The organism is Kineococcus halophytocola, from assembly GCF_041276425.1.
GTDB lineage: Bacteria > Actinomycetota > Actinomycetes > Actinomycetales > Kineococcaceae > Kineococcus > Kineococcus halophytocola.
Genome location: NZ_JBGFTU010000022.1, coordinates 1 through 57,671, shown reverse-complemented (window position 1 = coordinate 57,671; position 57,671 = coordinate 1). Strand labels below are relative to the sequence as shown.

Below are 57,671 nucleotides of genomic sequence, written 5' to 3'. Positions count from 1 at the left end.
CCCGGCTCTCCCAGTCGTGCCCGTCGGCGAGCCGGGTCATCCGGGCGGGCCGGTCCGGGTCCTCCTGCGCCAGCAGGGCCTGGACCTGGGTGGGGAAGGCCGGGGCCTCGCGCACGAAGACCGCGCCGTCGACCGGCGCCACCGCCGGCAGCGGGGTGCTGACGACGGGCAGCCCGGCCGCGAGGTACTCGAACGTCTTCAGCGGGGAGATCCCGCGCGTCAGCGGGGAGATCCGGTAGGGCACCAGGCCCACCGCGCACGAGGCCAGTTCCCGCGCCAGCGCCGGGGGGTCCAGCGGGCCGAGGATCCGGGCACCGGCCGCGGTGAGGTCGCGCCACAACGGGGCGGCGGGCTCGACGAGGGGCCCGACCAGCCGCAGGTCCGGGCCGAGCACCCGCGCCAGGTCGAGCAGCAGCCCGCCGTCGAGCTTGTGCGGGGCGAGGGTCCCGGCGAAGACCGCCGAGGTCCCCCGGGAGGTCGTGGCCCGCGCGGCGGCGGTGAACAGGGCGACGTCGCAGACGTTGGGCAGGAGCCGCGTCGTGGTGAACCCCTGCTCGTGCAGGTGCTCGCGGACGGCCGGGCTGGTGGCCAGGGCGAGGTCGGCGCGCAACCGGCGCTCGGCGTCCAGGAGCCGGCCCCGGTGCACGCCCGGGTTCTCGTGCAGGAGGTCGACGAGGTGGTAGACCGTCCGGTCGGCCAGGCGTTCGAGCCCGTACGTGAAGGGCGTGAAGGTCCACAGCAGCCGCGGTCCCGGGTGCTGCACCCAGCGGCGGACCTGCCGGTGCAGCAGGGCGGTGTTCACCGGGCGGGTCGCGCCGCCGTGGTGGGGCACGACGCGGGGGCTGACGACCTCCACCCCGGCCGGCAGCGGGCGGCCGGTGAGGGTGGGCGCGGGCCGCAGCCGGCGCAGGACGCGGCGGGCGTCGGCGGGGCGCAGCGACCGGGTGCCGGCGCCCTCGACGAAGACGACGGGCCAGGAGGCCGCGAGCGCCGCCGTCACGCGGTGCTGGTTGGTGGCGACGGGGGCGTTCCAGTCCGCGGTGCCCAGCACGAGGACGAGGGGCTCGGCGGTCACCGACCGGCCGCCGTGAGGACCTGCCCCACCGTGCGCACGAGGATCTTCACGTCCAGCCACAGCGACCAGTTCTCCACGTAGTGGTTGTCGAAGCGGGCGCGCTCGGAGATCGAGGTGTCCCCGCGCAGGCCGTTCACCTGCGCCCAGCCGGTGACCCCGACGGGCACCCGGTGCCGCCACAGGTAGTCGTCGTGGTCGAGGGTGAACCGCTCGACGAAGTGCGGGCGTTCGGGCCGCGGGCCCACCAACGACATCTCCCCGCGCAGCACGTTCCACAACTGGGGCAGTTCGTCCAGGGACAGCCGGCGCAGCCAGCCGCCCACCGGCCCGGCGCCGTCCCCGCCGGACCAGCGGACGTCGGAGGCGGCGTCCGGGGGCATGGTCCGCAGCTTCAGCAGCGCGAAGGTCCGCCCGTCCAGCCCGACCCGCTCCTGCCGGAACAGCGGCCCGGCGGCCACCTCGTGCCGCACCAGCAGCGCGCAGAGCACCAGGACGGGCAGGACGAGGACGAGACCGGCCGCGGAGGCGGTCACGTCCAGGACCCGCTTGAGGGGCCAGGTCACCGCGCGGAAGGCCGGCCGGCGCAGCTGCACCAGCGGGATGCCGCGCACGGACTGCACGAGCCGGTGGGTGTTCGTCACCTGCCAGAACCGCGGCACCGTGAAGATCTCCACGGCCAGGCCCTGGCAGCTGCGCAGCACGTCGACGACCACCATCTCCGGGACGTTGGAGTGGGCGATGACGACGATGTCGACCCGGTGCTCGCGCACGAGGCGCTCCAGGTCGGCGATGCCCCCGAGGACGGGCAGGGGACGGACCCCGGCGGGCAGGCGCGGGTCGTCGTCGACGAACCCGACGGGCGCCAGCCCGTGCTCCCCCGAGCGCAGCAGCTCCACGAGCTGGGCCCCCAGCCCGCCGCACCCGACGACGAGGGTGCGCATCGCGACCCGGCCGGCCACCCGGTACCGGATGCGCACGGCGTAGACGACCGCCCGCGCGCCGACGAGCAGCAGGGTCTGCACCAGCGCCGCCCACAGCGCCCACGGCGTGACGTCACCGAGCCCGAGGGCCCCCTCGGCGATGGCGGCGACGCCGACCGCGGCGACCCCGGCCCCGGCCAGCAGCGGCAGGTCGTCCAGGACGCTGAGGTCCATCCGCGGCCGGTACAGGCCGGCGAGGGCGTGGACGGCGAGGGTGGAGGTCGAGACGACCACGACGGTGGGCTCGCCCCGGCCGAGCAGGAGCACGACCGTGAGCACGCACACCGCGTCGGAGGCCAGCAGCAGCGCCGTGAGCTGGGACCGCTTGCGCCGACCGCGCCGCACCGCGCCCGCGGGCCCGGCACCGACCGGGCGCACGCCCGCCCCCGGGTCGCTGGTCATGGCCATGTCGGTCCTCCGTCGCACGGTCCCCGTAGCACACGGCCCGGGCTCAACACCGTGGTTCGTCGTCGCGCGGGCGTGTCGACTTGAGGTGGGGACGGGCCCGTCGACCGTTTCAACCCGTTCGGCGCACCCCTCCGCGGGGGTCGTCGCGCCGGCCGGGTCACCTGCCCGGTCGGGTCAACTGCCCGGGCCGGGCGCCGATGGAGGGCCCGTGGACCTCGTCGACTACCTGCGCGCGCTGCGCAAGCACTGGATCCTCGTGGTCCTGTCGGTGCTGCTCGGCGGCGGGGCGGGGTTCGGCGCCTACGCCACCAGCGCGCCCGTCTACCGCGCCGACTGCCTGATGTTCGTGTCCATGTACGACAGCGGCAACGCCGCCCTCCTCATGCAGGGCAGCATGTTCACGCAGCAGCGCGTGCAGTCCTACACGAGCGTCCTGGAGAGCCCCAAGGTCCTCGGGCCCGTCATCCGCGAGCTGGACCTGGACACCACGCCCCGGGCGCTGGCCGACCACGTGGGCTCCAGCGCCCCCATCGGGACCGTCCTCATCGAGGTCACCGTCGACGAGTCCTCCCCGCAGCTGGCCGCCGACGTCGCGAACTCCATCGCGAAGCACTTCGGGACGGCCGTCAGCGAGCTCGAGCAGGCCACGCCCGAGACGATGAGCCCGGTGCGCATCACCGTGCTGCGCCCGGCCGAGGTCCGCCCCGACCCCATCGCCCCCGACCTGCTCAAGGCGCTCGCCGTGGGTCTGCTCGCCGGAGCCGTGCTCGGGACCGGCCTCGCCGTCCTGCGGGAGGTCCTCGACACGACGGTGAAGACGCTGACGACGATCTCCGACCTCGGCGCCCCCGCCCTGGGCTCGGTGCCCGCCGGCGCCGGCGGCGAGCGCCCCGAACTCGTCGTGGAGGGCTCACGCTCCCCGCAGTCGGAGGCGTTGCGCCAGATCCGCACGAACCTGCAGTTCGCCGACGTCGACCACCCCCCGCGCCTCGTCGTCGTCACCTCCGCGCTGCCCGGGGAGGGCAAGAGCACCACGGCGGTGAACCTGGCGCTGACGTCGGCGACGGCCGGGCTGCGGACCATCCTCGTCGAGGGCGACCTGCGGCTGCCGCGGGTGGCGGACTACCTCGGCGTGGAGGACAGCGCCGGCCTGACGACCGTCCTGGCCGGGCGCGCCGACCTCGACGACGTCCTGCAGCCCTACGGCGACACCGGCCTGTCCGTCCTGGCCGCCGGCCCGATCCCGCTGAACCCCGCCGCCCTCCTCGGATCCCGGCACATGAGCGACCTGCTGCAGCGGCTGCGCGACCGCGCCGACCTCGTGATCGTCGACAGCCCGCCGCTGCTGCCGGTCGCCGACGCCGCCGTCCTGGCGCGGCAGGCCGACGGCGCCCTGGTCGTCGTCAAGCACGCCAGGACGACGCGCGAGCACCTGGTGCGCGCCCTGGAACGGCTGCGGGCCGTCGACGCCACCGTCCTGGGCGGGGTGCTGACGATGGTGCCGGCGAAGGCGTCGGAGTACAGCTACGCCTACGAGTACGGCTACGGCTACCAGCCGGCGACGCCGCCGGACGCCGAGCACGTCCTGCTGGAGCGCTGAGCCCCACCCGTCGCGGTTCAGACGACCGCGACGACCACGGCCAGCGCCTCGTCCAGCCGCCGCGCGGCCCCCACCTGCACCTCCAGCTCGGCCCGGTGGACGTCCTCGACGTCGTCGACGGCCGGGTCCCTCGGCGCGGTCGGCCCCCGCCAGGCGGGTGCGGCGGCGGCGAGGGCCTTCCACCCGGCGGCCGGGGAGGCGCTGGCGGGCAACCTCCCCCCGGCCCCGAGCATTCGGGCGATCCGCGCCAGCTCCAGCACCGTGAACACGCGCCGCTGCGCCGGGGGGACCAGGGAGATGACGGCCCCGCGCTGCTCGCGCGTCATCGTCAGGACGAGGTCGGCGGCCCCGACGGTCCCGGCGTCGAGCTGACGGCCCGCCTCCCCGCCGGTGAGGTCCGGTCGGCCCAGGGTGCGCAGCACCGTCGCGACGTCGCGGTCCACCGGCTCCCCCGCGAGGGCGTTCGTGCCGGCGCTGGCGACGCGGATGGTCGCCGCGCGCTCGGCGAAGCGCTCGGCGAGGTGGTGGCGCAGCAGCGAGGCCGCCATCGGGGAGCGGCTGACGTTGGCCGTGCAGACGAGGAGGACCTCGAACCTGGTCCTCACCCCGGCCTCCTCACGGGGCCATCTTGAGCATCTGCCGTCGTTCCCGCAGCGCGGCGAGCAGGGCCGCGGTCTCGACCTGGTCGGTGCCGTCGAGGAGGCACTGCTTGGCGGCCAGGACCGCCGCGGCCGAGACCTGCTCGTGGCTCAGGCCGCTGGCCGTCGAGGCGACCCGCGGCCACTCGACCGAGGACAGGTCGAACTCCCGGAGCCGGCGCAGCACGACCTCCTGGACCACCCCCGAGCTGGGCAGCGGGTAGTCGACGACGGTGTCGAAGTGCCGCAGGAGGGAACGCTCGAGGAGCTGCGGCCGGTTCGTCGTCACGACGAGCACGCCGGCGGAGGCGTCGGCGTCGAGGAACCCGGTGAAGGCGCGCAGCACGTCCCGCAGCCGGGTGCGGCTGCGCTCACCGCCGTCGGGGTCGATGAGCGCGTCGACGTCGTCGAACAGGCACACCGCCCGGCTCTGGGCCAGCAGGTCGAAGACGAGCGACAGCTTGGGGACGGCCTCCTCGGCGGGGAGGTCGGCGAAGGTCTCCAACCGGACCGTGAACACGGGCACGGCCAGCTCGGCGGCCAGCACCTCGGCGGTCATGGACTTCCCGGTGCCCGGTGGCCCGGTCAGCAGCAGCGTCCGCAACGGCTCGAACCCGCGGGCGCGCAGCACGTCGGCGTGGCGCTGCTCGGTGAGCACCCGGTGCAACCGGGCCATGACGTCGCTGCCAAGGGCGAGGTCGGCCAGGGCGGCCCGGGGCAGGGTGACGGTGAGGACCTGCGCCAGCTCCCCGCGGGGCTGGACCACGGTGGTGGGGGCCGTCGGCGGCGGGCTCGGCGGGCGGGCGGTGGAGCGCCGGGTGTCCAGCAGCGAGCGCAGGTCCTCGACCTCGCGGGCGCGGTCGCCCTTGCGCCCGGCGCTGTCCAGGACGGCGGTGAACGCGGCGCGGAACCTGGCCTCGTCGCCCGCGGTGTGGCTCTCCACGAGCGCCCGCACCTGCGCGGCCGTGGCCAGCAGCCGTCCTTCCACCCCTGGATCTTACCGTGGGTAGTGCCACGGTCACCGGTGTTCGGCGGTGCCGGGGGCCGGGCACGACGAAGCCCCCGTGGACGACGTCCACGGGGGCTCAGGGTGTGGGCCTAGGAGGACTTGAACCTCCGACCTCTTCCTTATCAGGGAAGCGCTCTAACCGACTGAGCTATAGGCCCGTTCGCTGCACGCAGCGGGGACAACCTTACCGGACCCGGGCGGGTGCTCGGGACCGGCGCGGGCTCAGTCGTCCGAGAGCGTGACGTGCAGACCGCCGACGAGGGCGGAGGACACGTTGTACAGGAACGCGACGATGGTCGACAGCGCGGTCAGCAGCACGACGTCCACGACGGCGATGACCGTCGCCAGCGAGAGCACCTTGCCGAAGCCGACGTAGTCGAGGAGGTCGAAGTCGACGTCGTTGCCCACGACGTCGGTCAGGAGGCCGTTGAGGTCGGAGAAGACCCCCATGCCCTCCAGGACCGTCCAGACGACCGCCGTGGCCACCACCAGGGCGATGCCGACGGCCACCGACAGCAGGAACGACAGCTTGGTGACCGACCACGGGTCGACCCGCGCCAGCGTCAGCCGCACGCGGCGCGGGACGGCGTCCACCCCGTTGCGGGGACGGGGCTGCTGGGCGGCGCCCTGCTGCCCGGGGGCCGCTGCCGGCCGGTCGCCCGCGGGGCGAGCGGTCCGACCGGTCGTCGGGGCCTTGCCCTGCGGACCAGCCGCTGCCGACGAAGCTGTCGCGCGTTCGGCGGGGGTCACTCGTCACCTCCGGTCTCGGGCTCGCTCGGCGGAGCCTCGGTCGACCGTACGCCATCGACCGACCCCACCACAGGGTCGGCGCCCGGTTCCTCCACAGGGGCTCCACCGATCGGGGCCTCGTCGGCGCCGTCTGCCGCCGCCTGGTCGTCACCGCTGCCCGCCGCGTCCAGCAGCGGGTCCTCGGAGGCCTCCTCGGCCCCCACCTCGGCGCCCACCTCCTCGTCGATGACCCGCTCGGCGTTGCGGGCCACGGCGAGGATCCGGTCCCCGGTCTCGGGGCGGGCGAAGGTGACCCCCATGGTGTCGCGGCCCTTGTCCGGCACCTCGTCGACGCGCGAGCGCACGACGCGCCCACCCCGCATGACGACGAGCACCTCGTCCTCCGCCGAGACCGTCAGCGCCCCCACGAGGTCACCGCGTTCCTCGGTGAGCTTGGCCACCTTGATGCCGAGCCCCCCGCGGCCCTGCCGGCGGTACTGGTCGATCCGGGTGCGCTTGGCGTAGCCGAGCTCGGTGACGACGAAGACGAACAGGTCGTCGCGGGCGACGGCCATCGCGAGCAGTTCGTCGTCGCCGCGGAACTTCATGCCCGTGACCCCGGAGGTCGCCCGGCCCATGGGCCGCAGGTTCTCGTCGGTCGCCTCGAAGCGCACGCTCATGCCCTTGCGGGAGACGAGGAACAGGTCCTCCCCCTCCCCGACGAGGGTGGCGCCGAACAGTTCGTCGTCGACCTCCTCGCCACCGTCCGGGCCGGCGTGCGAGCGCAGGTTGATGGCGATGAGACCGCCGGAGCGGTTGGAGTCGTACTCCGAGAGCCGGGTCTTCTTGACGATGCCGCCGCGGGTGGCGAGCACGAGGTACGGGGCCTGCTCGTAGTCCTCGATGTCCAGGACGGCGACGATCCGCTCCCCCGGCTGGAAGGCCAGGAGGTTGGCCACGTGCTGACCCCGGCCGTCGCGGCCGCCCTCGGGCAGCTCGTACCCCTTGGCGCGGTAGACCCGGCCGAGGTTGGTGAAGAACAGCAGCCAGTGGTGGGTCGTCGTGGTGAAGAAGTGCTCCACCACGTCGTCCTCGCGCAGCGAGGCCCCCCGCACCCCGCGCCCACCGCGGCGCTGGGCCCGGTACAGGTCGGTCCGGGTGCGCTTGGCGTACCCGCCGCGGGTGACGGTGACCACGACGTCCTCGACGGGGATGAGGTCCTCGGCCGTCATGTCGCCCTCGAAGGGCAGCACCTGCGTCTTGCGCTCGTCGCCGTACCGCTCGACGATCTCGGCCAGTTCCTCGCCGACGATCCGCCGCTGCCGCTCGGGGCGGGCGAGGATGTCGTTGTAGTCCTCGATGAGCCGCATGAGCTCGTCGTACTCGTCGATGATCCGCTGCCGCTCCAGCGCGGCCAGGCGGCGCAGCTGCATCTCCAGGATGGCGCGGGCCTGGATCTCGTCGATGTCGAGCAGTTCCATGAGGCCGTCGCGGGCGACCTCGACGGTGGCGCTGGCCCGGATGAGGGCGATGACCTCGTCCATGGCGTCCAGGGCCTTCAGCAGCGCGCGCAGGATGTGGGCGCGCTCCTCGGCCTTGCGCAGCCGGAACCGCGTGCGACGGACGATGACGTCCATCTGGTGCGTGATCCAGTGCTTGAGGAAGGCGTGGATCGGCAGCGTGCGCGGCACCCCGTCGACCAGGGCCAGCATGTTGGCGCCGAAGTTCTGCTGGAGCTGGGTGTGCTTGTAGAGGTTGTTCAGCACGACTTTCGCCACGGCGTCGCGGCGCAGGATGATGACGAGCCGCTGCCCGGTCCGCCCCGACGTGTGGTCCTGGACGTCGGCGATGCCGGTGAGCCGGCCGTCGCGGACCAGCGAGGCGATGTTCTCGGCGAGGTTGTCCGGGTTGACCTGGTAGGGCAGCTCGCTGATGACCAGGCACGTGCGGTTCGAGATCTCCTCGACCGTCACGACGGCGCGCATGGTGATCGAGCCGCGCCCGGTGCGGTAGGCGTCGGTGATGCCGCGCTGCCCCAGGATCAGCGCCCCGGTCGGGAAGTCCGGGCCCTTGATCCGCTGGAGCATGGCGGCGAGCTGCTCCTCGTCGGAGGCGTCGGGGTTGTCCAGCAACCACTTCGCGCCCTCGGCGACCTCGCGCAGGTTGTGCGGCGGGATGTTCGTCGCCATCCCGACGGCGATGCCGGCCGAGCCGTTGACCAGCAGGTTCGGGAACCGGCTCGGCAGGACGTCGGGCTCGGTCGTGTGCCCGTCGTAGTTCGGGGAGAAGTCGACGGTCTCCTCGTCGATGTCCCGGACCATCTCCATGGCCAGCGGGGCCATGCGGCACTCGGTGTACCGCGGGGCCGCCGCCGGGTCGTTGCCGGGCGAGCCGAAGTTGCCCTGACCGTCGACCAGCGGGTAGCGCAGCGACCAGTCCTGGGCCAGCCGGACCAGGGCGTCGTAGATCGAGGTGTCACCGTGCGGGTGGTAGTGCCCCATGACGTCGCCGACGACGCGGGCGCACTTGGAGTACCCGCGGTCGGGGCGGTACCCGCCGTCGTACATCGCGTACAACACCCTGCGGTGCACGGGCTTCAGCCCGTCCCGCACGTCCGGCAGCGCGCGCGAGACGATGACGCTCATCGCGTAGTCGAGGTACGACCGCTGCATCTCGGCCTGCAGGTCGACCTGCTCGATCCGGTCGCCGGTGGGGGGTTCGGTGGTGCTCTCGCTCACGGGGTGGTGCCTCTCAGCTCACGGGTCTCGACGATGTTCCACGTGGAACGGTGCTCACACGTCGAGGAACCTCACGTCGCGGGCGTTGCGCTGGATGAAGGTGCGGCGGGAGTCCACGTCCTCCCCCATGAGCACCGAGAAGACGGCGTCGGCCGCCGCGGCGTCCTCCAGGGTGACCTGGAGCAGCGTGCGGTGGGTGCGGTCCATCGTGGTCTCGGACAGCTCGTCCCAGTTCATCTCCCCCAGCCCCTTGTAGCGCTGGGTCTTGCCCTCCTTGGGCAGCTTCTTGCCGGCCGCCAGGCCCGCCTCCATGAGGGCGTCGCGTTCGCGGTCGGAGAAGGCGAACTCGTGGTTCTCCATGCCCCCCAACCACTTGATGCGGTACAGCGGCGGCTGGGCGAGGTAGACGTGCCCCCCCTCGACGAGGGGGCTCATGTAGCGGAACAGCAGCGTCAGCAGCAGCGTGCGGATGTGCTGACCGTCGACGTCCGCGTCGGCCATGATGATGATCTTGTGGTACCGCAGCTTCTCGAGGGTGAAGTCCTCCCCGATGCCGGTGCCGAAGGCCGTGATGAGGGCCTGGACCTCCTGGTTGCCCAGGGCGCGGTCCAGCCGGGCCTTCTCGACGTTGAGGATCTTGCCGCGGATCGGCAGGATCGCCTGGGTCCGCGGGTCGCGACCGCGGGTGGCCGACCCACCGGCGGAGTCGCCCTCGACGATGAAGACCTCGCACTCGGCGGGGTTGTTGGACTGGCAGTCCTTGAGCTTGCCGGGCAGCGAGTTCCGCTCCAGCAGCGACTTGCGACTGGCCTCGCGCGCCTTGCGGGCGGCCTGGCGGGCGATCGAGGCCGACTGCGCCTTCTTCGCGATCGTCCAGGCCTCCTTGGGGTTGGCCTGGAACCAGTGCCCGAGGTGCTCGCGCACCTGGGCCTGCACGAAGGTGCGGGCCAGGGTGTTGCCGAGCTTCGTCTTCGTCTGACCCTCGAACTGCGGCTCGGACAGCTTGACCGAGATGACGGCCGTCAGGCCCTCGCGGATGTCGGAGCCGTCGAGCGACTCGTTCTCCTTGAGGATGGCCGGCTTCGCCGTGCGCGCGTAGTCGATGACGAGGTTGGTCAGCGCCGTGCGGAACCCCGCCTCGTGCGTGCCGCCCTCGGAGGTGTTGATGTTGTTGGCGTAGGTGAAGACGGCCTCGGAGTACGCCGTCGTCCACTGCATCGCGATCTCGACCGCGATGCCCTTCTCCTTGTCCTCCGCCTCCAGCGAGATGACCGTCTCGTGCAGCGGGTCGTTCTTCTTCAGCGCGTTGAGGTGCTTGACGTAGTCGATGAGCCCGTCGTCGTAGCGGTAGCTCGCCGCCCGCGCCGGGGCGTCGTCCTCGCTCTCGGCCGTCTCGTCCTCGGGGTGGGCGCGCTCGTCCGTGAGGTTCAGCGTGAGGCCCTTGTTGAGGAAGGCCCGCTGCTGGAAGTTCGTCCGCAGCGTGTCGTAGGAGTAGTCGGTCGTCTCAAAGATCTCGTCGTTGGCCCAGAACGTGATGGTCGTCCCGGTGGCGTCGGTCTCCTCGCCCTTCTCCAGCGGCGCCAGCGGCACGCCGTTCTCGTAGGACTGCCGCCAGGCGAAGCCCTGCCGGCGGACCTCGACGTCGAGCCGGGTGGACAGGGCGTTGACGACCGAGCTGCCGACCCCGTGCAGACCACCGGAGACGGCATACCCGCCGCCGCCGAACTTGCCGCCGGCGTGCAGGACGGTGAGGACGACCTCCACGGCCGGGCGACCCTCGCCGGGCATGACGTCGACGGGGATGCCGCGGCCGTTGTCGACCACCCGCACGCCGCCGTCGGCCAGCAGCGTCACGTCGACGGTGTCGCAGTACCCGGCCAGCGCCTCGTCCACGGAGTTGTCGACGATCTCGTAGACCAGGTGGTGCAGCCCGCGCTCACCGGTGGACCCGATGTACATGCCCGGACGCTTGCGGACGGCCTCCAGGCCCTCCAGGACGGTGATCGCGTCCGCGCCGTACTCGGGGTTCGGGACCCCGTCGGGGGTGACCGCGTCGGCCAGGGAGGGGGCGTCCTCGGGGTTCACGTCCTGCGGGTCCACGTCCTGCGGGTTCGCGTCCTCGGGACCGGGCGTCTCTTGGTCTGGCACGAGAGCGTGCTCTCCCTCCGCGTCGAGGCGGCCGAGCGCGGGCGAGGCGAGCCGGCGGCCCGTGACGGCGTAGCCGGACGTGACCAGGCGGTCGGGGGGTCCGGCCCCCGTGCGATCCAGGTGCCCGCGTGACCACCAGGTTCGTCGACAGTCTACCCCGTCCGGGTCACCTCCCGTCGCTGCGCACGGCCCTGCGCGCCCCCTGAGCGGCGCGACCCCCTCCGGCGTGGGGGACCACGCACCGGGGGGTCGGACGGTCCTGAGCCGGTACGGGGCCGACCCGCCGGTCAGCCACCGGTCAGCCGTAGGTGTCGCGCGGTCCGCGCCCCCCGGGGGCCGACCGGCCGCCCTTGCGCCACGACGGACCCCGCGGTCCGCGGACCACGACCTTGGTGACGACCCCGTGGCCGAGCTCCTCGTCGAGCCGGCGCACGAGGTGGCTGGTCAGCAGCCGGACCTGGGTGGCCCAGGCCGTCGACTCCGCGCGCACCACCAGCGTGCCGTCCTTGAGCGTCTCGGGGGCGCAGTGCCCGGCCAGCTCCGGGCCGACGACGGCGTCCCAGCGGCCGAAGGCCCCGCCCACGGCGACGGGCTGCTCCCAGCCGCGCTCCCCCACGAGCCGGCCCAGGGTGGAGTCCAGGCTCTGCGGGTCGCGCGCGTCCGGCCAGGCCCCCGACCGCGCCGAGGCACCGGTGCGGCGGTGGGCCTCCGCCCGCCGGGCCTCGGCCCCGGACTGCCGCGTCCCGCCCAGCGGGGCCCGCCCCGGTCGCAACCCCTTGGCCGCGGCCGCCGCCCGGGCCCGGCCCAGGGCCGTGCGGGCCAGGTCGGCCCCCGCCGCGTCGGCCCCCGCCGCGTCCGCCCCCGCCGCGGGGTCGGCGTCCGCCGGCCCGGGGTCCTCCGCCGGCCCCTCACTCACTCAGGTCCTCCCGCACGGCGGTCCCGGTGCTGACGTGGACGCGGTCGGCGCGGTCGGAGCGCAGGGCGGCCGGCACGTCCTCGGGGACGGCGGCGGTCACCAGGACCTGCTCGGCGTCGGCGACGACCTCGGACAACCGCTCGCGCCGGCCCGCGTCGAGCTCGGCGAAGACGTCGTCGAGCACGAGCACCGGCCCGCCCGGGTCCTCGTGGGCGTCGTCCTCCAGCAGCAGGCGGTAGCTGGCCAGCCGCAGGCCCAGGGCCACCGACCAGCTCTCGCCGTGGCTGGCGTACCCCTTGGCCGGCATGCCGCCCAGGGTGAGCACGAGGTCGTCGCGGTGCGGGCCGACGAGGCACACACCGCGGTCCAGCTCGGCCTTGCGCTGGTCGGCCATCGAGGCGGTCAGCGCCTCGCGCAGCTCCTCCCGGCTCGGGACCGCACCACCGGGGGTGGTCGCGACGCCCTCGGCCAGCAGGGGCAGGGCGGAGCGGTACCCCAGCTCCAGGTCGCCCTGGCCCTTGCTGACGGACCGGTAGGCCTCGGCGGCCGGTTCGCGCAGGTCGCCCAGCAGCGCGAGCCGGGCCGACAGGAGCTCGGCACCGGACGCGGCCAGGTGCTCGTCCCAGACGTCGAGGGTGTGCGGGTCGGCACGCCCGGAGCGCAGGGCCGCCCCGGCGGACTTCAGCAGCGCCCCGCGCTGGCGCACGACCCGGTCGTAGTCCGCCCGCACCCCGGCCACCCGCGGCCACCGCGTGACGAGCAGCTCGTCGAGGTAGCGCCGCCGCTCGGTCGGATCGCCCTTGACGAGCGCGAGGTCCTCCGGGGCGAACAGCACGGTCCGCAGGACGCCCAGGACGTCGCGGCTGCGGCGGACGGGGTTGCGGTTCAGCCGCGCCCGGTTCGCCCTGCCCGGGGTGATCTCCAGCTCGACCAGGGCGCGGCGGCCGCCGCGGACCAGCTCGGCCCGCACCACGGCCCGGGACGCCCCCTGGCGGACCAGCGGGGCGTCCCCGGAGACGCGGTGGCTGCCGAGGGTGGCGACGTAGCCGACCGCCTCGACGAGGTTGGTCTTGCCCTGCCCGTTGAGGCCGACGAAGGTCGTCGTCCCCGGCCGCAGGTCCAGCTCCAGGCTCGAGTACGACCGGTAGTCGACCAGCGAGAGGTGCGCGACGTGCACGCGGCCCCGCTCCTCCCCGTCAGTCCTTGGTGGACCCCGACCCCGAGGTCGGACCGGCCGAGGTCACCGCGTGACCGCCGAACTGGTTGCGCAGCGCGGCGACGGCCTTGATCGAGGGCGAGTCCTCCTGGCGGGAGGAGAAGCGCGCGAACAGCGCGGCGGCGAGCACCGGCATCGGGACGGCGTTCTCGATGGCCTGCTCCAGCGTCCAGCGGCCCTCGCCGGAGTCCTGCGCGTAGCCGCGGATGTTGTCGAGCTTGGGGTCCTCCTCCAGGGCGCGGACCATGAGGTCCAGCAGCCAGGAGCGCACGACGGTGCCGCGGGTCCAGGCCTTGAAGACGGCGGGGACGTCGGTGATGATCCCCTTCGCCTCCAGCAGCTCGTAGCCCTCGGCGTAGGCGTGCATGAGGCCGTACTCGACGCCGTTGTGGACCATCTTGGAGTAGTGGCCCGCGCCCACGCCGCCGGCGTGCACGAAGCCCTCCTCGCGGGGGCCCTCCGGGCGCAGCGCGTCGAAGACGGGCAGGGCCAGGTCGACGTGGCCCTTGGCCCCGCCGACCATGAGGCCGTAGCCGTTCTCCCGGCCCCACACCCCGCCGGAGACGCCGCAGTCGAGGTACCCGGTGCCGCGCTCGGCGAGGAGCTTGGCGTTCACCTCGTCGTCGGTCCACTTGGAGTTGCCCCCGTCGATGACGAGGTCGCCGTCCTTCAGCAGGGGGGCCAGGTTCGCGACCGTGTCCCGCGTGATCTTCCCCGACGGCACCATGACCCAGACCACCTTGGGCGAGGGCAGGGCCTCGACGAGGGCGGCGAGGCTGGGGACGTCGGTGACGTCGGGGTTCGGGTCGTACCCGGTGACCTCGATGCCCTTGTCGCGCAGCCGGGCGCGCATGTTGCCGCCCATCTTGCCGAGACCGACGAGACCGATGTGCATGACCAGACGCTTCCCTTCTCGCGCCCGGCCGCTGTGGAGCCGGGCTGTGTGTCCGCCGGGCTCAGCCGGCGAGGCGGACCGGCATCAGCAGGTACCGGTAGCTGTCGTCGTCGTCCCCGTCGAGGTCCGCCTGGCCGGTGATGACCGCCGGACGCGTCGCCTGGGTGAACGAGAGCCGGGCGAACGGCGCGGCCAGCGCACCGAGTCCATCCAGCAGGAACTGCGGGTTGAAGGCGATGGCGATGGATTCACCGACGAGGGTGGCCTCCAGGGCCTCCGTCGCCTGCGCGTCCTCGCCCTGTCCCGCCTCCAAGGACAGCACGCCGTCCTCGAAGCGCAACCGCACGGGGGTGTTGCGCTCGGCGACGAGGGCGACGCGCTTGACGGCCTCGGTCAGCGCCGCCGTGGACACCACGGCGTGCGTGGGCGACTCCGCCGGGAACAGGGCCCGGACCTTGGGGTACTCCCCGTCGACGAGCAGCGAGGTCGAGTACCGGCCACCGGCCTGGAAGCCGATGAGGTCGCTGGCCCCGTCGGCCAGCGCGAGGCTGAGGTCGCCGCCGGAGCCGAGCGAGCGCGCGACGTCGGACAGCGTGCGCGCCCGCACGAGGGCGACGGCGGACAGGTCCGGTGTGCTCGGGCGCCAGCGCAGCTCGCGCACCGCGAGGCGGTACCGGTCCGTGGCCAGGAGCGTCAGCCGGTCGCCCTCGATCTCCATCCGGACCCCGGTGAGGATCGGCAGCGTCTCGTCGCGGCTGGCCGCGATGGTGACCTGTCCCACGGCCTCGGTGAAGTCGCCCCCGGGTACCTGCCCGGTCGCCTCGGGCAGCTGCGGCAGGGCCGGGTACTCCTCCACCGACATCGTCAGGAGCGTGAAGCGGCTCGGCCCGCAGGTGAGCACGACCTTGGAGCCCTCGGTGGTCAGCGTGACCGGCCGCGGCGGCAGGCTGCGGGAGATGTCGGCCAGGAGCCGGCCCGAGACGAGGACGCGCCCGGCGGTGCGCACGTCCGCCGGCAGCTCGGCCCGGGCGGACACCTCGTAGTCGAAGGTCGACAGCTTCAGGGTGCCCTCGTCGGTGGCCTCCAGGAGCACACCGGCGAGCACCGGCACCGGGGGGCGCGAGGGCAGAGCCCGGGCCGCCCACGCGACGGCGTCGGCCAGCACGTCGCGCTCGACCTGCAACTCCACCAGGCACCGCCTTCCAGTCGTCCCGCACGGCTGCGCACCGCACCGCTCCGTACCGCGTCTGCGGCCCCGGAGGGCGTCTGCAGGACGCGGCGGTTTCCGACAGTAGTGGAGAGCCCGGGCGGGTGCGCACGCGCCTCCACCGCCGCGATCGGCGGCCCTCCGGGGCACATCACTCTGCGTGATCACTTGCCGGGAGGGTCTGCACCGCTTGTTCGAACGAGGTTCCACAGGGGGTGGGGACGGTCGACCTCAGGGCCCTCCAGGTCCTCGTCAGGGCTGCTTCCCCACCACCAGTCCACACTGGACGTGGGTTGACGGACTTCACCGTAGAGGGATCAGTCGTCGTAGTCACCCTTGTGCACGCTGTGGACAGCGGGGCATCGTCGCAGGTCAGAGGCCGATTCGGGCTGCACGGACCGTGTGGAGGGCCTGAGGACGGGTCGTCCCCGTCGTCCACAGGCCCGTGGACCGGCCGCGCTCCGTCCACCGCCGTCCCCAGGCGGTCCCCACCGTGTCCACGCTCCGTCCACGGGGTTGTCCACCGTCCGCGGCCGCGTCGTCCACATGCCTGTCCCCAGCGTGTGGACAACTGTGGACGACCTGCGGGAACCCCCGTCCGGGGACGACGAGAGCCCCGCCGGCGTCGCTGCCGGCGGGGCTCTGAGGGGTCGTGCGGGGCGGTGGGCGCCCGGTCAGGGCGTCAGGCGCCCGCCTGCTTCTTGATGCGGTTGGTCAGCTCCGTGACCTGGTTGTACGTGCTGCGCCGCTCGGCCATCTGCTGCTTGATCTTGCGCTCGGCGTGCATGACGGTCGTGTGGTCGCGGCCACCGAAGTGCTGGCCGATCTTCGGCAGCGACAGCTCGGTCAGCTCCCGGCACAGGTACATGGCGATCTGGCGGGCCGTGACCAGCGTGCGCGAACGGGACGTGCCGCACAGGTCGTCCAGGGTGACCGAGAAGTACGACGCGGTCTGCCCCATGATCGCGGCCGCCGTGATCTCCGGCGTCTCGTCGTTGGGGATGAGGTCGCGCAGCACGATCTCGGCCAGGCTCATGTCGACGGGCTGGCGGTTGAGGCTGGCGAAGGCCGTGACGCGGATGAGCGCGCCCTCGAGCTCGCGGATGTTCGAGGAGATCTTCGAGGCGATGTACTCGTTGACGTCGTCGGGGACCTCCAGGCGCTCGCCGATGGCCTTCTTGCGCAGGATCGCGATGCGCGTCTCCAGGTCCGGCGGCTGGACGTCGGTGATCAGACCCCACTCGAAGCGGCTGCGCATCCGCTCCTCGAACCCCGACAGCTGCTTGGGCGGCAGGTCGGACGTGATGACGACCTGCTTGCTCGCGTTGTGCAGCGTGTTGAAGGTGTGGAAGAACTCCTCCTGCGTCTGGACCTTGTTCGACAGGAACTGGATGTCGTCGATGAGCAGGACGTCCACGTCGCGGTGCCGGCGCTGGAAGGCCTGGGCCTTGTCGTCGCGGATGGAGTTGATGAAGTCGTTGGTGAACTCCTCGGAGTTCACGTACCGCACCTGCACGCCCGGGTAGAGGTTCTGGGCGTAGTGCCCGATCGCGTGCAGCAGGTGGGTCTTGCCCAGCCCGGACTCCCCGTAGATGAACAGCGGGTTGTAGGCCTTGGCCGGGGCCTCGGCGACCGCGACGGCGGCGGCGTGGGCGAAGCGGTTGCTGGCCCCGATGACGAAGGACTCGAAGATGTACTTCGGGTTCAGCCGGGCGTTCTCGACCTTGGTCGTGGAGCGGTTGCGCGGCACCTGCCGGCCCGTGCCCGCACCGCGGTCGACCTTGTAGCCGGTGAAGAGCAGGTCCGGGTCGGAGTCGTCCAGCGGGGAGTCCTCCTCCAGGCCGGCCCCGCGGTGCTCGCCCTGCGCCGGGACGACGGTGCCCTCGGCCTCCAGCGTGGACCCGGACCCGACCCGTTCGCGCTCGACGCTGGGCACACCGTCGTCGCCGGAGCGCTCCCCCGTGCGCTCGGGGGCCAGCACCTGGCCGATGGAGGGGTCGACGGTCACCGCGAGGCGGATGGCCGAGCCGTAGGCGTCCGAGAGCGCCCGGGTCAGCGGTTCGCGGACCTTCTGCTCGATGACGTCCTTGGTGAGGTCGTTCGGCACCGCCAGCAGCGCGGTCCCGTCGAGGAGGCCGAGCGGGCGGGTGAGCCGCACGAACGCCCGCTGGTGGGGAGTGATGCCCCCGTCGTCCAGCTGCGCGACGGCACGTTCCCAGACGCTGGGGAAGTCCCCTCCGTCGGTCTGCATCGAGCCCTCTCCCGTCGTACCGGAATCCGTCTGACGGGACTCGTCCACACCCCTGTCCACACCTGTGGAGGACGACGGGGGTGCGACGAACCGCCCGTCGCAGGCACCTCGATCGGATGCGGGCGTCGGTACGTCGAGCGGGACCGTAACAACGTGGACGGCCCCCGTTCAAGTGCCGTCCGCCTCGCCGGTGCCCGCTGGACGCCCCGTGCGACCTCGCGCGACCGGAGCACCGTCGCTGCGGCGTGCCGGCCTCCCGTCGGGGGCCTCGTCCGGCGGGTCGCCCCCCGGACCTGAGGAGGAACGGTACCGTCCTGCCACCACCCGGACGGGCGAGCGGCCGGCCCTGTGGACGGGTCGCGTGCGCGGACGCCTGCGCGCTTTGACCGCGTCGGGTGCTGGACCGTACTCTGCTGGGGACTGTGCTCCGCATCGCCGACCCGCCCGTCTCCGCGTGGTGGTCCCGGCAGTCCGGCGGGGCCCACCCGCACGAGTCCCAGGAGTCCCGCCGTGAGCAAGCGCACCTTCCAGCCGAACAACCGTCGCCGCGCCAAGGTGCACGGTTTCCGTCTGCGCATGCGCACCCGCGCCGGCCGCGCCATCCTCTCCGCGCGCCGCAGCAAGGGCCGCGCGCAGATCGCCGCCTGACCTCGACCCCCACGCCCGCGTGCTGACCGCGGAGCACCGCCTTCGCCATCGGGACGACTTCACGGTCGCCTTCCGGACCGGTCGGCGTGCGGGGACGCGGCGCCTGGTCCTGCACTGGGCACCGACCGACCGAGCCCACCCCACGCGGGTGGGCTTCGTCGTGTCCAAGGCCGTCGGCGGGTCGGTGCAGCGGCACCGCACCCAGCGCCGGCTGCGGCACCTCGCGGCCGCCCGCCTGCCCCTGCTGCCGGCCGAGGGCGGGCTGCTCGTGGTCCGCGCCCTCCCGGGAGCGGCCGAGGCCACCTCCGCCGAGCTCGGCGTCGACGTCGACCGCGGGTTGACGCGGCTGGGGCTGGTCCCCGGTGGCTGACCCGGCGCCGACGCCCCCACCCGGTCGTCGGTGGTGGCACCCGCTGCGCTGGCCGGCACTGCTGCTGGTCCTGCTCGTGCGCGCCTACCAGTTGCTCGTCTCGCCCGTCCTGGGCCCGACGTGCCGCTTCTACCCCTCGTGCTCCGCGTACGCCGTCGAGGCGTTGCGGACGCGCGGTGCCGTCGTCGGGACCTGGCTGACCGTCCGGCGACTCCTCCGCTGCCACCCGTGGAACCCTGGTGGGGTGGACCCCGTTCCGCCCAAGGGGCACTCCCGGGTGTCAGCGCCCTGAGGTCAGCCCTGTGAGCCCGACCCCTGTGAGAGGACGAACCGCCCCATGATCGAGTTCTTCTACGACCTGCTGTATCCCATCCAGTGGGTGGTCGCGTGGATCATGGTGCGCTTCCACGACCTGCTCACCGCGGTCGGCTTCGACCCGGCCGGCGGGGCCGCCTGGTCCCTGTCGATCGTCGGCCTCGTGGTCGTCATCCGCATCCTGCTCATCCCGCTCTTCGTCAAGCAGATCAAGGCGATGCGCGGGATGCAGGTCATCCAGCCCGAGATGCGGAAGATCCAGCAGAAGTACAAGGGCAAGAACGACCCCGCCTCCCGGCAGGCCATGCAGCAGGAGATGATGGCGCTCTACCGGTCCTCGGGGACGAACCCGATGGCCAGCTGCCTGCCGATCCTGCTGCAGTCGCCGATCTTCCTCGCGCTGTTCCACACCCTGAACGGCATCGCCCAGGAGAAGCCGGTCGGTGCCCTCAACCTCGAGCTGGTCCAGCAGGCGGACCGGGCCACGATCTTCGGGGCGCAGCTGTCCGACGTCTTCATGCGGTCCTGGGGCGACGGCAACTGGAACGCCATCATCCTCACCGCGGTGATGATCGTCCTGATGTCCGCGTCGCAGTTCGTGACGCAGAAGCAGCTCATGGCGAAGAACACCTCCTCGGCGTCGATGGAGGGCAACCCCTTCGCGCAGCAGCAGAAGCTGATGCTCTACATCCTGCCGATCATCTTCGCCGTCTCCGGCGTCAACTTCCCGATCGGTGTCCTCCTGTACTGGCTCACCACCAACGTGTGGTCGATGGGTCAGCAGTTCTTCGTCATCCGCCGGATGCCCAACCCCGGGTCGCTGGCGGAGAAGGAGCTGCAGGAGCGCAAGGCGCGCCGAGCGGCCCGCCGCGGCCTGGTCCTGACCAAGGACGGCGAGCCCGAGACGGCCACCGGTGCCGAGCACACCACCCCGGCCGCTCCGGTGCGTCGTCAGCGCCAGCAGCCCAAGCGGGGCACCAGCCGTCAGCAGCGCCGGCCCGGGGGCTCGCGGTCGAGCCAGGGCCCGAACCGCTGACACCCCGCCCGACAGACCAGCTCCACCGCCACACCAGCCAGGAGGACGTGTGAACGACACGACGGACGCGATCGAGGAGACCCCGGTGGACGCCACCGCGGAGACCCCCGCGACGGTGACCGGGGAGACCCGCCGCCCGGGGGCGACGAAGTCGCGGCTCGAGGAGGAGGGCGACATCGCCGCCGACTACCTCGAAGAGCTGCTGGACATCGTCGACCTCGACGGGGACATCGACATCGACATCGAGAACGGCCGCGCCTCGGTGGCGATCGTCGCCGACGAAGCCGGGACGCCGGCGCTCTCGCGCCTGGTCGGGTCCGAGGGTGAGGTGCTCGAAGCCCTGCAGGAGCTCACCCGGCTCGCCGTCCAGGCGCAGACCGGTGACCGGACCCGACTCATGCTCGACGTGGCCGGTCACCGGACCACCAAGCGCAGCTCGCTCGTCCGGCTGGCCCACGAGGTCGTGGCCCGGGTGCAGGCCTCCGGGACGGCCGAACGCCTGGAGCCGATGTCCGCGTTCGAGCGCAAGGTGGTCCACGACGCCGTCGCGGAGAAGGGGCTCGCCAGCGAGTCCGAGGGTGAGGAGCCGCGGCGTCGCGTCGTGGTCCTCCCGCCGTCCGGGGACGATCCCCAGGGCACCCAGGAGTGAGCCGACCGCGCCTCGTCGGCCGATAGGCTGACGGGGTGTCGGATGATGTGCCTGAGGGCGGTGGTGTTCCACGTGGAACACCACCGCCCTCCGTCGTTCCCGGGGTCGTTGACGAGGCCCTCCGTCCCGAGATCGAACGGGTCTTCGGTGACCGCGTGGGGCAGGCGGCCGCCTACCACGGGTTGCTCGCCACGGCCGGCGTCGAACGGGGTCTCATCGGGCCACGCGAGGTCCCACGCTTGTGGGACCGCCACCTCCTGAACTGCGCATACCTGGGCGACGTGGTCGAGGCGGGTACCTCGGTCCTCGACATCGGCTCCGGAGCCGGTCTGCCCGGGATCCCGCTGGCCCTGTCCCGCCCGGACGTGCAGGTGCGCCTGGTGGAGCCCCTGGAACGGCGCTACACCTTCCTGCGGGAGGCGATCGCCGAGCTGGGCCTCCGGGACCAGGTGGCGGTGGCCCGGGGTCGCGCCGAGGACGTGCGGGGCGAGTTCTCGGCCGCCGTCGTGACGGCCCGGGCAGTGGCACCGCTGGCCACGCTGTACCGCTGGGCCCTGCCCCTCGTCGTCACCGGCGGGCACCTCGTGGCCATCAAGGGCCGGAGCGCAGCGGACGAGATCGCGGCGGCGGCCGATGTCCTCCACCAGATGGGGGTGACGGCCGAGCCCGAGGTCTTGCGGGTGGGGCCGGACGAGGAGACCGGGACCACGGTTGTCCGGGTGGCGCGGGGCCACGGCCCCCTGCGCACCTCCACGACGGCGGCACCGACGGCAGGCAAGCGTCGCGGATCGCGAGGTCAGCGACGGTGAACCACGGGAAGGATCAGAGCGTGAGTCAGCTCGGATGGTTCGGGAGCGCGACGGCGACAGCACCGAGCGGTGGACTCGGGTGGTTCGCCACCCACCCGGCCGTCGACGTTCCACGTGAAACGGAGGTCGGCGCAACACTGCTGGCGGCCGAGAACGAGCCTGTTTCACGTGAAACGGAGCCCGTCGAGTCAGCGCCGGAGGGGGCGGACGTCAGCGCGGTTCCACGTGAAACCACGCTGACGGGGATCACCGACTCGAACGTTTCCCGTGAAACCGGGACCGCCGTCGAAGCGCCGGTCGAGGAGCCGCCGCTCGCCCCCGTCGTCGAGCTGCGGACCGCACCCGTCGACGACGTCCCTGACGACACCCCGACGGCATTTCCTGACGACACTGCCGCCGAGGAACTGGCCGCGCCGCCCGTTCCACGTGAAACGCCGGTGCCGCGGACCCCCGAGCGTTTTCCGCGTCCCACCGAGACGCGCATCATGACGATCGCCAACCAGAAGGGTGGCGTCGGCAAGACGACGACGGCCGTCAACCTCGCCTCGGCTCTGTCCGCCGCCGGGTTGAAGGTCCTCGTGCTCGACCTCGACCCCCAGGGCAACGCGTCGACGGCGCTGGGCATCGACCACCACTCCGGTGTGCCGGGCATGTACGAGGTGCTCGTCGAGGGCAAGCGGCTGGCCGAGGTCGTGCAGCAGTGCGAGGAAGCCCCGGACCTGTGGTGCGCCCCCGCCACCGTCGACCTCGCCGGCGCGGAGATCGAACTCGTCTCGATGGTGGCGCGTGAATCGCGCCTGCAGCGGGCGGTCGCCAAGTACTTCAAGGGGCTCGCGCAGGCGGGGGAGCGTCGTGTCGACTATGTGCTCATCGACTGCCCGCCGAGCCTGGGCCTGCTGACGATCAACGCGTTCGTCGCGGCACCCGAGGTGCTCATCCCCATCCAGTGCGAGTACTACGCGCTGGAAGGCCTCAGCCAGTTGCTGTCGAACATCGAGCTGATCCAGGAGCACCTGAACCCGGACCTGGCCGTCACGACGATCCTGCTCACCATGTACGACGGACGGACGCGTCTGGCGGCGCAGGTCGTCGACGAGGTGCGGCACCACTTCGGCGACCAGGTGCTGCGCTCGCTCGTGCCGCGCTCGGTGCGCATCTCCGAGGCCCCCAGCCACGGTCAGACGGTCATGGCCTACGACCCGCTGTCCTCCGGTGCGCTCGCCTACCTCGAGGCGGCCCGGGAGATGGCTCAGCGTGGCGTGCAGGAGACGTCGGTACCCGCGGGGGATGCTGACGTGGGTTCGCCCCCGGCGGCGGCGGACCCGTGGGCACGGTGGACAGACGGTCGGGTGACACGGCGCGGCATCGCGTCGAAGGAGGGTGAAGCGTGAGCGACAAGCGACGTGGTCTCGGACGTGGTCTCGGGGCCCTGATCCCCAGTGGCGGGGGGACGACCACCGCGACACGACCCGGTGCCGCTGCTTCCTCGGTGCCGCCGGCCATGCGCCCCGCCGCCCGGCCGTTCGACGTCTTCTTCGACCAGCACCCCACCTCGGCCGCGGACACGGCGGAGGACGCCACGATTGAGGACGCCGTCGTCGAGGACGCGCCGGCGCACGAGGAACGCATCGGCGACCTGGCCGTCGTCACGGCGGAGGCGGACCCGCCGCGCGACGCGGAGGATGCGACGCCCGAAGAGCCGGCCGCCGCGGACGAGGTGGGCTCCGAGGAGGACGCCGCGGACGAAGCCGCTCCCGAGGTGACCGCTCCCGAGGCGGTGCGTGAGGAGACCGTGGGCAAGGAGACGGTGGGGGCGCAGACCCGTCCCGCGCCGGAGGCGGCCGACCTCGTCGAGGTCCCCGGCGCCCGCTTCGCCGAGGTCCCGGTCGCGGCCATCACGCCGAACCCGCGCCAGCCCCGCACCGTCTTCGACGAGGACGATCTCGCCGAGCTCGTGCACTCGATCCGGGAGATCGGCGTCCTCCAGCCGATCGTCGTGCGCCCGGTCGGGGCCGGTGAGGACGGGGCGCCGCGCTACGAACTCGTCATGGGGGAGCGGCGCTGGCGCGCGACCACCGAGGCCGGGTTCGACACGATCCCAGCGATCGTCCGGGAGACGGCCGACGACGACCTGCTGCGGGACGCGCTGCTGGAGAACCTGCACCGCAGCCAGCTCAACCCGCTGGAGGAGGCGGCCGCCTACCAGCAGCTCCTGGAGGACTTCGGCTGCACCCACGAGGAACTCGCCTCGCGCATCGGTCGCTCGCGCCCGCAGATCAGCAACACGCTGCGCCTCATGAAGCTGCCGCCGCTGGTGCAGCGCCGGGTGGCCGCCGGGGTCCTCAGCGCCGGGCACGCCCGCGCGCTGCTGTCCCTGGAGGACGGGGCGTCGATGGAGCGACTGGCCCAGCGCGTCGTCGCCGAGGGGCTGTCGGTCCGGGCGGTGGAGGAGATGATCGCCCTCGGTGACGCGGACGCCGCCCCGCGCCGGCGCAACCCCGCCGAACCGCAGCCCGAGCTCGACGACCGGGCGACGCTGCTGGCCGACCGCCTCGACACCCGGGTGAAGATCAGCATGGGCCGCACCCGGGGTCGCCTGACGGTCGACTTCGCCGGGGTCGAGGACCTCGACCGCATCCTGCGGCTGCTGGGCAGCCAGAACTGACGCACTCGCGCAGCGCGGACCCGACGAACCCCGGCAGAGGGGTCGGGTCCGCGCTGCGCGACCGTGGCGACCGTCGGCGGCGGCGTGAGATCGTGCCTGCGGGGTGGAGCTCACGCCGAACGCCACCTGCACCGCTGAGCACGCACCGGCACGGCGCCACAGCCCTGCCCGGACGGCACGTCGACGGCGTGCCGGACACGAGACGAGAGGCCGTACCGGTGGGACGACGCATGGCCCCGCTGACGCTGGACACCGTCGCCGACCTGCCCAAACCGTCCCGGCAGTGCGTGTTCTGGGAACTGGACGAGACCGCGGCGGCACGCGCCGCGGAGGCCGGGTACCCCGACTTCGAGAAGGAGGCGTGGATCTCCACCGTCCTCCTGCAGTGGGGGCCGTGCGGGCGCCTCGTCTACGTCGACGACCAGCCGGTCGGGTTCGTCATGTACGCGCCGCCGCTGTACGTGCCGCAGCAGAGCCGCTTCCCCACCTCCCCGGTGAGCGGGGACGCCGTCCTGCTGACGACGGGGTGGATCGAACCGGCCCACCGGGGGGAGGGGCTGGCCCGGATGCTGCTGCAGGGAGCGGCCAAGGACCTCACCCAGCGCGGGGCCAAGGCCGTCGAGGTGTTCGGCGGTGGGCCCGCGGCCGTCGGCGGCGACGGCAGCACGCAGGCCGCGCACGACCACGGCGAACCGTGCGTCCTGCCGGCGCACCTGCTGGAGTCCGTCGGCTTCACCGTGGTGCGCCCGCACCACCGGTTCCCGCGGCTGCGGCTGGAGCTGAAGAACGCGCTGTCCTGGCGCGAGGACGTCGAGGCCGCCCTCGAACGGATCCTCGGCAGCGTCCGCGTCCCCACCCTCACCGGCGTCGCCCCCGCCTGATGCACGAGAGGCCGGCACCCCCGCGGGGTACCGGCCTCTCGTCGTGCGCGGGACTCCTCAGCCGACGAACTCCGCCAGCTCCTGCAGGAGCGCCGGCTTGGGCCGGGCACCGATGATCGTCTTCACGACCTCACCGCCGGAGTACACGTTCAGCGTCGGGATCGACGTCACGCCGTACTTCGCGGCGATGCGGGGGTTCTCGTCGGTGTTGACCTTCACGACGGTGAGCTTGTCGCCGTGCTCGGCCGCGATCTCCTCCAGGATGGGCGCGACCTGGCGGCACGGGCCGCACCAGGGGGCCCAGAAGTCCACGAGGACGGGCTTGTCGGACTGCAGGACGTCGGCGTCGAAGGTGTCGTCGGTGGTGGCGGCGGTGGCGCTCACGGGGTCTCCTCGGTCGTTCGGGGCGGGGTCAGTGCTGGGGACGTTCGACGGTCTCGGCCGTCGGCACGTCCGGGTCGGTCTCCTCGCGGGCCGGCTGTTCCTCCAGGCCGGCGTCGCCGCGGGCGGCGAGGAACTTCTCGGCGTCCAGCGCGGCGGAGCAGCCCATGCCGGCGGCCGTGATGGCCTGCATGTACTCGTGGTCGACGACGTCACCGGCGGCGAAGACCCCGGGGAGGTTCGTGCGGGTGCTGCGGCCCTCCACGAGCACGAAGCCGTTCTCGTCGAGGTCGACCTGGCCCTTGACGAGGTCGGTGCGCGGTTCGTGACCGATGGCGATGAACAGCGCCGTGGCGGCCACCTCGCGGGTCTCACCCGTCACGGTGTCGCGCAGCGTCAGACCCTCGACCTTGGTCTCGCCCGTGATGGCGACGACCTCGGAGTTCCAGGCGAAGGAGATCTTGGGGTTCTCCTCGGCGCGCTTGGCCATGATCCGGGAGGCGCGCAGCTCGTCGCGGCGGTGCACGATCGTCACCGAGCGGGCGAAGCGCGTGAGGAACGTCGCCTCCTCCACCGCGGAGTCCCCGCCGCCGACGACGACGATGTCCTGCTCGCGGAAGAAGAACCCGTCGCAGGTGGCGCACCAGCTCACGCCCCGGCCCGACAGGCGCTTCTCGTCGGGCAGACCGAGCTCGCGGTAGGCCGACCCGAGAGCGAGGACCACCGCGTGGGCGCGGTAGGTCTGACCGCCGCCGGTGGTGACCTCCTTGACCTCACCGTCGAGCCGGACGTCGACGACGTCGTCGGTGATGAGCTCGGCCCCGAACCGCTCGGCCTGGGACCGCATGTTGTCCATGAGGTCCGGGCCCATGATCCCCTCGGGGAAGCCGGGGAAGTTCTCGACCTCGGTCGTGTTCATCAACGCGCCGCCGGCGGTGACGGACCCCTCGAAGACGAGGGGCTTCAGCTCCGCGCGGGCCGCGTACAGGGCGGCGGTGTACCCGGCCGGCCCCGAGCCCACGACGATGACGTTGCGGACGTCCTGCGGAGTGGCCCCGTTGCTGGACTCGCTCACCTGTGCGGACCTGCTTCCCTCGATCGGTGCCGGACCCCGCGGTCCGGGGCTCCGTGCTGTCTGTCCAACCGATCGTAGGGGGCCCCTGTTCCCCCGGTCCCGGCGCGCCGGGGGCCCCGTCAGGGGACGGGGACCGTGCTGAGCGCCGGGTCCCCGGGTGTGCAGCCGAGGGCCACGACGACCACCTCGGCGTCGCCGGGGGTCGCGTGCACGACGAACGCGGCGGGTCGGCCCTGCCACGAGGCGATCTCGACGGCGAGGACGGAGTCGGGGGTGACGCCGAGCTGCTTGGTGCAGGCCAGGGCCTGTTCGGCCGTCGCCCGCTGGACGTCGTCGCCCGTGGCCGGGGGAGTCGTGGGCCCGTCGGTGGGCCCGTCGGTGGGCTGGGGCGCGTTGAGCATCGTGGGCTTGCGGCCCGTCGACCCGGCGCCGGGGGTGGCGTCGTCGGCGCGGCCCTGCGGCGCCGCCCGGTCCGCCGTGCCGGCCGGGTCCTGCCCGAGCAGGTCCTCGCCGAGGTCCCGGACGGCGGCGGCGTCGGCGTAGTCGCGCCCGCTCTGCAGGACCTGCGCCGACGGCGGCACCTCCTCGGCGGAGGCCGCGGCCACGGACCCGCCCCCGGCGGCGCTGCTCGAGCCCGAGTCGGCGCCCGGGGTGCCCTGCAGCCCCACGAGCAGCGCGCCCCCGCCCACGACGGCGACACCGGCCGCGGCCGCCAGGACGCGCGGCACCCGGGTGCGCCAGGAGGAGCGGCGGCGCTCGGTGAGGGACGCGACGGGGGTGCCGGGCTGCTCGTCCTGCGCGGTCCGCCGGGCGGCCAGCAGCGCCGCGTCGAGGCGGGCCACCACGTCGGCCGGCATCGGCCCGACGTCGGCCGAGCCGCGCAGCAGGTCGCGCACGCGGCGCTCCTGCGCGTCGAGCTCCTCGCCGTCGGCGCCGTCGAACTCCTCACTCACCGTGGGCACGCCTCTCTCGGGTGGGTCCCGTCGTCGGTCCCGCGACGGGACGGCCACTACGACGCGGCGCCCGCCTCACGGGTTCCCCGCCGGCCGCAGCAGCTGCGCCAGGGCCAGCCGGCCGCGGGAGCAGCGGGACTTCACGGTCCCCACGGCGACACCGAGCACCTGGGCGGCCTCGGCCACGGGCACGTCGTACATGTCGACCAGGACGAGGGCCGCGCGCTGGGCCTCGGGCAGCCGCGCCAGGGCGGCGGTCACGTCGAGCTGCGCCTCCACGTGCGGGGTGGCGTCGTCCACGACGGCCAGGGCCGCCCCCGTCCGCGTCCCGTCCTGCCCGGAGCCGACCTCCTCCTCCAGCGGGCGGGTGGGGCGCACGGCCCGCCGCCGCGCCCGGTCCAGGCAGGCGTTGACGACGATGCGGTGCAGCCACGTCGTGACCGCGGAGTCCCCGCGGAAGCGGTCGGCCGCACGCAGGGCGGACACGAGGGCGTCCTGGACGGCGTCGGCGGCCTCCTCGCGGTCCCCGGTGGTGCGCAGCGCCACCGCCCACAACCGGTCCCGGTGCCGGCGGACGACCTCGCCGAAGGCGTCCGGGTCGCCCGCGACGTGGGCCGCGACGAGCTCGGCGTCGGTCCGCGCGTCCTGGGCTCCCGCCCCGGTCACGGCGCGGGCGTGCCGGTCACGGCGATCTCGGCGACCGAGGCCCGGAACACCCCGTCGGTCGTCGGCAGCTCGGTGAACCACACGACGAGGTAGCGGGTGCGGACCGGCTGCGCGGGCGTCAGCGTCTGCTGCCCGCCCGCCGGGGCGCCCGCCACGGGCCGGGACCCGTCGAGGCCGGGGCCGGGCGCGGTGAGCAGGGACACCGCCCCGCCCTCGCCGCCGTCGGTCAGGGCGACGGAGGTGACGTCCACCTCGGCGCCCAGGTCGAGCAGCAGCCCGATGCCGTCCTTGAGGTTCCCGAAGGCCGCGGTGGTGTAGCGCTGGCTCTCCCACGTCGTCGCCGGGTCCCCGTCGACGGCGCGCGGCGCGGTCGCGGAGTCCTCCCCACCGCCCTGGGGGTCCAGGGCCGAGATCGCCGCGACGGGCAGGACGGCGGGCACGGCCGCCCCGCCGGGTTCGGGCGTCGGGGCCGGTGCGTCCGCCGGGGGCGCCGGCGCGGGGGCTGAGGCCGGTGCCGAGACCGACGGGGCCGGCGGGCGCTGCCCCCCGGTGCCCGGCACGGCGATGTCGCTGAGCTGCCACAGCGCCAGCACCAGGCCGACCGCGACGAGCCCGCCGAGGACGGCCAGCACGAACCGGGAGTCGTCGCGCGGGGGGCGGGCGGTGGAGTGCGGCCGCGTGAACGGCACCGGCGGCTCGGCCTCCGGCACGACCTCGTCGCGGTTCTTCAGCCGGCCGCGGACGGCGGCCGTGGCGGCCTCCCCGCGCAACCGGCGTAGCGTCTGGTCCCAGACGTCCATCGACCACGGGGCCAGCTGCAGGGCGAGCTCGGCGGGGTCGTGGGGGCCGTCCTCGTGCGGGCCGAACGTGACGGCGCACAGGGTGTCGAGGTCGTTGGGGACGTCGGGCCGCACGTCCTTGGGCGGCGGCGGCCCCGCCCCGAGGGGTGTGGAGGGCAGACCCGGGCACGGGGTCAGGCCCTCCACGGACGGCCACCGGCCCACGAGCCCGGCGTAGACGAGCGCGACCAGGCCCACGGCGTCGGCGCGGTTGGCCAGCGCCGCCGCGCGGGCCGGGGACACCGCCGGCGGGTCGACCTCCAGGGCCGCCTCGACACCCACCCCGCGCACGCGCACGACCCCGTCGGGGTCCAGGAGCACGTCGTCGGGGGTGAGCCGGGTGTGGTGCAGCCCCCGGCGGGCGGCGGCCTCCAGCGCCGTGGCGACCTCCCCGACGAGCGCCCGCACGGCCGCGGGCCGCATCGGGCCCGACCGCAGCAGCTCGGTCATGGAGGCCCCCTCGACGGCCTCCTCCACGACGTAGACCGTCGCGGTCCCGGGGTCGAGGGGGTCGCCGGGGTCGTTGGGTGCCTGCGCGGGGTCGGCGTCGGTACCGGCGTCGAGGATGCGCGGCACGTGCGGGTCGGTGAGCATCGCCGTGCGTCGCGCGGCGTCCAGGAACTCCTCGGCGCGCGGGTCGCTCGCCGGCAGGGTGCGCACGCGCACGGCCCGGTCGAGCGTGAGGTCGCGCCCCAGGTACTCGTGCGTGCCGAGGTCCGTCCGCAGCGACAGCTCCCGGTCCAGCAGGTAGCGGTCGGCGATCCGGCCGGTGCCCGTGTCGCGGTCCGTGCTGCGGTCCGTGCTGCGGCCTGCCCCGTCCAGACCTACCCCCTGCGTCTCGGCCGCGCGCACGCGGTGCACCCGGTGACCGTCCCGTCACGCCCATGCTAGGGCGCGCGGGGCCTGCGCCGGTTCGCCGCGCGCGGGCCGCCCGCCCCGCAGAGGATGGCGGGGTGAACAGCTCCCTGGGACGAGGCCTGCGCGGCGGACTGGCGGCCGGGGCCGTCGGGACCGCGGTGCTCAACGCCGTGACGTACGCCGACATGGCCTGGCGCGGCCGGGACGCGAGCACGACGCCCGAGGACGTCGTCGACGCGCTGGCCGGGCGCCTCGGCACCGAGGTCGGCGGCGCGCGCGGGCAGCGCGCGAACCGCCGCACGGCGCTGGGGGCCCTGAGCGGGACGGTCGCGGGTCTGGGCGTCGGCGCCCTCGTGGGCACGGCCCGCGCTGCGGGCCTGTGGATGCCGCCCGTCGTGGGGGGCGTCGTGACCGGTGCGGTGGCCATGGCCGCGACCGACGCCCCCGCGCACGCCCTCGGCGTCACCGACGTGCGGGGGTGGACGGGTCAGGACTGGGTCGCCGACGCCGTGCCGCACCTGGCGTTCGGCCTGGCCGCGCACGCGACCCTGCGGATGACCGACCCGGCTCCGGCGGAGGGCTCGACCGCGGTCGTCGACCGGCCGCGCCCGGCGTCGGCCGGGCTCCTGGCGCGCTCGGCGCTGCTGGGGGTGGCCGCCGGTGGGCGCAGCTCCCTGGGACTGGCCGGTCCGGCCCTGACGGGGGGCAGCGCCGTCGCCAAGGTGGGTGCGCTGGCCGCCGTGGGCGTGGAGGTCGTCCAGGACAAGAAGCCGCAGACGCCCAGCCGGTTGTCGGCCGCCGGGCTCCCGGCGCGCCTGGCCTCCGGTGCCGGCGGGGCGCTCGCCCTCGCCCGCCGCGACCACCGGCGCGCCGCCCTGCCCGTCGTGGCGGGGGCGGCGGGGGCGCTGGCCGGCTCGGTCCTGGGTGCGGCCTGGCGCGCGGGGGCCTCCGAGGTCGTGCCGGACTGGCAGGCCGCCGTCGTGGAGGACGTCGCCAGCCTCACCCTGGCGGTGCTGGCCTCCCGCTGACCGGCGTGGACGTCGCGGGCCCGGACCCGCGGGTCCGGACGCCGGGGGCGTCCCCGCCGTGGCGCTCCAGCCACGGCAGGACGTCCGCGGCGGGCATCGGGCGGGCGTGGTGGTAGCCCTGGGTCTCGTCGACCCCGAGGTCGCGCAGCGCCCGCAGGGTGGCGGCGTCCTCGACCCCCTCCACCAGCATCCGCAGGCCCAGGCTGTGGGCGAGGTCGGTGGTGCTCTGGATGATCTGCCGGGTCCGCGGGTCCGTCCCCAGCCGCTGGGTGAAGGAGCGGTCCAGCTTCAGCTCCGCGGCGGGCAGGTCCTGCAGGTAGGCCAGGCTGGAGTAGCCGGTGCCGTAGTCGTCGATGCTCACCGAGGCCCCGAGGCGCAGCAGCCGGGTGACGGTCTCCCGGCTGAGCTCGGGGTCCTGCATCAACGTCGTCTCGGTGATCTCCAGGACCAGCCGGGCGGCGTCCAGGCCGGTGCGGGTCACGACGTCCTCGACCAGGTGCGGCAGGCCCGGGGCGAGCAGGCAGCTGGTGGCCAGGTTCACCGAGATGCGCAGGGGCCACCCCTGGCCCTGCCAGCTCACCGCGTCGCGGGCGGCCTGCTCCAGCACGGTGGCGGTCACCGCGCCCATGACCCCCTCCGTCTCGGCCAGCTCCAGGAAGTCCGCCGGGCCGAGCACCCCGTGCACCGGGTGCCGCCAGCGGACGAGGGCCTCCACCCCGACGACCCGCCCGCTGCGGACGTCGACCTGCGGCTGGTAGTGGTTGACCAGCTCCCCGGCCGTGATGCCGCAGCGCAGGTCGTGGGCCAGGTGCCGCTCGGCGCGGGCCCGTTCGTCCGCGGCGGCGTCGTACCGCGCGAGGCCGCCCCCGGCGCGCTTGGCCTGGTACATGGCGGTGTCGGCCCGCCGCAGCACCTCCTCGGCGGCCTCGGCGGCCTCGGCGGCCTCGGCCGCCCCCTGCCCGCCCTGGCGGACCGGCCAGCTCGCGATGCCGATGCTCGCCCCGGTCCTCGTGGCGCCCGGCCCCAGGGGCACCGGCCGCTCCAGCCGCCCGGCGAGCTCGGCGGCGGCGACCTCGGCGCCGGCGAGCCCGGTCCCGGGCAGCAGGACGGCGAACTCGTCACCCCCGAGCCGGGCCACCAGCGAGGGCACCGGCAGCGGTTCGGCGACCCGGGAGGCGACCTCGCGCAGCAGCGCGTCGCCCCGGGCGTGGCCGTGGGTGTCGTTGACCTCCTTGAAGCGGTCCAGGTCCAGGAGCAGCACCGAGACCTCGGTGGTCACCACGGCGGCGGTCCGGGGCGCCGGGCCCAGGGCGGTGGCCAGGGCGGCGTTGAAGGCGCGCCGGTTCGCCAGCCCCGTCAGCTCGTCGGTCAGCGCCTGGTCGCGGCTGTCGGCCAGCCGCAGCACCTCGCGGAAGACCAGGCAGACCTTGATCCCGACCCCGGCCAGACCGGCCAGCGCCAGCGCCGTCGTGGGGGCCGGCCACGGGTGCAGGTGGTCCAGGCCCAGCAGCGTCCCGCTGATCAGCAGCATCGCCAGCGGTGAGGCCATGGTCGACCACGCGACCTGCGCCCGGCCGCTGCTGCGCCGCCCGGGCGAGACCGCGGCCACGGCCAGGACGGCCACGAACCCCACGTGCAGGAGCAGGACGGCCGTCCCCCACCCCGGCCCGGCCAGGACCCCGCAGATCCACAGCACGCCCGCGGCGTCGGCGACCAGCAGCAGGCCGAACGCGACCGCGAGCAGGGTGACGGCTCGTTCAGAGCGCCACCCCAGGATGGAGCACATCGCCAGCGCCACCGCGAACAGCAGCACGTCCAGCGCCGGCCGCCCGACCACGGCCACTGCGCCCAGGACGTCCAGCCCGGTGGCCGAGCGCACCGGCCCGACGAGCAGGGCCGAGCACAGCGCGGCCAGCACGGTCGCGGTGTGCACCCCGTCGAACCACGCGCTGGGCAGCAGCTCGTGCACGCGCTGGCGCAGGGTGAGCATCTGCCCGGCGTACAGCCCGGCGTAGCCGGCCAGCCCGACGACGGCCAGTGGGCCGTGCGCCTCCAGGCCCGCCACCACACCCGCCGCCGTCCCGTCCCAGGAGGACAGCAGCACCGTCTCGGCCACCGCCAGCAGCGTCAGCCCGGCGGCGGCGCTGCCCCACACCGCCCGCCGTCCCGGCGAGCGCAGCGGACCGGTGGCGACCACGACCAGCAGCCCCACCACGACCGTGGCGTGGACGGCCACGACCGCCCGCCACCACCCCTGCGCGGCCCCCACGGCGACGACCCCGGTGACGACCCCGGCGACGAGCACGCCCACCGCCGTGAGCGCCGGCGCCGTGACGGACGCGGCCCGGGGGGTGCGCGCAGGACGGGGTGAGGTCACACGGGAGCATCGACACCCGGGCCGGGCACTGGAGCGCGGCGGGGACCGTTCACGCGAACGGCGGCAGGGACCCGCGCCCCGTCCCGGCGCCACCGGGAGCGACCGTCACCGGGAGACCGGCGCCAGCCACAGGCCCACCAGGGCGTCGGTCAGCCCGTCGGCGCACTGCGACCAGCTCGACCGGGGGGTGGGCCGGCCCTCGGCCAGGGCCGTCTCCCGCTCGGCGACGACGTGCACGCCGAGCAGGCGCGACATCTCACTGCGTTCGGCGCGCACGTCCGCCGGCAGGCCGGACAGACAGGCCCAGAAGCCCTGGACCGTGCGCTGCAGCGCGAGGGAGGTCATGGCCTCGTCCACCACCGAGGTCCGGTGGCGGGGGTCGGTCGCCAACTGGGCGCTCAGCCGCGCCCACCAGGTGGGGCTGCCCAGGCTCTCCAGGTGCTCGGCGGTCGGGCGCACCAGGCACCGCACCCAGGCCCGGACGTCGTCCCGGGCCGCCGGGTCGGCCTCGACCTCGTCGACGAGGCGGGCGCGGACGACGTCCACCTCCCGGGCGTGCCGCTGCACGATGGCGCGCAGCAGGTCGTCGGTGGTCCCGAAGTGGTAGCCGACCGCGGCGTTGTTGCCCTGCCCGGCGGCGGTGCTGATCTGGCGGTGGGAGACGTTGTCGACGCCGTGCTCGGCGAAGAGGCGTTCGGCGGCGTCGGCGATGGCCTCGCGGGTGGCCCAGGCCCTGGAGGCGGCCGGGGGCCGGGTGGACGGGCTGGCCAACATCGCCGGGATCATGGACGACATGTCGGCGGTGCACGACGTGTCCGACGCGGTGTGGCAGCGGGTGTTCGCGCTCAACGTGGACGGCACCATGAAGCTCATGCGTGCGGTCCTGCCGGGCATGCTCGAACGCGGTCGCGGCTCCATCGTCAACACCGCGTCGGAGGCGGCGTTGCGGGGGTCGGCCGCCGGCGCGGCCTACACCGCGTCCAAGCACGCGGTCGCGGGTCTGACCACGAGCAGCGCGTTCATGTACGGGCCCAGCGGTGTCCGGGTCAACGCGGTGGCCCCCGGGCCGACCATCACGAGCATCGAGGTGAAGGTGACCTCGCAGTTCGGCCCGGCCCGGTTGGGCAGTGCCCGGGGGATCCTGCCCACGCCGGTGACCCCTGAGGTGCTGGCGGCGTCGATCACGTGGCTGCTCAGCGACGACGCGGTGAACGTCAACGGGGTGGTCCTGGCCTCCGACGGGGGCTGGTCGGCGGCCTGAGGACGCCTCCGGGCGAAGGCGGTGACCGGCGGAATTCGCACCTTCAACAACACATCGCTACCCTCCGGGTGGTGACCACCGCGGGGGTGGTCGATGAGGAGGGTGCATGTCCACGGTCATCGTCTTCGGCGCCACCGGTTACGCCGGCGGCCGGATCACCACCGAGCTGCTCGACCGCGGCCACCGGGTCACCGGTGTCGCCCGCAACCGCGGCGCCCTCGACGAGCGCGCCACGTTCGCGCAGGGCTCGATCCACGACGCCGACTTCGTGCGCGAGACCACCCGCGGCGCCGACCACGTCGTCGTCGCCCTGCCCGCCGCCGCCCCCGAGGCCGGTTCCCCCGGGCTGATCGACGCGCTGCCGCTGCTGACCGACGTGGCCACCACCGAGGGAGCCCGCCTGAGCTTCGTCGGCGGCGCCGGCTCCCTGCAGGTCGGCGAGGGCGGCCCGACCGTGGTCTCGCAGCCGGACTTCAACCCCGAGTACCGGCCGGAGGCCCTGGCCCACAGCGAGATCCTGCAGTCCCTGCGCGCCGGCGGGCCGGACCTGGACTGGTTCTACCTCAGCCCCGCCGCCGAGTTCGGCGCCTGGGTCCCGGGGGAGCGCACCGGCACCTTCCGGCTGGGCGGGGACGTGCTGCTCACCGACGCCGAGGGCGGTTCGACGATCTCCGGCGACGACTACGCGATCGCCTACGTCGACGAGATCGAGTCCGGCGCCCACCCCCGCCGGCGCTTCACCGTGGCGTACTGAGGAGCCGGTCGGTCACCGGTCGGAGCGGCGCCTCGCGCCCAGGATGAGGGCCGGGACCGCGCAGCAGCACATCACCGCCCCCATCGTCACGGCGTCGTCACCGAGCGCGCTCATGGCCGCCGCGGCGAGGCCGGCGAGGAGGAACTGCGTCGTGCCCTGCAACGAGGACGCCGCCCCCGCGGTGGCGCCGTGCTCGGCCAGGGCCAGGGAGGTGGCGTTGGTCAGCACCGGCCCGAGCATCGACACCGCCAGGAACAGGAACACCAGCAGCAGGCCCAGCGGCGCACCGGCCACGGCGCTGACCAGGACCCCGGCGCTGCCCAGCACCACCGTGGCCAGCGCGACGGTCAGCAGGCCGGCCTCGGTCCCGACCCGGCCGACGGCCCAGCCGTTGAGCTGGCCGAGGGCGACGATGCCCAGCCCGTTGACGGCGAAGACCAGGCTGAACCGCTGGGCGCTGAGCCCGTAGCCGTCCTGCAGGACGAAGGACGAGCCGCTGATGTAGGTGAACACGGCGGCGAAGACCAGGGCGGCGGCCAGGACGAGCCGGACGAAGCGGCGGTCGGCGGCGAGCCGGGCGAAGGTGCGTGCCAGGGCTCGCGGGTGCGCCGGTCGCCGGTTCCCGACGGGCAGGGTCTCGGGCAGGGTGAGGGCGACCGCGGCCAGCAGCACGACACCGGTGCCGGTGAGCAGCACGAACAGCGCCCGCCAGGTGGTGACGGCCAGCAACTGGCCCCCCACCACCGGGGCCAGGACCGGGGCGAGGCCGTTGACGAGCATGAGCACGGACAGGAAGCGGGTCATGGCCACCCCGCTGAACAGGTCCCGGGCGACGGCGCGGGCCAGGACGGTGCCGGCCGCCGCGCCCAGGGACTGCAGCGCGCGGGCGGCCAGGAGCCAGCCCACGTCGGGGGCCAGCGCGCAGCCCAGGGAGGCGACGGCGTACACCGCCAGACCGGCCAGCAGCAGACGGCGGCGTCCCCAGGCGTCCGACAACGGCCCGATCAGCAGCTGCCCGGCGGCCAGGCCGACGACGAAGACGGTCAGGGTGGCCTGCACCGAGGCGGTGGAGGCCCCCAGGTGGGCGGCCATGCCGGGCAGGGCGGGCAGGTAGAGGTCGATGGTCAGGGCGCCGAAGGCGCTGAGGGAACCCAGGACCAGGACCAGTCGCCGGTAGTGCGGGCGCGACAGCGCGGAGGTGCCGGGCGAGCGCCCCCCGCCTTGAGTTATCTCCACATAACCATGATGCCCGAGGCGGCCGGTAGCGTGGAGCGGTGAGCCCCCCCGACGCCGACCCGGCCCAGCCGCCGGTCGACCCGCTGGCCGAGCCGCTGGCCGATCTGGCCGACCTGCTGCTCAACGTCGGGCGGCTGGTGCGGGCCCGCACCCCCTCGGGCCCGGAGGTGGTGGCGCTGACCGAGACCGAGCGGACGGTCATGCGGGTCGTCGACCTGCACCCCGGGGCCGCGCCCAGCGAGATCGCCCGGCGGGCCCGGGTGCGACGCACCAACGTCAGCGCCGCCCTGCAGGCGCTGGAGGGCAAGGGCATGGTCGAGCGCCGGCCCGGTACCGGGCGCGGGGTCAGCGTGGTCCCCACCCCCCTCGCCCGCACCAACCTGCGCCTCCTGCGGGCGGGCTGGTCGCGGGAGCTGGCCGGCGTCGTGGACGACCGCGACGCCCTCCGGCGGTGCAACGAGGTCCTGGCCACGGTGGAACGGCACCTGACCAGCGACCGCTAGGCGGGACCGCCGGACGGGCGGACCGCCCCGAACAACCCCGGCATCGCGACCCCGGCCGCGCGCACGACGTCCCCGGTGTGCGGGGCGTGCAGGACCTTGCCGCCGCCGAGGTACAGCGCGACGTGGTGGATGCTCGACGGGTCCGAGCCGTTCGCGTAGAAGACCAGGTCACCGGGCTGCAGCCGGTCCAGCGGCACCTTCGGCAGGCCCGCGTACTGCTGCCGGGACGTGCGGGGGATCGAGACGCCCGCCTGCGCGTAGGCCCACTGCGTCAGACCCGAGCAGTCGAACGTCGCCGGGCCGGTGGTGCCCCAGACGTAGGGCATCCCCTCGCGGGTGTGCGCGGCGGCGATCGCGCCCGCCACCGCGTCCGGGGCGTCGGTGCCGGGGACGGCGTCCTCGACCGCGTCCGCGACGGTGCCGGTGACCTCCGCGGTGCCGGTGACCCCTGCGCTGCCGGTGACCCCTGCGCTGCCGGTGACCCCCGCGGTGCCGGTGACCCCCGCGGTGGCGCCCGGCGCGTCGGCCACCCCGACGGCCGCGGCCCGTTGCGCGGCGGTGGCGAGCGCGGCCTGCCGGGCCGCCTCCTCCTCGTCCACGACGGCCTGCCGGACGGCGGCGTCAGCGGACTCGAGGAGCTGCTGCTGACGGGCCAGCGCCGCCGTGACCTCGGCGCTCGCCGTCTCCGCCGCCCGCTGGGCCTGCGTCTTCTCCTGCCGCACCTCCTGCAGGTGCGCCTCGGCGGCGGTCGCGTCGGCGCGGGCGGCGGCGGCCCGGGTCAGGGTCGTCGCGTCGTCGGCGACCACCGTCGCGGCGACGGCGGCGGACCGGGCGGCGTCCGCGGCCCCGTCCAGGTCCCCGCCGACGAGCAGGCCGATCCCGGAGGACAGACCCGCCGGCAGCGACGGACCGGCCATGTAGAGGGAGCGGACGCGCCGGGTCGCGGCCGTGGCGGCGGCGCTGCTCGTGCCCGTCGCCGCGTCGAGCGCGGCCCGGGCGCGGACCTCCTGCGAGATCGCGCGGGCGGTGTCCTCGACGGCGGTGTCGTAGGCCTCGGTGGCGATCGACTGCTGCAGCCGCAGGGCCTGCACGGAGGTGCGCAGCGCGTCGGCCTGCGCCTGCAGGGTCCGGCTGCGCGGTTCGGCGTGCGCGCCCGCGGCGGGGACGACGAGCGCGAGCGCCAGCGCACCCGCCGCCACCACCCGCCCGAGGTCCTTCACCGTCGTGGGGTCGTCACGTCGTGTGAAGACCTTGACCGCACCGGGGACGCGATGACCCGGACGGCGCAGGCATCGGCCACCATCGAGGCGTGAGCGCAGCACCCGACAAGACGGCCGTCCCGGACGAGTCCACAGCCTCCCTCGCCCGGTCCAGCGCCCTGATGGCGAGCGGGACGCTGGTCTCGCGGGTGCTGGGGTTCGCCCGCAGCGTCGTGCAGGGCGCTGCGATCGGCGGGACGACGCAGGTCGGCGCGCAGACGTTCGACATCGCCAACAAGGCGCCCAACGTCTTCTACATGCTGCTGGCCGGTGGCGTGCTCAACGCCGTCCTCGTGCCGCAGATCGTGCGCGCCCTGAAGCTTCCCGATGGCGGCAAGGAGTTCGTCGACCGGCTCGTCACGCTCGCCCTGATCGTCATGGCCGTCGCCACCGTGCTGCTGACGCTCGCCGCGCCGTTCGTCGTGCGGCTCTACGCGGGGGACTGGCCCTCGGACTGGTTGACGCTCACCGCGGCCATGGCCTTCTGGTGCCTGCCGCAGGTCTTCTTCTACGGCCTCTACACCGTTCTCGGGCAGGTGCTCAACGCCAAGGGCAGCTTCGGCCCCTTCATGTGGGCGCCGGTGCTCAACAACGTCGTCGCCATCGCGGGCCTCGCGGTCTTCATGGTGCTCGTCCCCGACGCCAAGGACCTCACTGCCGGGGGCTGGGAGCCGTGGATGGTCGCCCTGCTCGCCGGGACGGCCACGCTGGGGATCGTCGCGCAGGCCCTGGTGCTGTTCTGGCCGCTGCACCGGGCGGGCTTCCGGTACCGGCCCCGCCTGGGGTTCCGGGGCTACGGCTTCCGCTCGGCCGGCCGGGTCGCGGGCTGGACGTTCGCCGCCGTCGTCGTCGGTCAGGTCGTCTTCGCCCTCACCACCCGGACCTCGAGCAACGCCGGCCGGGAACTGGCCCGGCTGGGGCTGGACGGGGCCACGAACGCGTCCTACACGTACGCCTACCTGCTGTTCATGCTGCCGCACTCCCTCGTCGCGGTCTCGCTCGTGACGGCCCTGTTCACCCGGCTCAGCGGGGCCGCTGCCGCGGGCCGCACCCCGGCGGTCCGGCGGGACTTCTCCACCGGCGCCCGCACGGTGACGGTCGTGGGCGCCCTGTCGACGGCCGGGTTCGTCGCGCTGGGCCCCTGGATCGGTGCGGCGATGATCGCCGGCGGCCGGCCCATCGGGCAGGTCCTCGCCGCGATGGCCGTCGGGCTCGTGCCGTTCAGCGTGAACTACCTGGTCAGTCGCGTGTTCTACGCCTACGAGGACGCGCGGACCCCGTTCTGGGTGGCCCTGGTCAACGCGGTCCTCATGGGTGTCGGGAACCTCGTCTGCTGGCTCGCCGTGCCTGCGCAGTGGACCGTCGTCGGCATCGGGGTCTCGATGAGCGTCGCGAACGTCGTGGCCTGCGCCGTGGGGCTCGTGCTGCTGCGGCGGCACCTGCGCCGTCTCGACGGTGAGGGCCTGGGCGGTTACCTCCTCGTGCGCACGACCATCCGGGTCGGTCTCATCGCCCTCGTCGCCGGTGGTCTCGGCTACGTCGGCGCCCACCTCGTCGGCCCGGTCGACTCCCGGCTGGTGAACCTCGCCGTCGTCCTCGTCGGCGGCGTCCTGGTCCTCGCCGTCTTCACGCTGCTGTGCCGGCTCATGCGCGTGCGGGAGCTGGACGACCTGGTCAGCCCGCTACTGCGCCGGCTTCCCGGGCTCGGCCGGCGCTGAGGACCCCTCGTCGGTCGGCTCCCCCGGGGGCTCCTCGACGGGGTGCTCGACGGGGTGCTCGGCGGCGTCGACGCGGCGGTTGCCCCTGCGGAACGCGCGCACCACCCCGAGCACGAGCAGCCCGGCCGCCCCGCCGCCCACGACGGCGGAGATCCAGTTCTCCACGTCGGCGCGGACGTTGAGGCGGATGTCCACGGCCGGCCCGACGGCGCTGCCCGCGGGGGTGCGCAGCTGCGCCTCGACGACGACCGACCCGTTCGCCAGCGCCCGCACCGGCACGGCCACCCGCTGCTGGCTGCGCGCGGGCACGGTCTGGCGGGGCACGGCGGCCAGCTGCACCCGCGGGCTGCGGGGCCGCAGCACGAGGTCGACGAGGACGGGCACGTCGAGCTCGTTGACGACGGTGATGGGCAGTTCGCTGCGCTCGGCGGCGAGGTTGCGGACGCTGCCCGTCGCGATGCTCACCCCCGAGGTCAGCTCCTGCACCGCGCGGGTCAGGGCGGCCCGCGCCTGCGGCAGCTCGGCGGCGTGCCCGCGCCAGGACACCCCCAGCAGGGCCAGCGCGGCGCGCTGCTGGGACAGCAGGCCCGCGGGGGTGGTGTCGGGGGTGGGTGTCTGCAGGGCGCTGCGGAAGTCGTCCACGGCCACGAGCCGGTCCCGCACGTCCTGGACGTGACCGACGGGCAGCGCGGCGCGGGTGGTGGCCGTGGCGACCTGCGGGCCGGTCCGCTCGTCGTCGGGGGCCGTGGTCTGCAGCAGGGCGGTCAGCGGCTGCCAGCTCACCCAGCCGGAGTCCTCCAGGTCGGTCACGAGCCCCGTGAGGACCGCCGCGGCCGGGGCGAAGCTGCGGGGGGCCACGAGCAGCTGGGCGCGGGGGTCGCTGGGCCGCTGCAACGTCGTGGTGGCGGCCTCGGCGACGAGCCGCTGGCGGACGGGGACGACCTCGTCGGGGTCGGCGGCGTCGGCCAGGACGGCGGACAGCGTCCGGTCGGCCACCACGGCGTCGACCGTGGCGACGGCGGCGACCGGGCCGGACCCGCCCAGCTCCACGGTGGCCCGGCCCGTGGGGGTGAACGTCAGGTCGCGGTCCGGCGGCAGGCAGCGGTCGTCGAGGACGACGGTGGAGGCGCCGGCCCGCGCGCAGAAGCCCAGCAGGTCCTCGTCGGCGGCCTCGTCGGCGGGCCAGGCGACGTCGGTGCGCACCGACGCGCCGGTCAGGACGTCGAAGGCGCCCGTGGCGGCGTCCTCCGCGCGCTGCAGCAGGTCGGTCCCGCCGGGGGCGCGGGACAGCGCCTGCAGGTCCGGGTCGCCGAACGGCAGGCCCACGACGTCGCGCCCGGCGCTCGCGGCGGCGAGCCGGTCGAGCCAGCCCGAGAGCCGCTGCGCCTCCTCCGTGGAGGGCCGGGGGGTGCTCGAGGCGGTCGGGTCGGGCCCCGCGCCGTCGGCGGGGGTGTTCGCGGCGGCGCGGACGGAGGCCACGGCGGCGGTCAGGGCGGGGTCCAGGGCCCACGCCACCCGCGGGTCGGCGCTGCCCTCCACGAGGGGGTCGAGCCGTTCCCGGACGGCGGTGGCCAGCCCCGCGGCGGACACGTCCCGCCCGGCCACGAGCGGCAGCAGCAGCGTCACCGGGGTGGGCGTGACCGAGGCGGGGGCCGAGACGAGGAACGTGCGCGCGACGCCGACCCGGCCGGAGTCGTCGGAGACCTCCACGGCCGCCAGGTGCGCACCGACCCCCGCCCCGATCGAGGCGGCCGGCAGGGTGATGACGACCTCCGCGGACGCCCCCGGCGTCAGCGTCCCCGACCCCACGACGACGTCGTCGGAGCTGGCCGAGGACCGGGTGATGGAGGCGCGGTCGGAGGCCCGCGCCCAGGTGTCCAGACCGGAGCGGGCGATGACGGGGGAGCGCTGGGCGACGAGGCGGGCCGTCAGCGCCGTCAGGGTCCGCGACCCCCGGTGCTCGATCCGGGCGCGGGCCACGACGGTCGCGCGGGCCGGGTCGTCGGCCGCGTAGACCGAGGGGGTGAGGTCGAGCAGGACCACGCGCAGCGGCAGCCCGGACGACGTCGTGGACGTGGCGCTCGCGGTGGGCCCGCTGGTGGGCCCGGTCGTGGTCCGGGTGGTGGCCCCGGCGGGGTCGGCGGCCGCGGTGAGGACCCCGCCGGCGGCCAGGCCCGAGAGCACGGCGCGGCGCGGGACGCGCGCGGTCACGCCAGTTCGCCCAGCCGCAGGGTCGCCGCGCTCGCCGCCCGTCGCTCGTTGGGGAAGGCGAGCCGCCCGTCCAGGTCCGGGAAGGGGACCCACTCGACGTCGACCGCCTCGGCGTCGGGGTCGTTCTCCACCGTCAGGGACCCGCCGACCGCGCGCAGCAGGAACAGGTGGACGACCTTGTGGATGCGCCGGCCCTCGGCGGAGAACCAGTAGTCGATGGCGCCCAGCGTCTCCACGACCTCCCCGCGGATGCCGGTCTCCTCCTCGATCTCGCGCACCGCCGCCTGCTCCAGCGTCTCCTCGCCCTCAAGGTGGCCCTTGGGCAGGCACCACTCGGGACGGCCGGCGCGGTTGAGGCGGCAGATGACGGCCGCCCGCGGGACACCGGTGGAGAGGTCGACGACGAGCCCACCGGAGGAGGTCTCCTGCACGGTGGGCAGCCGCCGACGCGGCTCCCGGGCAGGCTTGACCATCGGCTCACTGTAACCAGCGCAGCGGTCGGCTCATGGCAGGCTTGGACCCCGTGCTGCACGAGGAGTCCCCCCACCCCCGGCCCGCCGGACCGGCCGTCGCCCCCGAGTCGGCCCTGGAGCTGGCCAAGGACGAGGCGAAGGGCCGCGCGGTCGCCGCCCTGGAGCCCGTGATGGCGCTGCTGGTCGACCTCGGCCGCGTCTTCGAGGGCGCCGGGTTCGCGCTGTCCCTCGTCGGCGGGCCCGTGCGCGACGCCTTCCTGGGCCGCCGCTCCAGCGACCTGGACTTCACCACCGACGCCCGCCCCGACGACACCGCCCGGCTGCTGGGGTCCTGGGGCGACGCGTCCTGGGACGTCGGCCGGGAGTTCGGGACGATCGGCGCCCGCAAGAAGGACCTCGTCGTGGAGGTGACGACGTACCGCTCGGAGAGCTACGACCCGGCCTCGCGCAAACCCGAGGTGGCCTACGGCGACGACCTCGTCGGGGACCTGTCCCGGCGCGACTTCACCGTCAACGCGATGGCGCTGCAGTTGCCGTCGATGGACTTCGTCGACCCGCACGAGGGCCTCACCGACCTCGCCGCCGGCGTCCTGCGGACCCCGGGCACCCCGGAGCAGTCGTTCTCCGACGACCCGCTGCGGATGATGCGTGCGGCCCGGTTCGCCGCGCAGCTGCGGCTGCGGGTGGCGCCGGAGGTCACGGCCGCGATGAGCGCGATGGCCGAGCGCATCGGGATCGTCTCGGCCGAGCGGGTCCGGGTGGAGCTGGAGAAGACGCTGCTGGCGCCCGATCCCGTCGCGGGGCTGCGGCTGCTCGTGGACACCGGTCTGGCCGCGCACGTCCTGCCCGAGTTGCCGGCGCTGCAGCTGGAGATCGACGAGCACCACCGCCACAAGGACGTCTACGAGCACTCCCTCACCGTGCTCGAGCAGGCCATCGACCTGGAGGGGGCGGACCCGGAGGACCCCGTCCCCGGCCCGGACCTGCTGCTGCGCCTGGCCGCGCTGCTGCACGACATCGGCAAGCCCCGCACCCGCCGGTTCGAGGCCGGCGGGGGCGTCAGCTTCCACCACCACGAGGTCGTCGGCGCGAAGATGGTGACCAAGCGGCTCAAGGCGCTGCGCTTCGACAACGACACGGTCAAGGCCGTCGCGCGGCTGACCGAGCTGCACCTGCGCTTCCACGGCTACGGCGACGGGGAGTGGACCGACTCCGCCGTCCGCCGCTACGTCACCGACGCCGGCCCCCTGCTGGAGCGCCTGCACCGCCTCACCCGCAGCGACTGCACGACGCGCAACGCCCGCAAGGCCAAGCGGCTGTCGGACGCCTACGACGACCTCGAGGCGCGCATCGCCCGGCTGCGCGAGCAGGAGGAGCTGGACGCGATCCGGCCCGACCTCGACGGCAACGCGATCATGCAGGTGCTCGGGATCGGGCCCTCCCGCGTCGTGGGCCGCGCCTACCAGCACCTGCTGGGGCTGCGGATGGACCGCGGGCCGCTGGGGGAGCAGGAGGCCGAGCGCGAGTTGCGCGCGTGGTGGGCCGAGCAGCCGGAGTCGCGGGAGGACTGACCTCGATCCCGCGGGAGTCGTGACGGAGCGTCAGCCGCGGCTGGGTGACGGCCGGAAGCGGTGGAAGCGGCTGAACCGGCATCAGCCCGCGGGGACGGTGAGGACGAGGACCGCGCCGCCCGGCAGGTCCGGCGGCAGGTCCGCCTCGGCCGGGTCCGCGCACCGCAGCTCCCCGCCGCCCGCCCGCGCCAGGCCGCGGGAGATCGACAGCCCCAACCCCGACCCGCCGTCGCCCGCGCGGGCGGGGTCGAGGCGGACGAGGCGGTCGAAGACGCGCTCGCGGTCGGCCGGGGCGATCCCCGGTCCGCCGTCGGCGACGACGACGCGGCCCTGCCCGTCCCACCGGTCGACGGTGACGACGACGGGCCCGCCGGGGGCGGCCCGGTGGGCGTTGGACAGCAGGTTCACCAGGACGCGGCGGACGTGGTCGGGATCGACGAGCACGTCGACGGCGGCGGTGCGCAGCGTCACCCCCTGTCCCAGGGGTCCCGCCTCCTCGACCGCGGCCCGCACCAGCGGGGCGAGGTCGGTCCGGGCGGTGCGCGGGTGCAGCTCCTCCAGCCGGGAGACCGACAGCAGGTCCGTCACGAGCTGGGCCGCGCGCCGGGCCTCCCGCACGATGCGGACGGCGGCCTCCTCGCGCTCCCGGCGCCGAGGCCCGTCCCCGGTGTCCAGCAGCAGCCGCTCGGCCGCCGCGGTGACCGCCGCCAGCGGGGTCCGCAGGTCGTGCGCGACGTCGGACAGGAAGCGCTGCAACCGGTCCCGCGACCGGGTGGCCCGCTGCTCGGCCCCCTCCAGCGAGTCCAGCATGGCGTCGAAGGCGGCGGCGGTACGACCCAGCTCGGTGTCGGTGCGGTCCGGGGTGAGTCGCCGGCCGCGGTCCCCCTCGGCGATGGAGCGGGCCGTGGCGGTCATGGTGTCCAGCGGGGCCAGCGCCCGGCCCAGCAGCAGCCGCAGCGCGACGACCGCGAGCGCCAGACCCGCGAGTCCCCCCAGCAGCATCGAGCGGCGGAACTGCGCGCGGGCCTCCTCGACGGGACGCAGCGACGTCGTGAGGACGAGGACGCGGTCGCCGGCCAGGGGGCGGGTCGTCCGCAGCAGGTCCCCGTCCTGGACCACGACGGCTCCCGGTCGCGCCCCGGGACCACCCGCCGGTCCCGGGGGTCCACCCGGTCCCGGGGGGCCGGGGGTGCCGACGACCGTGCCGTCCCCGGTCTCCAGCTCGGCGCTCGCGCCCGCGGTCGCGAGCCGGTCGACGAGCGTCTGGTCCTCGACCGTCCCGTCGAGCTGCACGCCGAGCTCGGCCAGCGAGGCGAGCCGCGTCCGGGTGTCCTCGCGCAGCCGGGAGCCGAGGTCGGCGTCGACGAACACCCCGACCGCGAGCAGCAGCGCCGTGAGGACGCCGGTCGCGACGACGACGACGCGGCGGCGCAGCGAGACCGTGCGCACGCCTCACTCGTCCCGGTCGGCGCCGGGCGTGGGGGCGCGCAGGACGTAGCCGAGGCCGCGGACGGTGTGCACGAGCCGCGGCCCGTGCTCCTCCAGCTTGCGGCGCAGGGCGCTGACGTGGACCTCGACGAGGTTCTGGTCGTAGTGCTCGTACCCCCACACCTGGGTGAGCAGCTGCAGCTTGGACAGGGTGCGCCCGCGGTGGCGGACGAGCTGGGCCAGCAGCCGGAACTCCGTCGCCGTGAGGTCGAGCTGCGTCCCCCCGCGCAGGGCGACGGCGGCGGACTCGTCGACGACGAGGTCGTCCACCTCGACGACCTGCGGCGTGCGACCCGCGCGGCGCAGGACGGCGCGCAGCCGCACGAGCAGCTCCTCGACGGCGAAGGGCTTCACGACGTAGTCGTCGGCGCCGGCGGCGAAACCGGAGAGGCGGTCGTCGAGGTCGTCGAGGGCCGTGACGAAGACGACCGGCACGTCCCGGGGCACGCACACGCGCCGGGCCAGGGACGTCCCGTCCTCGCCGGGGAGCATGACGTCCAGGACGGCGATGTCGGGGCGGAACCGCTCGACGACCTCGTCCAGGCCGCGGCCGTCGGGGCGGGCGCGCACGACCATCCCGGTGTCGGTGAGCGCCGCGGTGACGGACTCGGCGATGAGCGGGTCGTCCTCGACGAGCAGGACCCGGACGGCTGCGGTGGGCACCGCACGAACATCGCAGAGCCGTGGTGGCGGGGCCAGCGCGCGAGCTGAAGAGGACCTGAAGGACTGCGGGGGAACGGATCGGCTTCAGGTCGGCTTCAGCTCCGGCCGGTGGTGTGGACCTCACCGCGGACCACGAGGTCCCGGTCAGGTCACCCGACCCACTCCTGGAGGAGCACCGTGACGACCACCTGCCCCACCGACCCGACCGACCCGACCGACCCCGCCGCGCCCCGTCCCGCGCGCCGCAGCGCCCGCGTCCGCCGGTTCGTCCTCGGCACCGTCGTGGCGACGGCCGCCGGGGGGCTGGCCGCGACGGCCGCCGTGGCCGCCACCAGCGCGCCCAGCACTCCCGACGGCGCCGCGTCCAGCCCGTCCGCGTCCGCCCCCGCGGCACCCGGCGACGGCACCGCACCCGCTCCCGGTTGCGGTCCCGGCGGTGGTCCCGGCGCCGGGCCCGCGGGTCCGGGCCGGGGTGACCGCGTCGGCCCGCCGGCCGGCGGGACCGTGACGGCCCTCGACGGCGACACCCTGACCCTCACCGCCCCGAGGGGGGAGACGAGCACCGTCACCCTCACCGACGACACCGTCGTCGTGCTCGACCAGGGCCCCGGCCAGGGCGGGCAGACCGCCGACCGCAGCGCGATCACCGTCGGGCAGCGCGTCCACGTCGAGCTGACGTCCTCCTCGACGTCCGACGATCGCACCGCCGCCCGCGTCGTGGTGGAACCGCTGCGCGCCGACGGGGACGTCACCGCCGTCGACGGCGGCTCGCTGACGATCGCCGGCCCCGACGGGACCACCACGGTCGTCGACGTCGCCGGGGCGGAGGTCCTGCGGGACGGCGAGACCGTCGACGCGTCCTCGATCACCGTGGGTGAGCACGTCCACGCGGAGGCCGCGGCGGGCACGGCCGTCGCCGACGACGGCTCCTTCACCGCCGCGCGCGTCGAGGTCGGGCACCCCGCACCGCCCACCCCGCCGGCCGGGGCGCCGACGCCGCCCGAGGGTGCTCCGGCTCCCGGCGACGGGAACGCTCCGACCCCGGGGCAGGACGCTCCCGTCCCGCCGACCGCGTCGCCGACCACCGGCAGCTGACCGTCGCCGCGACGTGCAGCACCCCCGGACCCGGGTGGGCCCGGGGGCGTGCGCGCGGTCAGCCCCGATTCTGCCGCGCCAGCTCCGTCAGCACGCTGCGTTCGAGGGCCTCGGCGGCCCCCTCCTCCAGCTCGACGAAGCGCACGACGGCCTCGCCGGACTCCTCGTCGACGCGGACGACCTCGCCCCGGCCGTGGACCTCCAGGCCGTCGGCCAGTTCGAGGGCGACCTCGACGTCGGCGCCACCGGGCACGTCGGCGGCGCCCTCGATGCGCATCCCGGTGCGGGAGTAGTCGACGGTGCGGACGTCGGCGACGCCGTCGGTGGTCGTGAGGTGGGCCGGCAGGGACACGGGGGCGCGGACGGCGCCGCGACGGGTCTCCGAGGCCAGCAGCATGACGCCGGTGAGGGCGAGCTCGTCGTCGCGGTGGGCCTGGGCGACGGCCTGGAAGACGGCGTGCGGGGTGACGTCGGAGCCGTCGCCGGGGTCGGTGCTGACCCAGACGCGCTGCCCGTCGAGCTCTGCGACCGTGGCGCGGCTGGTGGCGACGTGGCTGGTGACGACGAGACCGGCGGCGCCGGCCGTCCACGAGCGCACGGTCCCCGTGTGCCAGGCGCCGCTGCCGTCGGCGGTCGTGGGCATGAGGGTGACCGCCGTGTCGACCGCGGGCCCCTCGGTCATGATCGTCCCGCCCTGCACAGCGTCCATCGTTCTTCCCCCTGGTGACGTCCCGATCATGTGATCGCTCGAACACGCTACGTGACTGCCAGGTCGCGCTCCACCCGAACGCCGCAGGTCACGGGGGACCGGGACCGAAGAACGACCACGGGCTGTCACACCCGTCACTCCGTGCGCAGGGGTCCCACGTCGGCGACCTGGCCGGGGTTGTCCTCCCACGCCGACCGGACCAGCTCCTCCAGGTGCTCGCGCGTGATCGTCCGCAGGTCGACCGCCGTGACCCCGCCCGGGCCGTCCCCGGTGTGCAGCTCGGCGTCGTCCCCGGCCACCCGCGCCAGCCACGCCCCGCCGATCCGCCGGAAGCCCGTCCAGCCCCCGTCGGCGAGCTCGACGACGTCCGGCAGGGACAGCGCGAGGGCCCGCAGGTCCAGCACGGTCGTCCCGGACGAGGGCCCCTCCAGGACCAGCTCGTACCCCGCCGGGGTCAGCACCCGCACCGTCCACTCCCCGGTCTCCTGCCGGCGCGGCGCCTCCCGCACCAGCAGGCCGCCCGCGCGGGCCACCGCGACCGCCTGCGCGACGTCGTCCACCTCCAGCTGCCAGGACAGCCCGGCCGGGGGCACCGCGACCCCGGCCGCCACCCGGCGCAGCCCGAACAGCACCCGGTCGCGCTCCAGGGCCGCGAAACCGTCCTCGCGGTGCTGCACGTGGAACGACAGCGCCTCGTAGAAGGCGGTCTCGGCGTCGAGGTCGTGGACGGGCAGGACTGGGAGGGCGCGCAGGAACTCCATGGGGTTAGCGTCCTCCTCGTGCCGACGATCGCCGCCCTGGTCCCCGGACGGCGTCGGGGGACGCCCACCGCGGACCCCGTCCTGCGGGCCTACCTCAACGAGCAGCTCGTCGCGGCGACGACGCTCGGTGAGCAGCTGCGGCGGGCCGGTGCCCTCGACGCGCTCGCCGCCGAGCGGACGACCCTCCTGCGGGTGCGCCGCGAGGTGGCCGCCGACCGGTCCGCGCTGCGCACGGCCATGCGACGGCTCGGGGCCGGCACCGACTGGACCGTCGTCGGCGTCGGCTGGCTGTCCGCGCACGCCGGCCGCATCACCCCCCTGCTGCAGCGGGTGCCCGTCCTGGACCGGGTCGCCGGCGTCCTGCCCGCCACCCACTCCCCCCGCGCCGCGGTCGTGGAGGCGCTGCTCGCGCTGGAGGACGTGCTCGGCGGCCTGCACCGGCGCGCCGTGGCCGCCCGCCTCCTGGGCGACCTCGTCCTCGCCCAGGACCTGCGCGGGGACTGGACCGCGGGCGTGCGCGGGCTCGCCGACCGGGTGCGCCGGCAGCAGGAGGAGGTCGAGGCCGCCCACCGCCGGTGCGCGGCGCCCCTGCTCGCGCCCGGGCACCGGACCCGGGAGCACCCCCGCGGGTCCTGACCGCAGGCCGTCACTGGGGCGTCACGGGGTCGTCGGGACGGGGTCGAGCAGGCGCAACCGGCTGCGCATCCGCTCGTGGTCGAGGTCGTCGGTGTCCAGCACCTCCTCCAGAGCACCGGCCGCCTCCACGACCAGGCGCACGTCGGCGTCGCACAGGACGTCCACCAGACCGGCGAACCGCCGACGGGCGTCGGCGGTGGGGGCGGACAGGCGCGGGACGGCGACCAGCTCCACCGTCGAGAACCGCCCGGCCAGCTCCAGCACGTCGCCGACTGCCGTGAGCCCCCCGCACAGCGCGTCGAAGGACACCCGCACCGTCCCCCCGGCGGCGGCCAGCACCGGGAGCGGACGCCCTCCGACGAGCACGACGTCAGGTCCGTCCCGGACGGCGACCACCGGACCCGCCGTCCCCGGCCCCACCGGCGGCACGGTCCGCCAGGCCCCGCTGGACCACCCCGGACGTGCGCTGCCGTGCCCCCGGGACCGGTGGTCCACGTCACCGGCCAGTTCCACGACGTCGCACCCGGCCTCCAGCGCGGCGACCAGCGGCAGGACGAGGTGGTGGTGACGAGGATCGGGCAGCAACCCGCGGGGCGGGTAGTTCGACGTCGCGAGCAGCGTCGCCCCCTGGTGCGCCAGACCCCGGACGAGCCGGGCCAGCAGCATCGCGTCGCCGGGGTCGTGGGCGTGGAACTCGTCCAGGTGCAGCAGGCGCACGCCCTGCAGTAGACGCCTCACCGCGGCGTCGACCGCCCCGGGGACGTGCAGCCGGCGGGCCGCGTCGTAGGCGTGCAGGCGCAGCACGCCCTCGGCGGGCAGCTGGCGCAGCAGGGTCTCCCCGAGCCAGGTCTTGCCGCGCCCGACCGACCCGTGCAGGTACACCCCCCGCACGGATGTCCTCCGCCGCGGCGTCCAGCGCGTCCCCGCCCGCTGGTGCAGCACGTCGGCCCCCAACCGGGCCAACCGGCCGGCCACCACCTGCTGGGCGGGCTCCAGGCGCGACCCGGCCGCGGACGCGGTGGCGTCGAAGCCGCGCCGCAGGTCGTCGAGGTGGTCACGTCGCACCGTCGCCCACCCCTCCTCGTCCGCTGCCCCAGGGTGCCGCGACGAGGGGGGTGCCCACCACGTCACGTCCGTCACACCGGGGTGGTCCCACCCGAGACCCGGCGGGCCGCCCGACGGGCCCGCGCAGGGGCGACCATGACGACGTGCCCCCTCCCGCCCCCCGCATCGACCTGAGCGCCGCCGAGCTGCGCGAGGTCGCCCGCTTCTCGGCCGGGCGAGCCCGGACGGCACTGGGCGTCCACGAGGCCGGGCGTCCCGGGGACGACAGACCGCGCCGGGCGGTGACAGCCGCCGACGACTTCGCTGCCGGTGCGGCACGGGGCACCGCCCAGCGCGCAGCCGCCTGGGCCGCCCACCGCGCCGCCCGCGACGCCGCCGACCCCGCCGTGCGGGAGGCCGCCCGGTCCGCTGCGCACGCGGCCGCCAGCGCGTACCTGCACCCCCTCGCCGACGCCCACCAGGTCAAGCACGTCCTCGGTGCCGCAGCCTGCGCCGCGCGCGCCCTCGAACTGGCGGCCGGTGGTGACCCCCGCGTCGGGGACCGCGAGATCGAGGCGGCCCGACGCGACGCCCCACCGGCCGTGCGCGCGGTCCTGAACCGGCTGCCGCCGGCTCCCCCCGGCGGAGGCAGGGTGGGTGAGCTGCTGCGACGTCTCGACGCCGAGCTGCGGGACTGACGCCGGCGGCGACGCTCCCGGCGGTGTGCGCACCGGGTGGGACCGGTGGAGATCACCGGCGCGGGGCGTCCGGGTGCGCCCGCCCCTGGATGCTCGACGGCGTGGACCTCCTCCTGCTGCTGCTCGCCCTGGGGTCGTTGCCGGTGGGGGCTGTCGTCGTCCTGGTCGCCGTCGTGCTCGCCGTGGCGAGGGCACCCCGCCACCGCACCGCGGTCCTCCCCGCGCTGGCCGGCGCCGGGTCCACGGTCGGCTGGGTCGTCGTCACCTGCCGGAGCGCGGTCCGCGCCGACGAGAGCGGAACCAGCGGAACCGTCTTCTCCGACGCCGGCTGGCTGGCCGCCGGTGTCGCTCTCGGTGTCGTGTCCCTGGTCCTCGGCGCCCGCCACCGTCTCGACGCCGTGCGGGGGTGAGCAGGGTGCGGGGTCCGGGAAGATCAGACGCGCCGAGCGGCACCACACCGGGGTTCGGTTCCACGACCCGGCACCCTCGCGGGGAGTCAGTCACCCCACGTCGTCGCACCACGAGAGACCACCCACCGCTGCGGGACGCCCGTGCGCGGAGGTCGACCCCCGCACCCGGGCCTGCTGCATGATCAGGCGTCACCGATCAGCGCAGCAGACCCGAACCTCAGCTACCCAAGCTGGTGCGTATGGTTCTTGCCCGTCCCAGGCGTTGCCGGTCGCATGTGAGACCACCTACTTGCTCGCGGTCCCTCGGTGTGACGGGTGTGGCGTGTGAGGTAACCGCTACGGTGCGTGCGTGGACCCCACCGTGCTCGGCGCCATCATCGGTGCCGCGCCGGCGACGCTGATCGGGGTCGCGGCCTGGCTGGCGAGCCGGCGGAGCAATACGAACGCGGCGCGCACGGAGGCGCTGGCGAACTGGCGGTGGGCGGTCGGGCTGGTGGCTTCGTCGTCGGCGCAGGAGCGGGCGGCCGGATGGGTGTCGTTGCAGACGATCCCGCTGGACCCCTCGCTGACGGCGGACGACAGGAGGATGATGGAGGCCACGATCGATCGTCTGCGCACGCTGGGAGGTGGAACGCCGTGACCATGACCGAGGTCAGTTCGGAGATCGAGAACGTGCTGTCTGCCCAGGCGGCGGTGGTGGCGAAGTTCGCGGCCGGCGGGATCCCGTCGAGGTCGCTCGTGGCTGAGGCGTGGATCCCGGACACCGCCGAGGTCTTGATGGCGGACCTCGTGCTGGTGGCGGACATGGGCCCTGAGTCGCTGCGGATGCGCTGGCGGAACCGGCGCACGGTCCCGTTTACGGGTGCGGGCCGTCGCCGACGCCGGATGCAGCTGCTGGGGGACTTCCAGGCGGAGCTGACGCGGGCCGTGGACAGGTCGGTGCGGGAGTTCCGCGGTGCGCAGGGACCGTCGGGGTTGACGGTGCGGGCGCGGCAGACCGCGCAGTCGGCCACGCCGTCGTCCTGAGCAGGTCTCTGACCTGCGGTTTTGTCATACCGTCGCTTCCCGGCTTTTCGAGGCGCAGCGGCCGCGAGCTGACACGCTGGCCACGTCCACTCTTATAGCGGTCTGGGCCGGTGCGCGGAGCTCGACGGCGTGGCCGACCTGCTGCGCACCGTGGAGCTGGTCGCCCAGCGCCTCAACGCCGGTCTGCGCGTCAGCGCCGTCGTCCCCGTGGCCTACCAGGCTCGTCAGCGCCTGTCCCCGGACGTCCTGGCCAGCCTGAGCGCCGCTTCGGTGACGCCGCTCTACCCCCGGTGCGCCAGTCGGTGCGCGTGCGCGAGGCCCCCTCGGCGCGCGAACCGCTCACGACCTACGCGCCCACTGAACCCGCCACCGCCTCGGGACCGCCGCCGCAGGGGATCCACCCGGATACCGCGGCATCGGCCCGCACACGGGCGCACACGACGTCGACCCCGACGGGCGACGAGGGGTGGGGGCCTCGGGACGGTCGAAGTGGACCAACTCGGCGAGGGTCTGACTTCTCTCTCCGCGGCGACCCACCACTAACAACTCGTTTCACTATGACACCGGTAGTTTTCGGTAGCAGATCAGAGCACACGCCAACTGCAGAAGCCCCAGGTGCAGATCGGCGCGGACTTCGTAGCGGGTACGCAGGCGTTTGAATTGGTGCAGCCAGGCGAAGCTGCGCTCCACGACCCAGCGGGTGCGGCCCAGGCCGGAGCCGTGGACGAGGCCGCGGCGGGCGATGCGCGGCACGATCCCACGCTCTCGCAGCGCGCGGCGGTAGACGTCGTAGTCGTACCCGCGGTCGGCGTAGAGGTATCTCGGGTTCAGACGCGGACGGCCGCGGACACCGCGCACGATGGGGAAGGCATCGACCAGCGGCAGCAGCTGGGTGACGTCGTGGCGGTTGCCGCCGGTGAGGGTCACGACCAGCGGGACACCGCCGAAGTCGGTGAGGAGGTGGTGCTTGGATCCGTTGCGGGCCCGGTCTACTGGTGAAGGGCCGGTGTGAGCCCCCCTTGAGAGCCCGCACGTGCGAGCCGTCGACCACGGCGGTCTCCAGATCCAGCTTCCCGGCGGCGCGCAGCTCATCGAGCAGCACCTGATGCAGCTGCGGCCAGACTCCGGCCTGCGTCCAGTCCCGCAACCGCCGCCAGCAGGTGACACCAGAGCAGCCGAACTGCTCGGTCGGCACCTGACCCCAAGTGCAGCCGCTGATGAGCACGTGCACGATGCCGGCCAAGGCGGCGCGGTCGTCCCGGGGCAGACGTCCGGGGTGACGGAACCGGCGCGGTGGGCGTTGAGGCAGCAGTGGCTGCACCCGCTGCCATAACCCGTCCGGTACCAGCTCCGTGACCTTCTCCAGCACCACCTCATCGGTCATGCCATCAAGGCTGCGACGGCCGCAGCCGGCCTGCAACTCATAGTGAAATCAGTTGTGAGTCGGATGGAGAACCGCTACTGACAAAAGCTCAGTCCCGGCCTCGGGAAGTCGAAACGAAACCATAGCCTGCAAGAGGAAAAGCAACAATAGTGGTGACGCCGATCAGTGCAGCAGACCCTCCTGCTAGCCGCTGACGAGACCGGGCCCTGGCGCCGTTACCGACGAGGGGCGATTGAACTGTCTACTCTCAGGTCCAAAAAGCCTGATCAAAGAAACAATCAGAAAGGATCAACAGTCTCGCCGATAGACCCCTGAAGCGACCGTATTCACGGCGGGGTGAGCGAGGCGCCAAATCGCCGCTCAAGCGCCTCCATGACTAGCAGAAAATCAGTTTTTACTGCGTCAGCAGCAGAGACCTCGCCGCCAATATGCGCTGCCGAGGAGGTCATCCTTACGCGCACCCCACCCTTAGTTGCACGTATCGACACGTCGCCTGGATTCGGAATCGATTTCGCCTCGATGTCGTTCTGATGAAACCAGACGAAGACTTCAACTGGACGACCGTCAGTCGCCTTCCACGACTCCTTGAGACGTTCATTGAGGGCTGCTTTATCGAAGGCGGCCTCCAGTCGATTCGCGTAGCCGCGCGGGTGCGGCGTCAAATAGACGCAGCCAATTGCCTGGATCCAGGCATCTTCCTCAACCATGGTTACTTGCAACTCCAATATTGGCCTGGGGGGCAGTGGTAGTGCTTCTTCACGTAGCTAAAAATCTTTCCATACTCCCATTTACGGGCCGACCAATAGCTGGGGAACGGGCCGGAGTTTGAGTAAGTGCAGATCGATCCCATCTTCCTCCGACACCTCCCGAGCTGGGCTTCGGGCCTCTTGTTGGGCCCCGTGCCGGTAATGCCGTACTTGTACACGCGCCTCTTTTTGTCCTTGATTGTGTATCCGTAGTAAAGTTTAGGAGCCCGGGATCCACCCGGCTTAGGGATTGTCCACGACCTCGCCGAGGGGAGCGCCACAGCGCACTTCACAATGACGCAATGAGTAGCGATGATCCAGATGCCGCCCACTACGATGATAGCCCCGCCGCCAGCTAGGACGGCAGCGTTCTTGCCGGTGGTGTCGGCGACATTGACGGGGTCGAGTGGGTACGTGTAGGCGTTGACGTTCCCCCCAGGCACCGGGTCCACAGATGCAAATCGTGCTGTCGCCGGGTTGTAGAGACGCACCCCCATCAACGTCAGACCAGCGCGCGCGTTGTTGGATCGCTGCTTGCCGCCGAGCCAGTCGTAGCGGGAGGCGGCGGTGTTGTTCTGGCCGGGAGTGGTGTCCAGGACAGCGCCGAACTCATCGGTCATGACCGCCGCGGTAGCTGTTGCCGTGGCCCCGCCTGGCACGGTGGCGACGACATCACCGTGCAGGTTGATGACCTGCCAGGCGAGCCCGCTGCTGCCGTCGCCCCGAAGGGTGACGGCGGCGGTCAGGTCGGCGTCGGGGCCGGTGACGTAACGGCTGACGGTGCCGTCGGCCTCGTTGATGAGGGCCGGGTTGTCGTCGGTGTCGTTGTACCGGTTGGTGACCGTGGTGGCTCCCTGCCCGGGCAGGGTGGTCGTGGAGGCCAGAAGTCGGTCACCGGTGGGGTCGAGGGTGAAGGTCTGGACCTCGTTGCCCGAGCCGGTGGCCAGGGTCTGGCTGGCGACCATGTCCCCCGGCGCGTACGCAACGCTCAGGCCGCTGCCGGTGGCTCCGGCGGCGGTCTTGTCGGGCAGGTTGCCGTTGCTGGCCGGCACGGTCAGGGTGCGGCCGAGGCCGTCGTAGGCATAGCCACTGTCGGTGATCTGGTCGAGGGCGTTCATCGAGTGGGTGGCCAGGGTGTTCCCGCCAGGGGTGCTGGTCGAGGGGACGGTGTACCCGGTCGCCGCGCACGGACCGCTGCTGCTGGTGGGCGTGCTGACGCGGGCAGCCTGGTTGGAGTCGGCGTCGTACTTCCAGGCCCGCACCGTGCACGACATCGCGTTCGGGACCGGCGCGAGGCGGGAGTCAGCGGCCGCGACCAGGCGGCCCAGGCCGTCGTAGGAGTACCGGCGGTGCCGGGTGGTGGTGCTGGCCGTCGTGCCCGAGGGCTCGCCGGCGCTGTTACGGGTGATGGCCTTCAGCTGCTGGGAGGACTCCACCTGCTGGCCGTAGACGTTCTCCCCACCCCCGTTGCTGGTCACGGTAGGCGCGTTGGCCTCGTCCAGAACGGTCTGCCCGCCGGCGATGACGGTGCGCCGCACCGCCGCGCCGGTGGTGTCAAACACCGTCTTCTTCGTGTACCCGGACCCGACGGCGGTGGTGACCACGGTGCGCCCGTCGAGGTCGATCGTCATGCTCATGGCACCGGCCGAAGCCTGCCCCGAGGGCGCCTCATCGGTGGTGCCGGTCAGATCCCCGGTGATGGGGTCGTAGCTGTTGGTCTGCTTCCACACCTTCCCGGCGGTGACGGGGCTGTAGCCGGTGATCGTTGCGGCGCCGCTGTTGGCCGGGGAGGTGTTGGTGTCGGTGATGGTGGTAGTGGCGACCCGGCCCGACGTGTCGTACGTGGTCTGGGTCTTCAAGCCGGTGGCCTCGAGGGAGGACGTGACCCGGCCCAGGGTGTCGTACGTGGTGCGCAGGGTGCGGGCGTTGGGCACGTTGCTGGACCCGCCGTCGCTGGTGCTGTCGGGGTTCCCCATGTCGTCGTAGGTGAGGGTCTCGATCTCGGTGCCGGCGGTCACGTGCAGCGCACCGTAGGTGGTGGTCCTCACCGACAGGGGCCGGTCGGCGCCGTCGTAGCCGGTGGTGGTGGCCCGCAGGGTGGAGTTCGTGCCCGAGCCGTACGGGGTCAAGGTCTCGGTGACCGTGGCCGGCAGGCCGGTGCGGGTGTAGGTGGTGGTGCTGGTGGGCAGCCCCGCGGACCCGCCGACCTGGACGTTGGCCGGTCCGGTGGAGCAGACCATGCCGGCGAAGACGACCGCGGCCGCAGACGTCGCGGTGGTGCAGTTGTTCATGCCGTTGGTGCCATCGCCGTAGTAGCGGGTCACCGTGGTGGAGGCGGTGCCGGTGGCGCTGGTGTCGCCGGGGTTGCGGGGCATGCTGGCGGCGATGACCCGGCCCAGGGCGTCGTAGGCGGTGCGGGTCTCGGTGGCATCCCCGGTAGCTGCTGAGGTGCGCACCCAGACCGGCTTAGAGCGACCGGCAGTAGGTGTCACGACGGGTCAGCACCCGACGGCTGGACGGGGTCGGCGTGTCACGAGCCGGGGCGGACACGGGCCCCGGTGATCATGGAGTTCTCTACGCTGCACCACCACCGGAGAACCCGTGCCCGTCCTGCCATCATCACTGACCGAACCCCTGTGGGCCCAGTTCGCCACGCTGCTGCCTG

The 57,671-nt window shown here is 74.2% G+C and carries 51 protein-coding genes, 1 tRNA gene and 2 pseudogenes (1 of these 54 running past the window's edge); 22 read left to right on the top strand and 32 right to left on the bottom strand.

The window, feature by feature from the left end:
- Both AB2L27_RS17090 and AB2L27_RS17085 read right to left on the bottom strand, forming a co-directional pair.
- On the bottom strand, positions 1–1,075 hold the 5' portion of the coding sequence (locus tag AB2L27_RS17090) for a glycosyltransferase (RefSeq protein WP_370442694.1). 44 nt of this gene lie to the left of the window's left edge; 1,075 of the gene's 1,119 nt are visible here — the first part of the coding sequence; its start codon is at positions 1,073–1,075; the stop codon falls past the left edge of the window.
- On the bottom strand, positions 1,072–2,463 hold the full coding sequence (locus AB2L27_RS17085) for an exopolysaccharide biosynthesis polyprenyl glycosylphosphotransferase (protein WP_370442693.1): 1,392 nt from the start codon (positions 2,461–2,463) through the stop codon (positions 1,072–1,074). The genes AB2L27_RS17090 and AB2L27_RS17085 overlap by 4 nt, the downstream gene beginning before the upstream one ends.
- Before the next feature lie 208 nt (positions 2,464–2,671).
- Between AB2L27_RS17085 and AB2L27_RS17080 the strand changes: the two genes are divergently transcribed.
- A complete protein-coding gene (locus tag AB2L27_RS17080; protein ID WP_370442692.1) occupies positions 2,672–4,063 on the top strand; it encodes a tyrosine-protein kinase domain-containing protein in 1,392 nt (463 codons plus the stop codon).
- Positions 4,064–4,080: 17 nt separating this feature from the next.
- On the opposite strand, the gene AB2L27_RS17075 is transcribed toward AB2L27_RS17080, so the two are convergent.
- The 11 genes from AB2L27_RS17075 to dnaA form a co-directional block, all read right to left on the bottom strand.
- Positions 4,081–4,668: an arsenate reductase/protein-tyrosine-phosphatase family protein gene (locus tag AB2L27_RS17075; protein ID WP_370442691.1), complete on the bottom strand. Its 588-nt coding sequence runs from the start codon at positions 4,666–4,668 to the stop codon at positions 4,081–4,083.
- 10 nt (positions 4,669–4,678) lie between these two features.
- Positions 4,679–5,689: an AAA family ATPase gene (locus AB2L27_RS17070; RefSeq protein WP_370442690.1), complete on the bottom strand. Its 1,011-nt coding sequence runs from the start codon at positions 5,687–5,689 to the stop codon at positions 4,679–4,681.
- 105 nt (positions 5,690–5,794) lie between these two features.
- Positions 5,795–5,868, bottom strand: a tRNA-Ile gene (locus AB2L27_RS17065).
- A gap of 64 nt (positions 5,869–5,932) precedes the next feature.
- Positions 5,933–6,304 (bottom strand): DUF3566 domain-containing protein, encoded by a 372-nt coding sequence (locus AB2L27_RS17060; RefSeq protein WP_370442689.1) that lies wholly within the window; start codon positions 6,302–6,304, stop codon positions 5,933–5,935.
- 152 nt (positions 6,305–6,456) lie between these two features.
- Positions 6,457–9,111, bottom strand: coding sequence for a DNA gyrase subunit A (gyrA, locus tag AB2L27_RS17055; protein ID WP_370442710.1), 2,655 nt, complete (start codon positions 9,109–9,111; stop codon positions 6,457–6,459).
- A 120-nt stretch (positions 9,112–9,231) separates the two neighbouring features.
- Positions 9,232–11,325, bottom strand: coding sequence for a DNA topoisomerase (ATP-hydrolyzing) subunit B (gyrB, locus tag AB2L27_RS17050; RefSeq protein ID WP_370442688.1), 2,094 nt, complete (start codon positions 11,323–11,325; stop codon positions 9,232–9,234).
- A 298-nt stretch (positions 11,326–11,623) separates the two neighbouring features.
- Positions 11,624–12,241 (bottom strand): DciA family protein, encoded by a 618-nt coding sequence (locus AB2L27_RS17045; protein ID WP_370442687.1) that lies wholly within the window; start codon positions 12,239–12,241, stop codon positions 11,624–11,626.
- Positions 12,234–13,418, bottom strand: coding sequence for a DNA replication/repair protein RecF (gene recF, locus AB2L27_RS17040; RefSeq protein ID WP_370442686.1), 1,185 nt, complete (start codon positions 13,416–13,418; stop codon positions 12,234–12,236). The genes AB2L27_RS17045 and recF overlap by 8 nt, the downstream gene beginning before the upstream one ends.
- Before the next feature lie 19 nt (positions 13,419–13,437).
- On the bottom strand, positions 13,438–14,352 hold the full coding sequence (gnd, locus tag AB2L27_RS17035) for a phosphogluconate dehydrogenase (NAD(+)-dependent, decarboxylating) (RefSeq protein WP_370442685.1): 915 nt from the start codon (positions 14,350–14,352) through the stop codon (positions 13,438–13,440).
- Positions 14,353–14,413: 61 nt separating this feature from the next.
- Positions 14,414–15,541 (bottom strand): DNA polymerase III subunit beta, encoded by a 1,128-nt coding sequence (gene dnaN / locus AB2L27_RS17030; protein ID WP_370442684.1) that lies wholly within the window; start codon positions 15,539–15,541, stop codon positions 14,414–14,416.
- 700 nt (positions 15,542–16,241) lie between these two features.
- Complete coding sequence (gene dnaA, locus AB2L27_RS17025; RefSeq protein ID WP_370442683.1) at positions 16,242–17,810, bottom strand: chromosomal replication initiator protein DnaA; 1,569 nt, start codon at positions 17,808–17,810, stop codon at positions 16,242–16,244.
- Positions 17,811–18,320: 510 nt separating this feature from the next.
- Here dnaA and rpmH point away from each other — a divergent pair.
- The 9 genes from rpmH to AB2L27_RS16980 all read left to right on the top strand — a co-directional run bounded on the left by rpmH (position 18,321) and on the right by AB2L27_RS16980 (position 25,183).
- The gene (gene rpmH, locus AB2L27_RS17020; RefSeq protein WP_367639670.1) at positions 18,321–18,458 is read left to right on the top strand and encodes a 50S ribosomal protein L34; all 138 of its coding nucleotides are present in this window, start codon (positions 18,321–18,323) and stop codon (positions 18,456–18,458) included.
- A 19-nt stretch (positions 18,459–18,477) separates the two neighbouring features.
- Positions 18,478–18,828: a ribonuclease P protein component gene (gene rnpA, locus AB2L27_RS17015; RefSeq protein WP_370442682.1), complete on the top strand. Its 351-nt coding sequence runs from the start codon at positions 18,478–18,480 to the stop codon at positions 18,826–18,828.
- Positions 18,821–19,120: a membrane protein insertion efficiency factor YidD gene (gene yidD, locus AB2L27_RS17010; protein WP_370442681.1), complete on the top strand. Its 300-nt coding sequence runs from the start codon at positions 18,821–18,823 to the stop codon at positions 19,118–19,120. Before rnpA ends, yidD begins: the two co-directional genes overlap by 8 nt.
- A gap of 45 nt (positions 19,121–19,165) precedes the next feature.
- Positions 19,166–20,179, top strand: a complete 1,014-nt coding sequence (gene yidC, locus AB2L27_RS17005) for a membrane protein insertase YidC (RefSeq protein WP_370442680.1) — start codon at positions 19,166–19,168, stop codon at positions 20,177–20,179.
- A 115-nt stretch (positions 20,180–20,294) separates the two neighbouring features.
- Positions 20,295–20,828, top strand: a complete 534-nt coding sequence (locus AB2L27_RS17000) for a Jag family protein (protein WP_370442709.1) — start codon at positions 20,295–20,297, stop codon at positions 20,826–20,828.
- Between the two features lie 47 nt (positions 20,829–20,875).
- Complete coding sequence (gene rsmG, locus AB2L27_RS16995; RefSeq protein WP_370442708.1) at positions 20,876–21,637, top strand: 16S rRNA (guanine(527)-N(7))-methyltransferase RsmG; 762 nt, start codon at positions 20,876–20,878, stop codon at positions 21,635–21,637.
- Between the two features lie 20 nt (positions 21,638–21,657).
- Positions 21,658–23,028 (top strand): ParA family protein, encoded by a 1,371-nt coding sequence (locus tag AB2L27_RS16990; RefSeq protein WP_370442679.1) that lies wholly within the window; start codon positions 21,658–21,660, stop codon positions 23,026–23,028.
- Positions 23,025–24,302, top strand: a complete 1,278-nt coding sequence (locus AB2L27_RS16985) for a ParB/RepB/Spo0J family partition protein (protein WP_370442678.1) — start codon at positions 23,025–23,027, stop codon at positions 24,300–24,302. Before AB2L27_RS16990 ends, AB2L27_RS16985 begins: the two co-directional genes overlap by 4 nt.
- Positions 24,303–24,520: 218 nt before the next feature.
- Positions 24,521–25,183: a GNAT family N-acetyltransferase gene (locus AB2L27_RS16980; protein ID WP_370442677.1), complete on the top strand. Its 663-nt coding sequence runs from the start codon at positions 24,521–24,523 to the stop codon at positions 25,181–25,183.
- Between the two features lie 57 nt (positions 25,184–25,240).
- Here the strand turns inward: AB2L27_RS16980 and trxA are convergent, their stop codons facing one another.
- The 5 genes and pseudogenes from trxA to AB2L27_RS16955 form a co-directional block, all read right to left on the bottom strand.
- Positions 25,241–25,780 carry a thioredoxin gene (gene trxA / locus AB2L27_RS16975; protein WP_370442676.1) on the bottom strand — a complete coding sequence of 180 codons (540 nt, stop codon included), beginning with the start codon at positions 25,778–25,780 and terminating at the stop codon, positions 25,241–25,243.
- Positions 25,755–26,585: pseudogene (gene trxB / locus AB2L27_RS16970) on the bottom strand (thioredoxin-disulfide reductase); the annotation flags it as partial. The pseudogene trxB and the gene trxA, both read right to left, overlap by 26 nt.
- A gap of 173 nt (positions 26,586–26,758) precedes the next feature.
- Positions 26,759–27,601, bottom strand: coding sequence for a hypothetical protein (locus AB2L27_RS16965; RefSeq protein ID WP_370442675.1), 843 nt, complete (start codon positions 27,599–27,601; stop codon positions 26,759–26,761).
- A 66-nt stretch (positions 27,602–27,667) separates the two neighbouring features.
- A complete protein-coding gene (gene sigM, locus AB2L27_RS16960; RefSeq protein ID WP_370442674.1) occupies positions 27,668–28,258 on the bottom strand; it encodes an RNA polymerase sigma factor SigM in 591 nt (196 codons plus the stop codon).
- Complete coding sequence (locus AB2L27_RS16955) at positions 28,255–29,958, bottom strand: protein kinase family protein (protein WP_370442673.1); 1,704 nt, start codon at positions 29,956–29,958, stop codon at positions 28,255–28,257. Before AB2L27_RS16955 ends, sigM begins: the two co-directional genes overlap by 4 nt.
- Before the next feature lie 92 nt (positions 29,959–30,050).
- Between AB2L27_RS16955 and AB2L27_RS16950 the strand changes: the two genes are divergently transcribed.
- Entirely contained in the window at positions 30,051–30,983 is a 933-nt protein-coding gene (locus AB2L27_RS16950; RefSeq protein WP_370442672.1) for a hypothetical protein, read from the top strand.
- On the opposite strand, the gene AB2L27_RS16945 is transcribed toward AB2L27_RS16950, so the two are convergent.
- Together AB2L27_RS16945 and AB2L27_RS16940 are read right to left on the bottom strand one after the other, a co-directional pair.
- The gene (locus AB2L27_RS16945; RefSeq protein WP_370442671.1) at positions 30,955–33,288 is read right to left on the bottom strand and encodes a putative bifunctional diguanylate cyclase/phosphodiesterase; all 2,334 of its coding nucleotides are present in this window, start codon (positions 33,286–33,288) and stop codon (positions 30,955–30,957) included. The two genes, AB2L27_RS16950 and AB2L27_RS16945, sit on opposite strands and share 29 nt — an antisense overlap.
- Positions 33,289–33,465: 177 nt before the next feature.
- Positions 33,466–34,134 (bottom strand): TetR/AcrR family transcriptional regulator, encoded by a 669-nt coding sequence (locus AB2L27_RS16940; RefSeq protein ID WP_370442670.1) that lies wholly within the window; start codon positions 34,132–34,134, stop codon positions 33,466–33,468.
- Between AB2L27_RS16940 and AB2L27_RS16935 the strand changes: the two are divergent.
- Both AB2L27_RS16935 and AB2L27_RS16930 read left to right on the top strand, forming a co-directional pair.
- Positions 34,082–34,621: pseudogene (locus AB2L27_RS16935) on the top strand (SDR family oxidoreductase); the annotation flags it as partial. The gene AB2L27_RS16940 and the pseudogene AB2L27_RS16935 overlap by 53 nt on opposite strands.
- A 106-nt stretch (positions 34,622–34,727) precedes the next feature.
- Positions 34,728–35,375: an NAD(P)-dependent oxidoreductase gene (locus tag AB2L27_RS16930; RefSeq protein ID WP_370442669.1), complete on the top strand. Its 648-nt coding sequence runs from the start codon at positions 34,728–34,730 to the stop codon at positions 35,373–35,375.
- A 12-nt stretch (positions 35,376–35,387) separates the two neighbouring features.
- Here the strand turns inward: AB2L27_RS16930 and AB2L27_RS16925 are convergent, their stop codons facing one another.
- Positions 35,388–36,605: a multidrug effflux MFS transporter gene (locus AB2L27_RS16925; protein ID WP_370442707.1), complete on the bottom strand. Its 1,218-nt coding sequence runs from the start codon at positions 36,603–36,605 to the stop codon at positions 35,388–35,390.
- Positions 36,606–36,649: 44 nt separating this feature from the next.
- Between AB2L27_RS16925 and AB2L27_RS16920 the strand changes: the two genes are divergently transcribed.
- The gene (locus AB2L27_RS16920) at positions 36,650–37,114 is read left to right on the top strand and encodes a MarR family transcriptional regulator (RefSeq protein WP_370442668.1); all 465 of its coding nucleotides are present in this window, start codon (positions 36,650–36,652) and stop codon (positions 37,112–37,114) included.
- Here the strand turns inward: AB2L27_RS16920 and AB2L27_RS16915 are convergent.
- Positions 37,111–38,334, bottom strand: coding sequence for a C40 family peptidase (locus AB2L27_RS16915; protein WP_370442667.1), 1,224 nt, complete (start codon positions 38,332–38,334; stop codon positions 37,111–37,113). The two genes, AB2L27_RS16920 and AB2L27_RS16915, sit on opposite strands and share 4 nt — an antisense overlap.
- 89 nt (positions 38,335–38,423) lie before the next feature.
- On the opposite strand from AB2L27_RS16915, the gene murJ reads away from it, so the two are divergent.
- Positions 38,424–40,091: a murein biosynthesis integral membrane protein MurJ gene (murJ, locus tag AB2L27_RS16910; RefSeq protein ID WP_370442666.1), complete on the top strand. Its 1,668-nt coding sequence runs from the start codon at positions 38,424–38,426 to the stop codon at positions 40,089–40,091.
- On the opposite strand, the gene AB2L27_RS16905 is transcribed toward murJ, so the two are convergent.
- Positions 40,056–42,302 carry a DUF6049 family protein gene (locus AB2L27_RS16905; protein WP_370442665.1) on the bottom strand — a complete coding sequence of 749 codons (2,247 nt, stop codon included), beginning with the start codon at positions 42,300–42,302 and terminating at the stop codon, positions 40,056–40,058. The two genes, murJ and AB2L27_RS16905, sit on opposite strands and share 36 nt — an antisense overlap.
- Entirely contained in the window at positions 42,299–42,775 is a 477-nt protein-coding gene (locus AB2L27_RS16900; protein WP_370442664.1) for an NUDIX hydrolase, read from the bottom strand. Before AB2L27_RS16900 ends, AB2L27_RS16905 begins: the two co-directional genes overlap by 4 nt.
- Before the next feature lie 32 nt (positions 42,776–42,807).
- Between AB2L27_RS16900 and AB2L27_RS16895 the strand changes: the two genes are divergently transcribed.
- The gene (locus AB2L27_RS16895) at positions 42,808–44,346 is read left to right on the top strand and encodes a CCA tRNA nucleotidyltransferase (protein WP_370442663.1); all 1,539 of its coding nucleotides are present in this window, start codon (positions 42,808–42,810) and stop codon (positions 44,344–44,346) included.
- Positions 44,347–44,427: 81 nt separating this feature from the next.
- On the opposite strand, the gene AB2L27_RS16890 is transcribed toward AB2L27_RS16895, so the two are convergent.
- Positions 44,428–45,795 (bottom strand): sensor histidine kinase, encoded by a 1,368-nt coding sequence (locus AB2L27_RS16890; protein WP_370442662.1) that lies wholly within the window; start codon positions 45,793–45,795, stop codon positions 44,428–44,430.
- Positions 45,796–45,798: 3 nt separating this feature from the next.
- Positions 45,799–46,497, bottom strand: coding sequence for a response regulator transcription factor (locus AB2L27_RS16885; RefSeq protein ID WP_370442661.1), 699 nt, complete (start codon positions 46,495–46,497; stop codon positions 45,799–45,801).
- Positions 46,498–46,674: 177 nt separating this feature from the next.
- Here AB2L27_RS16885 and AB2L27_RS16880 point away from each other — a divergent pair, with 177 nt between their 5' ends.
- Positions 46,675–47,592: a hypothetical protein gene (locus AB2L27_RS16880; protein WP_370442660.1), complete on the top strand. Its 918-nt coding sequence runs from the start codon at positions 46,675–46,677 to the stop codon at positions 47,590–47,592.
- A gap of 58 nt (positions 47,593–47,650) precedes the next feature.
- On the opposite strand, the gene AB2L27_RS16875 is transcribed toward AB2L27_RS16880, so the two are convergent.
- Positions 47,651–48,301: a PilZ domain-containing protein gene (locus AB2L27_RS16875; RefSeq protein WP_370442659.1), complete on the bottom strand. Its 651-nt coding sequence runs from the start codon at positions 48,299–48,301 to the stop codon at positions 47,651–47,653.
- A gap of 134 nt (positions 48,302–48,435) precedes the next feature.
- Entirely contained in the window at positions 48,436–49,062 is a 627-nt protein-coding gene (locus AB2L27_RS16870; protein ID WP_370442658.1) for a VOC family protein, read from the bottom strand.
- A gap of 18 nt (positions 49,063–49,080) precedes the next feature.
- On the opposite strand from AB2L27_RS16870, the gene AB2L27_RS16865 reads away from it, so the two are divergent.
- A complete protein-coding gene (locus tag AB2L27_RS16865; RefSeq protein WP_370442657.1) occupies positions 49,081–49,698 on the top strand; it encodes a hypothetical protein in 618 nt (205 codons plus the stop codon).
- A gap of 21 nt (positions 49,699–49,719) precedes the next feature.
- Here AB2L27_RS16865 and zapE read toward each other — a convergent pair whose 3' ends face one another.
- Positions 49,720–50,763: a cell division protein ZapE gene (gene zapE, locus AB2L27_RS16860; protein WP_370442656.1), complete on the bottom strand. Its 1,044-nt coding sequence runs from the start codon at positions 50,761–50,763 to the stop codon at positions 49,720–49,722.
- Positions 50,764–50,906: 143 nt separating this feature from the next.
- Between zapE and AB2L27_RS16855 the strand changes: the two genes are divergently transcribed.
- The 4 genes from AB2L27_RS16855 (at position 50,907) to AB2L27_RS16840 (ending at position 52,876) form a co-directional block, all read left to right on the top strand.
- A complete protein-coding gene (locus AB2L27_RS16855; RefSeq protein ID WP_370442655.1) occupies positions 50,907–51,440 on the top strand; it encodes a putative immunity protein in 534 nt (177 codons plus the stop codon).
- Positions 51,441–51,541: 101 nt separating this feature from the next.
- Entirely contained in the window at positions 51,542–51,850 is a 309-nt protein-coding gene (locus AB2L27_RS16850) for a hypothetical protein (protein ID WP_370442654.1), read from the top strand.
- 349 nt (positions 51,851–52,199) lie between these two features.
- On the top strand, positions 52,200–52,490 hold the full coding sequence (locus AB2L27_RS16845) for a hypothetical protein (protein WP_370442653.1): 291 nt from the start codon (positions 52,200–52,202) through the stop codon (positions 52,488–52,490).
- A complete protein-coding gene (locus AB2L27_RS16840; RefSeq protein ID WP_370442652.1) occupies positions 52,487–52,876 on the top strand; it encodes a hypothetical protein in 390 nt (129 codons plus the stop codon). Before AB2L27_RS16845 ends, AB2L27_RS16840 begins: the two co-directional genes overlap by 4 nt.
- Before the next feature lie 555 nt (positions 52,877–53,431).
- Here AB2L27_RS16840 and AB2L27_RS16835 read toward each other — a convergent pair.
- The 3 genes from AB2L27_RS16835 to AB2L27_RS16825 all read right to left on the bottom strand — a co-directional run bounded on the left by AB2L27_RS16835 (position 53,432) and on the right by AB2L27_RS16825 (position 57,462).
- A protein-coding gene (locus AB2L27_RS16835) for an IS5 family transposase (RefSeq protein WP_370442651.1) occupies positions 53,432–54,260 on the bottom strand; the annotation gives its coding sequence in 2 pieces (ribosomal slippage) (positions 53,432–53,897 and positions 53,896–54,260; 831 coding nt in all).
- Between the two features lie 326 nt (positions 54,261–54,586).
- Positions 54,587–54,967 (bottom strand): hypothetical protein, encoded by a 381-nt coding sequence (locus AB2L27_RS16830; protein ID WP_370442650.1) that lies wholly within the window; start codon positions 54,965–54,967, stop codon positions 54,587–54,589.
- 2 nt (positions 54,968–54,969) lie between these two features.
- The gene (locus tag AB2L27_RS16825) at positions 54,970–57,462 is read right to left on the bottom strand and encodes an RHS repeat-associated core domain-containing protein (protein ID WP_370442649.1); all 2,493 of its coding nucleotides are present in this window, start codon (positions 57,460–57,462) and stop codon (positions 54,970–54,972) included.
- Positions 57,463–57,671 lie beyond the last annotated feature (209 nt).

What these genes read in the sequence shown, in the direction of transcription:
- AB2L27_RS17085 (WP_370442693.1), bottom strand. Translation starts at nt 2,463, where the DNA reads ATGGCCATGACCAGCGACCCGGGGGCGGGCGTGCGCCCGGTCGGTGCC.
- gyrA (WP_370442710.1), bottom strand. Translation starts at nt 9,111, where the DNA reads ATGCAGCGGTCGTACCTCGACTACGCGATGAGCGTCATCGTCTCGCGC.
- gnd (WP_370442685.1), bottom strand. Translation starts at nt 14,352, where the DNA reads ATGCACATCGGTCTCGTCGGTCTCGGCAAGATGGGCGGCAACATGCGC.
- dnaA (WP_370442683.1), bottom strand. Translation starts at nt 17,810, where the DNA reads ATGCAGACCGACGGAGGGGACTTCCCCAGCGTCTGGGAACGTGCCGTC.
- yidC (WP_370442680.1), top strand. Translation starts at nt 19,166, where the DNA reads ATGATCGAGTTCTTCTACGACCTGCTGTATCCCATCCAGTGGGTGGTC.
- AB2L27_RS16940 (WP_370442670.1), bottom strand. Translation starts at nt 34,134, where the DNA reads ATGTTGGCCAGCCCGTCCACCCGGCCCCCGGCCGCCTCCAGGGCCTGG.
- AB2L27_RS16930 (WP_370442669.1), top strand. Translation starts at nt 34,728, where the DNA reads ATGTCCACGGTCATCGTCTTCGGCGCCACCGGTTACGCCGGCGGCCGG.
- AB2L27_RS16900 (WP_370442664.1), bottom strand. Translation starts at nt 42,775, where the DNA reads ATGGTCAAGCCTGCCCGGGAGCCGCGTCGGCGGCTGCCCACCGTGCAG.
- AB2L27_RS16895 (WP_370442663.1), top strand. Translation starts at nt 42,808, where the DNA reads ATGGCAGGCTTGGACCCCGTGCTGCACGAGGAGTCCCCCCACCCCCGG.
- AB2L27_RS16875 (WP_370442659.1), bottom strand. Translation starts at nt 48,301, where the DNA reads ATGGACGCTGTGCAGGGCGGGACGATCATGACCGAGGGGCCCGCGGTC.
- AB2L27_RS16870 (WP_370442658.1), bottom strand. Translation starts at nt 49,062, where the DNA reads ATGGAGTTCCTGCGCGCCCTCCCAGTCCTGCCCGTCCACGACCTCGAC.
- AB2L27_RS16830 (WP_370442650.1), bottom strand. Translation starts at nt 54,967, where the DNA reads ATGGTTGAGGAAGATGCCTGGATCCAGGCAATTGGCTGCGTCTATTTG.